52 protein-coding genes and 1 tRNA gene (1 of these 53 only partly in view) are annotated in these 57,671 nt (G+C 62.4%); 25 read left to right on the top strand and 28 right to left on the bottom strand.

From position 1 onward, the window contains the following. A protein-coding gene (gene ptsP, locus DCO57_RS12080) for a phosphoenolpyruvate--protein phosphotransferase (protein WP_116699141.1) crosses the window boundary here: on the bottom strand, positions 1-307 show its start. The gene continues 1,961 nt to the left of window position 1, outside the view; only the first 307 of its 2,268 coding nucleotides appear in the window; its start codon is at positions 305-307; its stop codon lies beyond the left edge, outside the window. A 73-nt stretch (positions 308-380) separates the two neighbouring features. Continuing rightward, a complete protein-coding gene (locus tag DCO57_RS12075) occupies positions 381-1,631 on the bottom strand; it encodes an aspartate kinase (protein ID WP_116699140.1) in 1,251 nt (416 codons plus the stop codon). A 230-nt stretch (positions 1,632-1,861) separates the two neighbouring features. Here DCO57_RS12075 and ubiG point away from each other — a divergent pair, with 230 nt between their 5' ends. From ubiG to DCO57_RS12060, 3 genes are all read left to right on the top strand, one after another. Next, positions 1,862-2,626, top strand: a complete 765-nt coding sequence (ubiG, locus tag DCO57_RS12070) for a bifunctional 2-polyprenyl-6-hydroxyphenol methylase/3-demethylubiquinol 3-O-methyltransferase UbiG (protein WP_116699139.1) — start codon at positions 1,862-1,864, stop codon at positions 2,624-2,626. Continuing rightward, positions 2,623-3,318 carry an alpha/beta fold hydrolase gene (locus DCO57_RS12065; protein WP_116699138.1) on the top strand — a complete coding sequence of 232 codons (696 nt, stop codon included), beginning with the start codon at positions 2,623-2,625 and terminating at the stop codon, positions 3,316-3,318. The genes ubiG and DCO57_RS12065 overlap by 4 nt, the downstream gene beginning before the upstream one ends. Before the next feature lie 189 nt (positions 3,319-3,507). Continuing rightward, the gene (locus DCO57_RS12060; protein ID WP_116699171.1) at positions 3,508-3,999 is read left to right on the top strand and encodes a phasin family protein; all 492 of its coding nucleotides are present in this window, start codon (positions 3,508-3,510) and stop codon (positions 3,997-3,999) included. A 148-nt stretch (positions 4,000-4,147) separates the two neighbouring features. On the opposite strand, the gene DCO57_RS12055 is transcribed toward DCO57_RS12060, so the two are convergent. The 4 genes from DCO57_RS12055 to DCO57_RS12040 all read right to left on the bottom strand — a co-directional run bounded on the left by DCO57_RS12055 (position 4,148) and on the right by DCO57_RS12040 (position 6,846). Continuing rightward, entirely contained in the window at positions 4,148-4,657 is a 510-nt protein-coding gene (locus DCO57_RS12055) for a DUF1178 family protein (RefSeq protein ID WP_116699137.1), read from the bottom strand. Further along, a complete protein-coding gene (locus DCO57_RS12050; RefSeq protein ID WP_116699136.1) occupies positions 4,654-5,508 on the bottom strand; it encodes a carbon-nitrogen hydrolase family protein in 855 nt (284 codons plus the stop codon). Before DCO57_RS12050 ends, DCO57_RS12055 begins: the two co-directional genes overlap by 4 nt. A 145-nt stretch (positions 5,509-5,653) precedes the next feature. After that, the gene (grxC, locus tag DCO57_RS12045) at positions 5,654-5,911 is read right to left on the bottom strand and encodes a glutaredoxin 3 (protein ID WP_116699135.1); all 258 of its coding nucleotides are present in this window, start codon (positions 5,909-5,911) and stop codon (positions 5,654-5,656) included. Positions 5,912-6,051: 140 nt separating this feature from the next. Then, the gene (locus tag DCO57_RS12040; protein ID WP_208977914.1) at positions 6,052-6,846 is read right to left on the bottom strand and encodes a ComF family protein; all 795 of its coding nucleotides are present in this window, start codon (positions 6,844-6,846) and stop codon (positions 6,052-6,054) included. A 116-nt stretch (positions 6,847-6,962) separates the two neighbouring features. On the opposite strand from DCO57_RS12040, the gene DCO57_RS12035 reads away from it, so the two are divergent. Next, the gene (locus DCO57_RS12035; RefSeq protein WP_116699134.1) at positions 6,963-7,856 is read left to right on the top strand and encodes a methyltransferase domain-containing protein; all 894 of its coding nucleotides are present in this window, start codon (positions 6,963-6,965) and stop codon (positions 7,854-7,856) included. Positions 7,857-8,019: 163 nt separating this feature from the next. Here the strand turns inward: DCO57_RS12035 and DCO57_RS12030 are convergent, their stop codons facing one another. From DCO57_RS12030 to DCO57_RS12015, 4 genes are all read right to left on the bottom strand, one after another. Then, a complete protein-coding gene (locus tag DCO57_RS12030) occupies positions 8,020-8,235 on the bottom strand; it encodes a Flp family type IVb pilin (protein WP_116699133.1) in 216 nt (71 codons plus the stop codon). Between the two features lie 79 nt (positions 8,236-8,314). Beyond that, complete coding sequence (locus DCO57_RS12025) at positions 8,315-8,716, bottom strand: (deoxy)nucleoside triphosphate pyrophosphohydrolase (RefSeq protein ID WP_116699132.1); 402 nt, start codon at positions 8,714-8,716, stop codon at positions 8,315-8,317. A gap of 114 nt (positions 8,717-8,830) precedes the next feature. After that, a complete protein-coding gene (gene argJ / locus DCO57_RS12020; protein WP_116699131.1) occupies positions 8,831-10,072 on the bottom strand; it encodes a bifunctional glutamate N-acetyltransferase/amino-acid acetyltransferase ArgJ in 1,242 nt (413 codons plus the stop codon). A gap of 177 nt (positions 10,073-10,249) precedes the next feature. Further along, entirely contained in the window at positions 10,250-11,113 is an 864-nt protein-coding gene (locus DCO57_RS12015) for a peptidylprolyl isomerase (protein ID WP_244287931.1), read from the bottom strand. Positions 11,114-11,380: 267 nt separating this feature from the next. Here DCO57_RS12015 and secA point away from each other — a divergent pair, with 267 nt between their 5' ends. From secA to DCO57_RS11980, 7 genes are all read left to right on the top strand, one after another. Continuing rightward, positions 11,381-14,149, top strand: a complete 2,769-nt coding sequence (gene secA / locus DCO57_RS12010) for a preprotein translocase subunit SecA (protein WP_116699130.1) — start codon at positions 11,381-11,383, stop codon at positions 14,147-14,149. Between the two features lie 114 nt (positions 14,150-14,263). Continuing rightward, on the top strand, positions 14,264-15,298 hold the full coding sequence (locus tag DCO57_RS12005; protein WP_116699129.1) for a glycosyltransferase family 2 protein: 1,035 nt from the start codon (positions 14,264-14,266) through the stop codon (positions 15,296-15,298). Further along, complete coding sequence (locus DCO57_RS12000) at positions 15,288-15,719, top strand: GtrA family protein (RefSeq protein WP_116699168.1); 432 nt, start codon at positions 15,288-15,290, stop codon at positions 15,717-15,719. Before DCO57_RS12005 ends, DCO57_RS12000 begins: the two co-directional genes overlap by 11 nt. An 8-nt stretch (positions 15,720-15,727) precedes the next feature. Next, entirely contained in the window at positions 15,728-17,248 is a 1,521-nt protein-coding gene (locus tag DCO57_RS11995) for a glycosyltransferase family 39 protein (RefSeq protein ID WP_116699128.1), read from the top strand. 159 nt (positions 17,249-17,407) lie between these two features. Then, a complete protein-coding gene (locus tag DCO57_RS11990) occupies positions 17,408-18,598 on the top strand; it encodes an adenylate/guanylate cyclase domain-containing protein (RefSeq protein WP_116699127.1) in 1,191 nt (396 codons plus the stop codon). Positions 18,599-18,677: 79 nt separating this feature from the next. Beyond that, positions 18,678-19,475, top strand: coding sequence for an alpha/beta fold hydrolase (locus DCO57_RS11985; RefSeq protein ID WP_116699126.1), 798 nt, complete (start codon positions 18,678-18,680; stop codon positions 19,473-19,475). 91 nt (positions 19,476-19,566) lie between these two features. Continuing rightward, entirely contained in the window at positions 19,567-20,529 is a 963-nt protein-coding gene (locus DCO57_RS11980) for a hypothetical protein (RefSeq protein WP_116699125.1), read from the top strand. Positions 20,530-20,557: 28 nt separating this feature from the next. Here the strand turns inward: DCO57_RS11980 and DCO57_RS11975 are convergent, their stop codons facing one another. Further along, on the bottom strand, positions 20,558-21,745 hold the full coding sequence (locus DCO57_RS11975) for an FAD-dependent oxidoreductase (protein ID WP_116699124.1): 1,188 nt from the start codon (positions 21,743-21,745) through the stop codon (positions 20,558-20,560). Positions 21,746-21,863: 118 nt separating this feature from the next. Further along, complete coding sequence (locus tag DCO57_RS11970; RefSeq protein WP_208977913.1) at positions 21,864-23,735, bottom strand: HAMP domain-containing methyl-accepting chemotaxis protein; 1,872 nt, start codon at positions 23,733-23,735, stop codon at positions 21,864-21,866. Between the two features lie 269 nt (positions 23,736-24,004). Between DCO57_RS11970 and DCO57_RS11965 the strand changes: the two genes are divergently transcribed. Further along, positions 24,005-24,880, top strand: coding sequence for a DMT family transporter (locus DCO57_RS11965; protein WP_116699123.1), 876 nt, complete (start codon positions 24,005-24,007; stop codon positions 24,878-24,880). Between the two features lie 19 nt (positions 24,881-24,899). On the opposite strand, the gene DCO57_RS11960 is transcribed toward DCO57_RS11965, so the two are convergent. After that, positions 24,900-25,790 carry a YihY/virulence factor BrkB family protein gene (locus DCO57_RS11960; RefSeq protein ID WP_116699122.1) on the bottom strand — a complete coding sequence of 297 codons (891 nt, stop codon included), beginning with the start codon at positions 25,788-25,790 and terminating at the stop codon, positions 24,900-24,902. Between the two features lie 162 nt (positions 25,791-25,952). On the opposite strand from DCO57_RS11960, the gene DCO57_RS11955 reads away from it, so the two are divergent. Then, on the top strand, positions 25,953-27,641 hold the full coding sequence (locus tag DCO57_RS11955; RefSeq protein ID WP_116699121.1) for an acyl-CoA dehydrogenase family protein: 1,689 nt from the start codon (positions 25,953-25,955) through the stop codon (positions 27,639-27,641). A 56-nt stretch (positions 27,642-27,697) separates the two neighbouring features. Here DCO57_RS11955 and DCO57_RS11950 read toward each other — a convergent pair whose 3' ends face one another. Beyond that, the gene (locus DCO57_RS11950; protein WP_116699120.1) at positions 27,698-28,195 is read right to left on the bottom strand and encodes an MgtC/SapB family protein; all 498 of its coding nucleotides are present in this window, start codon (positions 28,193-28,195) and stop codon (positions 27,698-27,700) included. 302 nt (positions 28,196-28,497) lie between these two features. On the opposite strand from DCO57_RS11950, the gene DCO57_RS11945 reads away from it, so the two are divergent. The 3 genes from DCO57_RS11945 to DCO57_RS11935 all read left to right on the top strand — a co-directional run bounded on the left by DCO57_RS11945 (position 28,498) and on the right by DCO57_RS11935 (position 29,801). Further along, positions 28,498-28,953 (top strand): host attachment family protein, encoded by a 456-nt coding sequence (locus tag DCO57_RS11945; protein ID WP_116699119.1) that lies wholly within the window; start codon positions 28,498-28,500, stop codon positions 28,951-28,953. A 122-nt stretch (positions 28,954-29,075) separates the two neighbouring features. After that, on the top strand, positions 29,076-29,324 hold the full coding sequence (locus tag DCO57_RS11940) for a hypothetical protein (RefSeq protein ID WP_116699118.1): 249 nt from the start codon (positions 29,076-29,078) through the stop codon (positions 29,322-29,324). A gap of 84 nt (positions 29,325-29,408) precedes the next feature. After that, positions 29,409-29,801 (top strand): YkvA family protein, encoded by a 393-nt coding sequence (locus DCO57_RS11935; protein WP_116699117.1) that lies wholly within the window; start codon positions 29,409-29,411, stop codon positions 29,799-29,801. Here the strand turns inward: DCO57_RS11935 and DCO57_RS11930 are convergent. Beyond that, positions 29,798-30,253 (bottom strand): hypothetical protein, encoded by a 456-nt coding sequence (locus tag DCO57_RS11930; protein WP_208977912.1) that lies wholly within the window; start codon positions 30,251-30,253, stop codon positions 29,798-29,800. The genes DCO57_RS11935 and DCO57_RS11930 overlap by 4 nt on opposite strands. 412 nt (positions 30,254-30,665) lie before the next feature. Here DCO57_RS11930 and infC point away from each other — a divergent pair, with 412 nt between their 5' ends. After that, a complete protein-coding gene (gene infC, locus DCO57_RS11925) occupies positions 30,666-31,205 on the top strand; it encodes a translation initiation factor IF-3 (protein WP_116699116.1) in 540 nt (179 codons plus the stop codon). 90 nt (positions 31,206-31,295) lie between these two features. Here the strand turns inward: infC and DCO57_RS11920 are convergent, their stop codons facing one another. The 4 genes from DCO57_RS11920 to ppk2 form a co-directional block, all read right to left on the bottom strand. Further along, a complete protein-coding gene (locus DCO57_RS11920) occupies positions 31,296-32,114 on the bottom strand; it encodes a response regulator (protein ID WP_116699115.1) in 819 nt (272 codons plus the stop codon). A gap of 100 nt (positions 32,115-32,214) precedes the next feature. After that, a complete protein-coding gene (locus DCO57_RS11915; protein ID WP_116699114.1) occupies positions 32,215-33,783 on the bottom strand; it encodes a PAS-domain containing protein in 1,569 nt (522 codons plus the stop codon). A 338-nt stretch (positions 33,784-34,121) separates the two neighbouring features. Beyond that, positions 34,122-35,129 (bottom strand): Gfo/Idh/MocA family oxidoreductase, encoded by a 1,008-nt coding sequence (locus DCO57_RS11910; RefSeq protein WP_116699113.1) that lies wholly within the window; start codon positions 35,127-35,129, stop codon positions 34,122-34,124. Between the two features lie 156 nt (positions 35,130-35,285). Beyond that, the gene (ppk2, locus tag DCO57_RS11905) at positions 35,286-36,194 is read right to left on the bottom strand and encodes a polyphosphate kinase 2 (RefSeq protein ID WP_116699112.1); all 909 of its coding nucleotides are present in this window, start codon (positions 36,192-36,194) and stop codon (positions 35,286-35,288) included. A gap of 179 nt (positions 36,195-36,373) precedes the next feature. Between ppk2 and DCO57_RS11900 the strand changes: the two genes are divergently transcribed. The 6 genes from DCO57_RS11900 to DCO57_RS11875 all read left to right on the top strand — a co-directional run bounded on the left by DCO57_RS11900 (position 36,374) and on the right by DCO57_RS11875 (position 44,047). Continuing rightward, the gene (locus DCO57_RS11900) at positions 36,374-37,060 is read left to right on the top strand and encodes a TetR/AcrR family transcriptional regulator (RefSeq protein ID WP_116699111.1); all 687 of its coding nucleotides are present in this window, start codon (positions 36,374-36,376) and stop codon (positions 37,058-37,060) included. Next, complete coding sequence (locus DCO57_RS11895) at positions 37,057-38,664, top strand: carboxyl transferase domain-containing protein (RefSeq protein ID WP_116699110.1); 1,608 nt, start codon at positions 37,057-37,059, stop codon at positions 38,662-38,664. The genes DCO57_RS11900 and DCO57_RS11895 overlap by 4 nt, the downstream gene beginning before the upstream one ends. A gap of 11 nt (positions 38,665-38,675) precedes the next feature. Continuing rightward, complete coding sequence (locus DCO57_RS11890) at positions 38,676-40,673, top strand: acetyl/propionyl/methylcrotonyl-CoA carboxylase subunit alpha (RefSeq protein ID WP_116699109.1); 1,998 nt, start codon at positions 38,676-38,678, stop codon at positions 40,671-40,673. Then, positions 40,660-42,291, top strand: coding sequence for an acyl-CoA synthetase (locus DCO57_RS11885; RefSeq protein WP_116699108.1), 1,632 nt, complete (start codon positions 40,660-40,662; stop codon positions 42,289-42,291). Before DCO57_RS11890 ends, DCO57_RS11885 begins: the two co-directional genes overlap by 14 nt. A 110-nt stretch (positions 42,292-42,401) precedes the next feature. Further along, positions 42,402-43,262, top strand: a complete 861-nt coding sequence (locus DCO57_RS11880; protein WP_116699107.1) for a hydroxymethylglutaryl-CoA lyase — start codon at positions 42,402-42,404, stop codon at positions 43,260-43,262. Continuing rightward, positions 43,259-44,047: a crotonase/enoyl-CoA hydratase family protein gene (locus DCO57_RS11875; RefSeq protein WP_116699106.1), complete on the top strand. Its 789-nt coding sequence runs from the start codon at positions 43,259-43,261 to the stop codon at positions 44,045-44,047. The genes DCO57_RS11880 and DCO57_RS11875 overlap by 4 nt, the downstream gene beginning before the upstream one ends. 104 nt (positions 44,048-44,151) lie before the next feature. Here DCO57_RS11875 and DCO57_RS11870 read toward each other — a convergent pair whose 3' ends face one another. The 4 genes from DCO57_RS11870 to DCO57_RS11855 form a co-directional block, all read right to left on the bottom strand. Then, a complete protein-coding gene (locus DCO57_RS11870) occupies positions 44,152-44,976 on the bottom strand; it encodes a hypothetical protein (protein WP_208977911.1) in 825 nt (274 codons plus the stop codon). A 234-nt stretch (positions 44,977-45,210) separates the two neighbouring features. Beyond that, a tRNA-Thr gene (locus DCO57_RS11865) sits at positions 45,211-45,286 on the bottom strand. A gap of 313 nt (positions 45,287-45,599) precedes the next feature. Then, positions 45,600-47,480, bottom strand: coding sequence for a heme biosynthesis HemY N-terminal domain-containing protein (locus DCO57_RS11860; protein ID WP_116699105.1), 1,881 nt, complete (start codon positions 47,478-47,480; stop codon positions 45,600-45,602). Between the two features lie 127 nt (positions 47,481-47,607). Further along, positions 47,608-48,963 (bottom strand): hypothetical protein, encoded by a 1,356-nt coding sequence (locus DCO57_RS11855; protein ID WP_208977910.1) that lies wholly within the window; start codon positions 48,961-48,963, stop codon positions 47,608-47,610. On the opposite strand from DCO57_RS11855, the gene DCO57_RS11850 reads away from it, so the two are divergent. Next, the gene (locus DCO57_RS11850; protein WP_133192663.1) at positions 48,944-49,681 is read left to right on the top strand and encodes a hypothetical protein; all 738 of its coding nucleotides are present in this window, start codon (positions 48,944-48,946) and stop codon (positions 49,679-49,681) included. The genes DCO57_RS11855 and DCO57_RS11850 overlap by 20 nt on opposite strands. On the opposite strand, the gene DCO57_RS11845 is transcribed toward DCO57_RS11850, so the two are convergent. Together DCO57_RS11845 and hemC are read right to left on the bottom strand one after the other, a co-directional pair. Beyond that, entirely contained in the window at positions 49,667-50,383 is a 717-nt protein-coding gene (locus DCO57_RS11845; RefSeq protein WP_116699103.1) for a uroporphyrinogen-III synthase, read from the bottom strand. The two genes, DCO57_RS11850 and DCO57_RS11845, sit on opposite strands and share 15 nt — an antisense overlap. 2 nt (positions 50,384-50,385) lie before the next feature. Continuing rightward, complete coding sequence (hemC, locus tag DCO57_RS11840) at positions 50,386-51,312, bottom strand: hydroxymethylbilane synthase (protein WP_116699102.1); 927 nt, start codon at positions 51,310-51,312, stop codon at positions 50,386-50,388. Between the two features lie 132 nt (positions 51,313-51,444). Here hemC and tsaD point away from each other — a divergent pair, with 132 nt between their 5' ends. Then, positions 51,445-52,515 (top strand): tRNA (adenosine(37)-N6)-threonylcarbamoyltransferase complex transferase subunit TsaD, encoded by a 1,071-nt coding sequence (gene tsaD, locus DCO57_RS11835; protein WP_116699163.1) that lies wholly within the window; start codon positions 51,445-51,447, stop codon positions 52,513-52,515. A gap of 69 nt (positions 52,516-52,584) precedes the next feature. Here the strand turns inward: tsaD and DCO57_RS11830 are convergent, their stop codons facing one another. From DCO57_RS11830 to DCO57_RS11820, 3 genes are read right to left on the bottom strand one after another with little or no spacing between them, the layout of a single operon-like run. Then, entirely contained in the window at positions 52,585-54,588 is a 2,004-nt protein-coding gene (locus tag DCO57_RS11830) for a cellulose synthase catalytic subunit (RefSeq protein ID WP_116699101.1), read from the bottom strand. Beyond that, the gene (locus DCO57_RS11825; protein WP_116699100.1) at positions 54,570-55,883 is read right to left on the bottom strand and encodes a hypothetical protein; all 1,314 of its coding nucleotides are present in this window, start codon (positions 55,881-55,883) and stop codon (positions 54,570-54,572) included. The genes DCO57_RS11830 and DCO57_RS11825 overlap by 19 nt, the downstream gene beginning before the upstream one ends. A 50-nt stretch (positions 55,884-55,933) precedes the next feature. Continuing rightward, positions 55,934-57,250: an HlyD family efflux transporter periplasmic adaptor subunit gene (locus DCO57_RS11820; RefSeq protein WP_133192662.1), complete on the bottom strand. Its 1,317-nt coding sequence runs from the start codon at positions 57,248-57,250 to the stop codon at positions 55,934-55,936. Between the last annotated feature and the right edge of the window lie 421 nt (positions 57,251-57,671).

Genomic DNA, 57,671 nt, shown 5'->3' with positions numbered 1-57,671 from the left:
TAAAGCCCGGATGGGCGCTGGCGTTCGGCAGGTTCAGGGGACGTGCTTCGGCGGCGATCAGGCCGACAAGCCCCTGGCCGACGCGCAGGGACGCGTTGTGTACCGCCTCGCGATTCAGACCTTCCGTTGCATAAAGCTCCAGAACGCCGTCCGCGCGCAGAATGTAGACCGAACAGACTTCGGCAACCACATTCGACGCGATGAGCACGACAATCTTGTCGAGTCGCTCCTGCGCCGTGATCGGCTCCGCCATGACTTCCCGAAGCCGGCGGAGCAGCAGGCGCGGTCCGGCTAGGTTGCTGCGCATGGCGCCCCCGTTTGATCCCGCTTCACACAAGCTCCCGGCCCGGATCCGTACCGCAGCCCGCTTGCCGGATGAACTATCCGTCCAACCCGTATAGCGAATGGAGAGTCCGCACTGCAAGTTCCGCGTATGCCGAATCAATGAGCACGGAGATTTTGATTTCCGAAGTCGTGATGGCGCGGATGTTGATTCCCTTGGAGGCGAGCCCCCTGAAACACTGGGCCGCGATGCCCGCATGGGAGCGCATTCCGATGCCGATGACGGAGACCTTCACCACGTCGGTGGCCCCTTCCAGATTCTGGAAGCCGATCGCCGCGCGATTGTCCTCCAGCACCTTGATGGCCCGCTCGTATTCGCCTTCGGGAACGGTGAAGGTGATATCCGTCGTCTTGCCGTCCGGAGAAATGTTCTGGACGATCATGTCGACATTGATGTGATTATCGGCAAGCGGTCCGAACACCAGTTCGGCCACGCCGGGCTTGTCCGCGACGTCACGGATTGAGATCTGGGCTTCGTCCTTGGCATAGGCGATGCCGGTGACAACCTGCTGTTCCACGAGTTCGTCCTCGTCGCAAATAAGGGTACCAATCGGAAGGCCGTCAGAGTCGACCTGCGGTGCATGCGGATCATCGAAGCTGGAGCGCACGAAGGTCCTGACACCGTGAACCATAGCCATCTCGACCGAGCGGACCTGGAGAACCTTCGCCCCCAGGGACGCCATTTCGAGCATTTCCTCGAAGGACACCCGTTTCAGCCGTTTCGCCTTGGGCACGATCCGCGGGTCGGTCGTGTAGACGCCGTCGACATCCGTATAGATATCACATCGATCCGCCTTGATGGCAGCGGCGATGGCGACCGCGCTGGTGTCGGATCCTCCGCGCCCCAGCGTCGCGATCCGGTTGTCCGGAGACAGGCCCTGGAAACCGGCAAGAACCGCAACCTGACCCTGTTCGAGACGCTCCATCAGGAAACTGCCGTCAATGTCGCGGATCCGCGCCGCGCCGTGATTCTCGTCGGTCTTGATCGGCACCTGCCAGCCCTGCCAGGAGCGCGCGTTCACGCCCATGTCCTGCAGGACGATGGCCAGCAGACCGGAGGTCACCTGTTCGCCGGATGCGACAACGGCATCATATTCGCGGGCGTCATGAAGCGGCGAAGCTTCCCGGCAATATTGCACCAGCTGGTTGGTCTGTCCGGCCATCGCCGAGACAACGACCGCGACCTGGTGGCCGGCATCCACTTCCCGTTTGACATGGCGGGCGACATTGCGGATGCGATCTAGATCGGCAACCGAAGTCCCGCCAAATTTTAAAACCAGTCGGGCCATACCACTCGTATTCTTCTTGCGGGTTCGTGAAGCGCCTGAAGCGCCGGATGGATCGGCGCACATGCATACAGGCTGCGGTGCATTGCTGCAACCGGCCTGAGAAGCGAATACCGAGAGCGGATTTGCAACCGGTCCGGCTTGACAAAGACCCGGCGAGGCTGGAACGACAGCGGTAGAAAGTCCAACCGGCCGCGCCTCTCCAGCGGCCTGACGTCTGAAAGGATCGTCCGATGACAGACAAGGCACGAGAAAATTCCGGCACGATCGACACCGAAGAGGTCGCCCGTTTTTCCGCAATGGCCGAGGAATGGTGGGATCCGGCAGGCAAGTTCAAGCCGCTGCACAAGTTCAATCCGGTGCGTCTGGCCTATATCAAGCAGGAAGTCTGCCGCCGGTTCGACCGGGATCCGAAGGCATCGGACGCCTTCAGGGGACTGCGTTTCCTCGACATCGGCTGCGGCGGCGGACTGCTGTGCGAACCGATGGCCCGCCTCGGTGCGGAAGTCGTCGGTGCGGATCCTTCCCAGGTCAATATCGAGATTGCGAAACTTCACATGCGCAGCTCCGGCCTCGACATCGACTACCGGACAGAAACCGCCGAAGCGCTGGCCGCCGCCGGGGAAACTTTCGACGTGGTGCTGAACATGGAAGTGGTCGAGCACGTTGCCGACGTGCCGCTGTTCCTCGAGGCGACCGGAAGCATGGTCCGGCCCGGCGGACTGATGTTCGTGGCCACCATCAACCGGACCCTCAAGGCCTATGCCCTGGCCATTGTCGGTGCGGAAGTCGTTCTGCGCTGGCTTCCCAGGGGCACCCATTCCTACGAGAAGCTGGTCAAGCCGGAAGAGATCGAGGCCCCGCTGCAAAAGGCCGGCCTGAAGATCATCGACCGCTCCGGAGTGAGCTACAATCCGCTGACGGACAGCTGGGGCCAGTCGCGCGACATGGACGTGAACTACATGCTGCTGGCGGAAAAGACGGCCTCTTCCACATGAGCGATCCGATCGTCTTCGTTCCCGGCCTCCTGTGCACCGAAGCCCTCTTCGCACCGCAGATCGTCGCCTTTGCCGATCGCCCGATCATGGTGGGCAACCACCGTGAACACGACAGCATCGAGGCCATCGCTGCCGCGATACTGGAAAAGGCGCCGCAGCGGTTTTCCCTGATCGGCCTGTCCATGGGCGGCTACATCTGCATGGAGATCATGCGCGAGGCACCGCAGCGGGTGGGAAAACTGGCGCTTCTCGACACCAACGCCCGTTCGGACACCCCCGACCAGTCGGAGCGGCGAAAGTTCCTGATCGACCTGACCCGCAAGAAAGGCTTCGCGAAGATCCCGCATCTGCTTTACCCGGGCTTCGTCCATGAAAAACGCGAAGAAGACGCCGCGCTCAAGGTAATCGTGGTCGATATGGCCATGGAAACCGGGCCGGAGGCCTTCATCCGCCAGCAGACCGCGCTGATCGACCGCATCGATGCCCGTCCCCGGCTTTCGGACATCGCCTGCCCGACCCTCGTTCTGGTCGGCGACGGAGACCGGCTGACCCCACCGCCGGTTGCCCGGGAAATCCACGAACGGATTTCCGGCAGCGACCTTGTGGTGATCGCAGGCAGCGGACACCTGTCCACCCTGGAAGAGCCGGACAGCACCTCCGCCGCGCTCCGGACGTTCCTGAATCGCCCTTGACGCGGGCGGCCCGGCACAGCCGCCTTTCCGTCGCGGCTCCCTCGCTGTTTGATCCCTGTCAAAGATGCGCCGCGAAAACATCGTAGACTGCAAGCGAGGGGCGAGAACCGGCTGCGGGACATCGTGGCGGATCGAAAAGTGGACCGGCTTCAACGGCTGGAGCTGACGGACAACAGCGGAGAATGTGACATGCCTGCCAAACGGAATACGGATGCCTTCGATTTCAGCTCGATGATGACCCAGTGGCCGATGCCTTCCTTTTCGAACTGGAATTTTGCGGAACGGGAAGACCGCATCGAAGCCAAGGCTGTCGCCAGCGTCCAGAAGATGGGTCAGACACTGTGGACCCATACCGAACGGGCCCTGGACGACCAGATGAATTTTGTCAGCCATCGCCTGCATGAAGACATCGAATGCGCGAAATCGTTGAGCCAGTGCACGGCGCCGGAGGAAACCATGGCGACCCTGCAGGCCTTCTATTCCAAGATGGCGAACGAGTATCAGGAATACTTCGAAAAGCAGGCTGCCCTGCTCCGCGACAGCTTTTCCGACAATGCCGCCGTCGTCGAGGAACTCAACGAAACGGCCCTGGAGACCGTCAGCGAACTCGGCAAGGCTACGGAAGAAACCCTGAAGGAAGTCCAGTCCAAATCCACAGGACGCCGCAAGTCGGCCGTTTGAACAGGCACGCCGCGCACATGCGTCGGCAGGCTGTCATCAAAGCCGAAAGCCACCCGCATTCTGAGGACCGCGGGTGGCTTTCGTGTTTGCGGTCCGGCAAGGGCCTGTCCCGGCGGAGACCGCAAGTGGTCTCGACGCTCCCAGGTATTCAGTTCTTGTCCTCGGGCAGTTCGGGCAGGGGAAGAACGGCAATGCCCTCGTCCAGCAGGGCTTCCGCGTCCTGTGGTGTGGTTTCGCCGTAAATGCTGCGCTCTTCCGCCTCGCCATAATGCATTTTCCGGGCTTCCGTGGCGAAATCCGCCCCCACATTTTCCGAGTTTTCGATAATGCGGGCGCGCACCTCGCGCAGGGTCTCGACGATTTCCTTGTGACGGATATCCACCGGCAGCAGCGCCGAAGGCTGCATGGGCGTGGTAGCCGGCGCTGCCGGTGCGCTCGCCTGCGCCGGACGGACCTCCGTATCGGCGGGACAGGACGGCGCTTCCTTCTTCCGGGATGTGGACACTGCAGGCGCCATCAGCGCCTTTCTGACATCCGTGGCGCCGCAGACCGGGCACACCACCAGGTGGCGGGTGCACTGCATTTCAAAATCGTCTGAATTCCGGAACCAGCCTTCGAAATTATGCGTGTTGCCGCAAACAAGCGTGTACCTGATCACGCCGGTTCCTCCTTCAGGCCTTCGACAACCCGGCAGGTGAATTCCCGCTCATTGGCAATGGCGGGGATACGCCCGCGTGCCTGGGACACTTTGTCCGTATCGATTTCGGCCAGCACATGCCCTGGCGCGTCATGATCGAGTTCGGCGATCACATGTCCCCATGGATCGACCATGAGACTGTGACCGTAGGTCTCCCTGCCATCCTCATGGACACCGCCCTGCGCCGCGGAGATGACGAAGGCGCCGTTCTCGATGGCGCGGGCACGCTGCAACACATGCCAGTGGGCTTCCCCGGTCTGGCGCGTGAAGGCGGCGGGGGCGGTGACGATCTGCGCACCGGCGCGCGCCTGTGTCCGGAAGATCGCCGGAAAGCGGATATCGTAGCAGACCGCCATGCCGATCCGCGCCAGAGGCAGATCGAGGACCACGGATTGCGTGCCCGGCTCATAGGTCGCCGATTCACGCCAGCTCTCCCCGTTGGGCAGATCCACGTCGAACATGTGGATCTTGTCGTAGCTGGCGAGAATTCGCCCGTCCGGCGCAATCATGAAGGCCCGGTTGGCGACCTTGCCATTGCCTGCCAGCACCGCCAGGGAGCCGATATGAAGATGAACGCCGAGATCCGCCGCCACGGATCGTGCCATCGACAGGAACGGATCGTCTCCGGGCCCTGAAATGCGCTCCAGAAGTTCCTCGCGGCTGCGCACCAGCACATTCGACATTTCCGGGGTCTGAATATATTGCGCCCCGTCCATGGCGGCCGCCCGGATCAGGCTTTCGGCCGCGTCCCTATTTTCAGACAGGGTCTTGCCGCTGCGAAGCTGGATACATGCTGCGATAAACGAGGGCATCTGGCGCCTTCCCTCCGGTGGACAGGAATGAATCAGGGTATCATCAGATCAGCCTGCTTTCATACGGCATCCCATGAAAGCAGGAAAGCCGGTCGTCCGGGCGTGTCGGACCGCACCTGCAAATTGCCGCGATTCGCACGCCGGATCACGATGCAAGCAGGGCGTCCAGCTTGCCGGCCCGGTCCAGCGCATGCAGTTCGTCGCAGCCGCCCACATGGGTCGAGCCGACAAAAATCTGCGGAAAGGTGGAGCGGCCATTGGCCTTCTGTACCATTTCCTTGCGCAGGCCCGGATCGAAGGTTGCGTCGAATTCCTTATAGGTGACGCCTTTGCGCTCCAGCAGCCGCTTGGCCGCCGTGCAAAACCCGCAAAGCTGGCGCGTGTAGATGACCACTTCAGCCATTCGTTCTATCCTTTTGTTGCCTGCCGGAACGGTTCGCCCGCTGTCAGGACCTCGGCGAACCCGGTCCGCCGGGCACAATCCGTTCGATAAGAAATCCCGGCGTTATATGCGTTCACCGCGGAAAAACTCAAGGGACAGCTTCAAACCGACAAGCTGCCGTTCCCGGATCGGACCGAAGGATCGGCAAGCGCAAATGTGAGCACATCCACGGATGAAGCCCCCGCCGCCAGGAGAACCCTGGTGCAGGCGGAGATCGTCGATCCGGTCGTCATCACATCATCGACCAGGACAACATGGCGGCCCTGAAGGTGACCTTTCCGCGCTGCATCCACCGCGAAGGCGGAGCGGACGTTTTTCCGCCGGTCCTTTGCCGACAGACCGACCTGCTGGCGTGTCCGCTTCCGGCGTTTCAGGATCTCCGGCTCGAACTGCCCGCCACAATGCGCCGCAACGGACCGGGCAAGGTCGGCAGACTGGTTGAAACGGCGGGACAGCAGACGCAGCCAATGCAGCGGAACGGGGACGATGAGACTGTCCCGATCGAGGAACTCGCTCCCGCTGCGGCTCATCCAGCGTCCCATGGACCGGGCAAGCTCGCGGCGCCGCGAGAACTTGAGGGCCAGAACCAGCTCCCGTGCCGGACCGTCATAGAAGGCGACCGACCGCAGCCGGTCGAACACGGGCGGCGAGGCGATCGCACGCGGGCTCCAGGCGCCCTCCCCCACATCATAGGTGAAGGGTATTCCCAGGCGCTGGCACCACGGCCGTTCGATGAAGGGCATGTTCTGCCAGCAGCGCGGGCACAGGCCGTCCCGGGAGGCCACTTTCGCCTCGCAGCACAGACACCGCAGCGGCAGCAGAAAATCCAGCGCCAGCCCCGCAGCCGAGCGGGGAGCCGAAACCAGGCGTGTGCCGATGAAGGACAAGTGCTTCACCTGTACGGACCTCACCAATCGTCAACCCCGGCCGTATGCCGGCAGGGGCAAGTCTTTGACCTTCCGGTCCGGATACCATATGTGACCGGCCATGCTCTGACAAAGGCCGAGTTCCCGTGACCGCACAACCAGACCTGTTCGACCGCCCGTTGTTCCGCAGCCGCCGCGAGCGTGCCCTGAGGGCCGCCAAGCCCGGCGCGGACTTTCTTCTGCGGGCTGTCGCGGAGGATCTGCAGGACCGCCTGCTGATGATCAACCGGACCTTTCGCACGGCAGTTGATCTGGGCGGGCATTGCGGCCTGGTGTCGCGGGCCATCTCAGGATCCGGCAAGGCGGAGACCCTCGTCCGGGCGGATCTGTTCTGCGCCGACCCGAACCTGCCGCCGCCGGATGTGATCTGCGACGACGCCATGCTTCCGTTCCGGGACCAGTCGGTCGATCTGATCGTCTCCGCGCTGAACCTGCAATTCGTCAACGACCTGCCCGGAAGCCTGGTGCAGATCCGCCGGGCACTGACACCGGACGGTCTGTTTCTGGCGACACTGCCCGGCGCGGGCACGCTGACGGAACTGCGCGACAGCCTCACCCGGGCGGAACTGGAACTCAGCGGCGGGGCCGCCGCCCGCGTCCTGCCATTCGCCGATACGCGCGATCTCGGCAGCCTGCTGCAACGGGCCGGCTTCGCTCTTCCCGTCACGGATCTGGACACGCTTACGGTTCGCTATGACACCATGTTCGCGCTGCTCGCGGACCTGCGCGCCATGGGAGCGACCTCGGTTCTGAAAGACCGCAGCCGCACGCCTCTCACGGAAAAGGTCCTGCTGCGCGCTGCCGAACTCTACGCGCAGGACCACAGCGATCCGGACGGGCGGATCAGGGCGACATTCGCCCTTGTGACGCTCTCGGGCTGGGCGCCTCACGAAAGCCAGCAGAAACCGCTGCGTCCGGGATCGGCCAGATCCAGACTGGCGGATGCGCTTGGGGTCGAGGAAAAGAAGATCGGCGATTAGAACGCGTCGCGTCTAAGCACATTCATGGCTTCAGGAAGCCCCCGAGGCAGCCTTGGCATCGCAAATGCGTTCGGGCGATGTTCTGAATTCAATTGAACGCGACATGCTCCAGGACCGGCGCCGGACCGCAAGCTCGCCAATGGTCCGGCGGGCCGTCGGCACGTCAGCCGCCTCCCGTGACCTCATTGAGGGCATCCATGGCCGCGCCGAAGATATCGTCACTCAAAATTCCGCCAATTTCCTGGAAACTGACAATGAGGATGCCCCCGATGATGCCGACGATCAGCGCATATTCAATGGTGGTGGCCCCGCCCTCATTCCGGAAGAACCGGGTCAGAAGATGGCTTGCCCCCCGGCAGCACGCGGACGTCCTGAACATTGCGAATATTCTCCACCTGGAACGGGAGAAACAAACTCGGCTGCCGCATTCCGCCTCGCCCTGACCGCACTCGAAATGCCTAGACGGCTTCCAGAATATGCGGAATGAGCGGTTCATCGGCCGCCGGCATCGGATAATCCCTCAGCCGGCCTGCCCGCACCCATTTCAGCGCCTGGTTTTCCAGACCCCGAGCCACACCGTCCCATCTGCGGCAGATGAACAATGGCATGAGAAGATGGAAATCCTCATAAGCGTGGCTGGCAAAGGTCAGCGGCGCCAGACACGCTTCCTTAACCGTGATGCCGAGCTCCTCGTCGAGTTCCCGGATAAGGGTTTCTTCCGGCCGCTCGCCGTCTTCGACCTTCCCCCCCGGAAACTCCCACAATCCGGCCATGGATTTGCCCTCCGGCCGCTGCGCCAGGAGAATGCGCCCGTCCACATCCACCAGGGCGCAGGCCGCGACGAGTACGATCTTGGTCATGGTCGGGGTCCAGTTCTGAGACAGTCGCTTGAGGGGCGGTTAAGCAACTCCGGTTGAAATCCGCAAGTTCTCCGGCGTATCCGGATCGGGCCGTGTCATGGTCGGGTCCGGAAGCTAGCTGCGGTAATCGCCGTTGATGGCGACATATTCCTTGGTCAGGTCACAGGTCCATACGGTGGCATGCCCTGTGCCGAGGCCCAGATCCACCCGGATGACGATATCGTCCTCTTTCATCACCGCGGAGGCAGCCTCCTCGCTGTAATCGGGGTCCCGTTCTCCGTCGACGGCCACGCGCACGTCACCGAACCAGATCGCCAACCGGTCCCGATCCGCCGGCTCGCCGGCCTTGCCGACAGCCATGACCACCCGTCCCCAATTGGCATCCTCTCCGGCGACCGCGGTCTTGACGAGCGGCGAATTGGCGATCGACAGCGCGATCCTTTTCGCGGAAGCATCGCTCTCGGCGCCTTCGACGCGCACTTCAACGAATTTCCGGGCCCCTTCGCCGTCGCGGACAACCTGATGCGCCAGCTCCAGCATCACATCCCCCAGCGCCGCGCGCAGAACCTCCACGCGAGGATCCTCGAGGGAGGCAACAGGCGCTACCCCTCTCGCCGCCGCCGTGCCGGTTGCGAACAACAGGACGGTATCGGAGGTCGATGTGTCGCTGTCGACCGTTACCGCATTGAAGCTGCGCTCGGTTTCCGTGCCCAGCAGGGCCTGGAGGACATCCGGCGCGATGGCCGCATCGGTGAAGATGAAGGACAGCATGGTCGCCATGTCCGGCGCGATCATGCCCGCTCCTTTTGCGATGCCGTTGATCGACACCGTTTCCCCGTCCAGATCGACGGATGCGGTCGCCACCTTCGGATAGGTGTCCGTCGTCATGATCGCCCGGGCGGCATCCAGCCAGGACGCACGGCCCTGGTCGGCCTTCAGGTCTCCGATCACATCCGCGAATTTCTCCGCCCCGAGCGGTTCGCCGATCACCCCGGTCGAGGCAAGGAAGATTTCCTCCTCGCCGCAGCCGAGAGCGCCGGAGACAATCTGCGCGGACAATTCGACCGCCGCCGCGCCCTTTTTGCCGGTAAAGGCGTTGGCATTGCCCGAATTCACCAGAAGCGCACGCGCCCTTCCGGCTCCGATGCGGTCCTTGCACCAGTCCACCGGCGCGGAGGAACATCTGGATCGGGTAAACACGCCTGCAACGGCCGTGCCCTCGCAGACCGTCGCCAGCAGCACATCCGTGCGGCCCTTGTATTTGATACCTGCCGAAGCGGTCGCGAATTGAACGCCCTCGATCTCCGGCATGTGCGGATAGGATTTGGGGGCGAGAGGGGAAACGGTCGTCGGCATGGAAGCTTTTCCGGCACTCTTGGTCAACGGTTGAACCTTTCGACCGGTTCCGGACGAAAAGCCGCTTGATCTACCCAAAAGCGCCGCGGCGGCGCAAGCCTTTTCGCCCGCCGCCCGTCCTGAGAAAAACCCGGCAGCAAGGCGCCGCCGGGTCGAATTGTCGCCGGGACGCGGCGATCACTCCGTCTTTGCGCCGTCGTCGGCCGGCAAGGACAGTTTGTCGTCAAGAATTTCGACCTTCATCGTATCCTTGAGTTCGGCCATACGGGCCTGGTAACGCTCCCGGAAAATCTGCTGACGCAGGGAGTCGCCGACTTCTTCGAGTGCCGGCTTTTCCTCGCGGCGCTTTTCTTCCAGCTTGATCACATGCCAGCCGAACTGGGTTTCCACCGGTTCTTTCGTGTAGCCGCCCGGCTCAAGCGTCATGACCGCCTCTTCAAACGGCTTGACCATCTGGCCCGACTTGAAAAAGCCGAGATCGCCGCCGTTGGGGCCGGAAGGGCCGGTGGATTTTTCCCGCGCCAGTTCCGCGAAATCGGCGCCACCGTCCAGTTCGGCAACCAGCGCCTCGGCCTCTGCCTTTTCCTTCACCAGAATGTGACGGGCATGCATCTCTTCCGCGCCTTCGAAATCCGCGAATTGCGCGTCGTAGGCGGCCTTGACGTCATCCTCGGAAATCGTTCCACCGATTTTCTGGGCAAGATACGCGTTGCGCAGGGCCTGCAGTTCGAGGAAATCCAGCTGTCTTTGGAAATCCGGATCCTGATCCAGACCATCCTCACGGGCAGCCTGCGCCATCAGTTCCATGTCGACCATCGCGTCGAGCAGCAGCTGGCGCCATTGCGCCGGCGGAAAACGCTGCAGTTCCTGGCCGGCGTCCTGGGCGGCAAATGCCAGTTCGGCTTCGGTGATTTCCGCATCGCCGACCTTGGCGACCACATCGTCAGGTTCGGCGGCAAGAAGGGTCGCGGATCCGAGCGACATGGCCAGGATTGAAACGGCAAGTGCCTGAACCGGCCTGCGCATCGAAATTCGGAGCATGAGGTGTCCTTTACCTATAGGAACAGTAATCTTTCTTCCCCCCGTTGATGAGGGCTGGGCTACTTTGCGCATTCCAGCAGCGTTGACAAGCATTGAACCCCCTCTTATCTCTCGGGCGTCCGGCTTGTGGGCCGGGAAGGCATCTTTTCGGCCGCGGTCAACCGGCCAGCGCGTTGCGCTTGTCGGCAACGTGGACAGCAATTGAGACGATTTCATGGGCAGGCGCCGGATTGCCAGTGGCGCCGCCTTTCAGGGAAGGACCGCCACATGGCTGGCCTTGGCGCTTTAGCACGTAAGATTTTCGGTTCGGCCAACGACCGGAAAATTAAGACATTTCGGTCGAAAGTCGAGCAGATCAACGCTCTCGAGCCGGAACTTCAGGCTCTGTCGGACGACTCGCTGAGAGCACGGACGGATGAATTCCGTACCCAGCTGAAAAATGGCGCCGATGTCGAGGACATCCTCGTTCCCGCCTTTGCGACGGTTCGCGAGGCCGCGCGCCGTGCCCTCGGCCAGCGGCACTATGACGTGCAGCTCATCGGCGGCATGGTGCTCAACTCCGGTCAGATTTCGGAAATGCGGACGGGCGAGGGCAAGACCCTGGTCGCAACCGCGCCGGTCTATCTGAACGCCCTTGAAGGCAAGGGCGTCCATGTGGTCACGGTGAACGATTATCTGGCCCAGCGCGACAGCGACTGGATGGGCCAGGTCTACCGGTTCCTGGGCCTGACCGTCGGCTGCATCACCCACGGCCTGTCGGACGAGGAACGTCGGGCGGCCTATGCCGCGGATGTCACCTACGGCACCAACAACGAATTCGGCTTCGACTATCTGCGCGACAACATGAAACACGACCGCGGGTCGATGGTTCAGCGCGGACATCACTATGCGATCGTCGACGAGGTCGACTCGATCCTGGTCGACGAGGCCCGCACGCCGCTGATCATTTCCGGCCCGCTGGAGGACCGCTCCGAGTTCTACAACTCGGTCGATACCCTGATTCCGGAACTGACCGCCGAAGATTACGAGCTGGACGAAAAACAGCGGTCCGCCACCTTCACGGAAGCCGGCAACGAAAAGCTGGAGAACCTGCTGAGGGAAGCCGGCCTGCTGAAGGGCAACTCCCTGTACGATGTCGAGAACGTGGCCATCGTTCACCATCTGCAGCAGGCGTTGAAGGCCCACAAGCTGTTCCAGCGCGACAAGGACTACATCGTGCGCAACGGCGAAGTCGTCATCATCGACGAATTCACCGGCCGCATGATGCCGGGACGCCGTTTCTCCGAAGGCCTGCACCAGGCACTGGAGGCCCGCGAGAAGGTTCAGATCCAGCCGGAAAACCAGACGCTCGCGTCCATTACCTTCCAGAATTATTTCCGCATGTACGACAAGCTTGCCGGGATGACCGGCACGGCCTCGACGGAAGCGGATGAATTCGCGGATATCTACAATCTCGAGGTCGTCGAAATCCCCACAAACAAGCCGGTCCGGCGGGAGGACGACGACGACGAGGTCTATCGGACGGTGGAAGAAAAGTTTCTCGCCATCGTCAAGCTCATCGACGATTGCAAGGAGCGCGGCCAGCCGGTTCTGGTGGGCACGACGTCGATTGAAAAGTCGGAACTCCTTGCCGAGCTTCTGAAAAAGCACGGCTACAAGCAGATCGACCTGAGCGATCCCGCCGCCTTTGCCGCCGCCCAGAAAAACGACGACGGCACATCCAAGGTGTTTGCGGTCCTCAACGCCCGCTACCACGAACAGGAAGCCTTCATCGTGGCGCAGGCCGGTCTTCCCGGCGCCGTGACGATCGCCACCAACATGGCCGGCCGCGGTACCGACATTCAGCTCGGCGGCAACGCCGACATGCAGATCGACATGGAACTCGGAGATATGCCCGAGGGCGAAGAGCGGACCGCCGCCGAAGCGCGGATCCGCGCCGAAGTGGAAAAGCTGAAGCAGAAGGCCCTCGAGGCTGGCGGACTTTACGTGATCGGGACCGAGCGCCACGAAAGCCGGCGTATCGACAACCAGCTGCGCGGCCGTTCCGGCCGTCAGGGCGACCCCGGCCATTCGAAGTTCTTCCTGTCCCTGCAGGATGACCTGATGCGCATCTTCGGCTCCGAGCGCATGGATTCCATGCTGCAGAAGCTCGGTCTTGAGGAAGGCGAGGCGATCATCCACCCCTGGATCAACAGGGCTCTGGAAAAAGCGCAGCAGAAGGTCGAGGCGCGCAACTTCGACATCCGCAAGAACCTGCTGAAATTCGATGATGTGATGAACGACCAGCGCAAGGTCGTCTTCGATCAGCGGATCGAGCTGATGGACAGCGAAGCCATCCAGGATGCCGTCGCCGAAATGCGCAGAGACGTGGTCGACGACCTTGTGGCGAATCACATTCCCGAGCGGGCCTATCCCGAGCAGTGGGATACCGAAGGCCTCCAGGAGGAAGTACGCAAGTACCTGAACCTCGACCTGCCCATCAAGGACTGGGCCGAGGAGGAGGGCATCGCCGAGGAAGAGGTCAAGGACCGGATCCGCAAGGCCGCCGACAGCGCCATGGCGCAGAAGGTCGCCAAATATTCCCCGGACATCATGCGGCAGGTGGAAAAGGCGATCCTCCTTCAGACCCTGGACAACCTGTGGCGTGAACACCTGGCCAATCTGGATCACCTGCGGTCCGTCGTCGGCTTCCGCGGCTATGCCCAGCGCGATCCGCTGCAGGAATACAAGACCGAAGCCTTCACCCTGTTCGAATCCATGCTGACCCAGCTGCGCCAGATCACGACCGCACAGTTGCTGCGCGTGGAACTGGTGACCGAACAGGCTCCGCAGATGCCCGCGGAACCGGAAATGCACGCCCACCACATCGATCCCCTGACCGGGGAAGATGAAATGGCGATTGCGGATGCAAGCCTGGCGGCGGCTCCTCAGCGTGACCCGAACGATCCCGACACCTGGGGCAAGGTCGGACGCAACGAGCCCTGCCCGTGCGGGTCCGGCAAGAAATACAAGCATTGCCACGGAGCGCTTGTGTAGACCGATCCCGCATCCGAACGGAAAACAGGCCGGCCCGAATCTTCGAGGCTGGCCTTTTTCGTGATTTTCCGGCAGGTTGCGCCGAATTGGAGCGTCAGGACCCAAGAGCCTTTCATGCAAGCAGCCGCAGCCTCGAAGATCTATGTCTCAAGACGGCAGGGTTCACGCCCCGCCGCTCCCCTGCTCAGCGTCATCGTTCCGGTCTTCAACGAAGAAGACGTCATCCGTCATTTTCTCGAGGCCACGCGGCCGGTGCTGGAACGCAGCGGCCTGAAATACGAATATGTTTTCATCGATGACGGCAGCCGCGACAGGACCGCCGACATACTTGCGGAGCAGCTGCAGAACGGTCTGCCCGGCCGCCTCCTCGGCCTGTCCCGGAATTTCGGCAAGGAAGCCGCCCTTTCCGCGGGACTGGAAGCCGCCCGGGGGGACATCGCCGTCATCATCGATGCCGATCTGCAGGACCCGCCGGAACTCATCGTGCAGATGATCGAGGGCTGGCGCGCCGGATATGATGTCGTCTACGGCCTCCGGATAGACCGGTCCTCCGACACGCTCATGAAGCGTTCTACCGCCGGCATGTTCTACCGGCTGTTCGACCGGCTGGCCAATATCGACATGCCCGCGAATGCTGGCGACTTTCGCCTCATCGACCGTGCCGTCATCGACGCGCTCCTGAGGCTTCCCGAACGCAACCGCTTCATGAAGGGCCTGTTCGCCTGGGTCGGATTTCCGGTGATGGCCCTGCCCTACGAACGCCCGCCGCGCAAGGCCGGAACGGGGAAGTTCAACTACTGGAAACTGTGGAACTTCGCCCTCGACGGTCTGACCGGATTCACCACCCTGCCCCTGCGGGTCTGGTTCTACGGCGGCGCCTTCGTGTCCCTGGCCGCCTTTGCCTATGCCTTGTATCTGATCCTGTATGTCGTCGTCTTCGGCACCGATGTGCCCGGCTATGCCTCGCTGATGGTCGCGCTGCTGTTTTTCTCCGGTGTGCAGCTTCTGTCCATCGGCATGATCGGCGAATATATCGCCCGCCTGTTCAACGAAGCCAAACAGCGGCCGGTCTATATCCTTCAGGATGTCATAGAGGGAGGCACGCCCGAAACCCACGAGCAGGGGGAACGGGATGCGGATGAAAGCTGACGCAAGGCGCCGGAAAATCCGCACCGAGACAGCCGCCATGGGCAAATTCGCCGTGGTCGGCATCCTGGCCACCCTCACCCATGCCGGTGTCGCCGCCGGGCTGCTGGAATCCGGCATATTGTCCGTCTTTCCGGCCAACGTATGCGGCTTTCTCGTCGCCTTCGGCGTGTCCTTCAGCGGTCACTATTTCTGGAGTTTCTCGCATCTGCGCCGCAAGGGCACGATGCTTGCCAGCATGACCCGCTTCCTGGTGATCGCCCTGTCCGGGTTCCTGCTCAATTCGACCGTCCTGGCACTCTGGCTCGAGCTGACCCCATGGCCTGATCTGGCCGGCCTGCTGTTTTCGATCGCGATCGTGCCGGCAGTTACCTTTCTCGGCGCCCGCCTCTGGGCGTTCTCCCATCAACCGGCCGAGACCTGAGCACGGGCATGATGTTGCAGCAAATCTCCGCGAGCCGCGCAGCACTCCTTTATGGCGGCGTTGTCTGCCTGCTCTACGCCGTGATCCCGTCGCTGACCTTTCCGGGTCCGCCGCTGGATGTGGTGGAAGGCTTTGCCTGGGGACGGGAGCTGGAGCTCGGCTATACCAAGCACCCGCCCATGCAGGCCTGGCTCCTGGAAATGACCTACCGGCTGACCGGAGGCCATTTCGCCGGCGCCTACTGGCTGAGCGCCTTCAGCGCCGCGCTCGCTTATCTGTTCATCTGGCAGCTGGCCCGCCGGCTCGGCCTTGCCCCCTGGCAGGCCTTCTGGTCCGTCGTGCTCACCAGCGTGACTTTCTATTTCACCCTGCCCCTGCCCGAGTTCAATCCGAACGTCCTCCAGATACCGGTGTGGGCGGGCATGATGCTCTTCTTCCACAGGGCCCTGGAGCGCGGCCGCCTTCGGGACTGGATCGTGCTCGGAGCCCTGGCGGCTTTCGGCCTCTACACGAAATATTTCGTGCTGCTTCTGATCGGCACCATCGGGTTCTACGCACTGGCCTTCGCCGATGCACGCCGGCACCTGCTGTCGGCCGGCCCCTGGCTCTGCGCACTGGTTTGCGCCGCATTGGTCGTGCCGCACGTCCTCTGGCTTGTGGAGACGGACTTTCTCACCCTCCAATATGCGGCAAGCCGCAGCAAGGCGGCCGCCTCGATTCTCGATCACCTTGTCAATCCGCTGAATTTCCTCGCAGCCCAGATCGGCAATCACGCCGGACTTTTTCTGGTGGTGCTTGCCGGACTCGGCTGGACAGGTCTGAAAACCTTCAGGAGCGCACCGCGCAAGGCCGCCGCTCCCTTGCCGCGCCACGGCGACCGCTTTCTCCTCTGGTTCGCCTTCATGCCCCTCGCCGTGGTTCTGGCCGCATCGGCGGTCACCGGCAATGAATTCGAGCATATGTGGGGCATGCCGATGTTCCTGCTCTCCGGCACGGTTGCCGTCCGGTTTCTCGCCCTGCCCGCCGCCTGGCCCTTTCCCCGCCGCGCCTTCGCCGCGACCATTGCGATCCAGGCGATCTTCCTCGCCGTCCTGCTCGGCCAGGCTGTTGTGGAGCCGCACTGGAAACACAGGCAGACCCGTATCCACTATCCCGGCCAGGACATTGCCGACCATCTTGCCGCGGTGTGGAAATCGGAAACGGGCACGGATCTGGCCTATGTCGCCGGGGACATGTGGACGGCGGGCAATGTTGCCCTCTACGCCCCCGGCCGCCCCTCGATGTTCTACCTGCACGACACCCGCCTGAGTCCCTGGATCGACCCGCGGGAGGTTCAGGCTCATGGACTGATGCTTGTCTGGCGCGGCGAGAGCAAACGGCCCATCAGCGAGCTTCGCCGCCATTACCCTGATGCGGTGCGTGGCGGCACGCGCGCCTTCCGCTACAGGTCCTCCGCCGACATTCCCGATGCGATCGTCAACTGGCTGGTCATCCCTCCCGGCGAGGTCGCGCTTGAACCGGCGTCCTGAGTATCCGCCGGTTCAAACTGTCCGCAAACGCAGCGGATCCGCCACGTCGCACCCCCACGGCAAGGCCCTCCCGCCGTACCGCGAGCCGCGCCTTGCGGACCCCTCTTCAAGTGTGGTCAAACTGAGGTCCTGTTTTCTCGGATGGTATGACGTCGCAGCATGATCAGTATGTCGGAAATCGACGGTATCGAGGATTGGCTGATCGGCCTGGCCCTTGGATCGCCGGACATGGCGACCATGTTCGCCGAGTTGTGCGAAAAGCTGCGCCGCTGCCATGTGCCGGTCGACCGAGCTCTTCTGGGCTGGTCGACGCTCCATCCTCTGATCGAGGCGGAAACGGTCTGCTGGGAGAACGGCATGGCCATCCAGCATGAACGGATCGCGCATTCTCACGAGGAAAGCGAAGCCTGGCGCACGAGCCCGATCCGGGCGATCCTGATGAGCCGGGATCCGGTACTGCGGCGACGGCTGACCAACGCCAATGCCCCCTTCGAATTCCCGCTGCTTTCCAGACTGTCCGAGCAGGGCTATACCGACTACCTGATCAGGGTCACCGCATTCGAATTGCCGACCATCCGCGAGGACGTCTCCACCTCCGGCATTGCCGTAAGCTGGGCCACCCGGGAGGAGACCGGGTTTTCCGACGAAGCGATGACCGCCATCACCTATATTCAGAAGCGGCTCGCCCTGGCGGCACGCGCAACCCTTCAGGGCCAGATCAGTCGCACGATCGCCGAAACCTATCTGGGCAGGACCGCTGGCGACAAGGTTCTGGCCGGCCAGATCCGCCATGGCGATGGGGAAACCGTCGATGCGGTGATCTATTACAGCGACATGCGCAACTCCACGGCAATTGCCGAACGGCTCGGCCCCGATGCCTATCTGTCCTGGCTCAACACCTATTTCGAGGCCACCGCCGGAGCCATTCTGGACCATGGCGGCGAAGTGCTCGACTTCATCGGCGACGCTGTCCTCGGGGTCTTCCCCATCGGCAAGCAAAGCCTTGAAACCGCCGTCGCCCAGGCCATTTCCGCCGCCGATGAAACCCGCGCGCGTCTGAGCTCCATCAACATGGAAACCTCTTCCGCCCAGCCGATGAAAGCCGGCATCGCCCTGTCCGTGGGCACCGTCATGTTCGGCAATATCGGCGTTCCCCACAGAATGACCTTTTCCGTCATCGGCCAGACCGTCCATGCCGCCGCGCGGATTGAAAGCCTGACGAAAACCGTCGGTGCCGATGTTCTCGTAACGGCGGATATCGCCCGGCGCGCCGGCACGAGATCCCGCCCGGTCGGCGATTTCTCCCTCAGCGGCTTCGCCGCGCCGCAACCGCTTTTTGCCCTCGAATAGCGTCCTCCGGCCGAAGGCCCACACTCTGAAAACCCGTTTCCGGCAATGGCCGGACCCGTCGCACAGGAACCCGCAAGACATGACCGATCTCGACCCGTCCGCTCCGCTTCACCTGCCTTTCCGGGAGCAGCCGACGACCGGCCCCGACACAGGCGCGCCGGTGATCCTGCTGCATGGCTTCGGCGGGGACCGGCAGACATGGCTCAACATCCAGACCGGTCTGGCACCGCACAAGAGGTCCATCGCCTTCGACCTGCCCGGCCATGGCGAAGCCCTGGACTGGCCGAGGATCGGCAATGCCGGCGTGGCCGCAAAGGCCGTGGCCCAGTCCCTGGAGGCGCTGGGACTGACCAGGGTCCATCTGGTCGGCCATTCGATGGGAGGCGCGGTGGCGGCGCTTGTCGCCCTTAGAGCCCCCGAGATCGCCGCCAGTCTGACGCTCCTGGCGCCCGGCGGCTTCGGTCCGGAAATCAACCACCGGCTGCTGCGCCGCTACGCCGCGGCGACGGACCCGGCGGAAATGGAAACGCTTCTGGAGCAGTTTTTCGGCTGGGAATTCAAGCTGCCGAAATTCCTGGCACGAACCGCCGCGGAAAGCCGCGCCCGGCCCGGCGCGGCCGTGACCCTGCAGGCTGTCGCCGACGAGATCATCGACGGCGACGTGCAAAAGACCCTGCCGAGGGGTGAACTCGCGGCCCTGCCCCTGCCCATCAAGGTCATCTGGGGCACCCAGGACCGGGTTCTGCCCACCCGCCAGGCCCACAAGCTCCCAGGCATTGTGGCGACCCACATCTTCGAACGGGTCGGCCATATGGTTCACCTTGAAATTCCCAGGGAAGTCACCCGGCTCATTCTGCTAAATAGCGCCGTGCAGTAGCCCCCGTCCCGCGATTGGGATAGGTACGTCCCAGCCAGATCTGACTGCCCGTTCGGCGGCCGCAGGCCGCCTGCAATCTTCCGGAGTAACAATGTCGCTCAATACCGCTTCACCGCGCGACGTGATCGTCACCGCCGTATCGGGTTATGAACCGAAGGACCTTGCGGTCTGGTACAACTCGCTGAAGGCCTCTGGGTTCCAGGGGCGCACGGTCGCGGTCGCCTATGACGTCAGTGAAGCCCTCGTGGAATACATGACCCACATGGGATCGATCGTCATCACGTTCGATCACGACAGGAAAAAACGGCGCTACCGCTATTCGCAGCTGCAGGAAGAAATCGAGGATCACAGCGAAGACGGCCGGCTGTATACCGACAGGCGCTGGACATGGAACAAGCGCCTCCTCAGGTTCAGGGACAAGATCTATGACCGGCGCTTCTTTCACGCCGGTCACCTGGTCAGGAAACATCTGGAAGCTCTCGGCGAACCCGTTCGCTTCGTCGCCTTCTCCGACAGCAGGGACGTGGTTTTCCAGAGCGACCCCTTCAGCTGGATGGCGGCCAATCTCGCTCCGGACAGGGACCTGATCGTCGGTGAGGAAAGCATCACCCACCAGGACCCCTGGAACCGCCGGAACGTCCTGAAAACCTACGGTCGCCATGCCCTCGAGCGCGTCGAACACCGGCCCGTTTGCTGCGCCGGCTATTTCGCCGGCCGCTATGAGGCGATGATGGATTTCATGCTCGCGGTCTATTATTTCGACCAGACCAAGCGCAGTGGCGATCAGGCCGCCTTCAACCAGCTTCTGACCTTCGCCGGGTGGAAGGAAAAAACGACCAGGGTGAACTGGCAGGTTCCCTGGCTGCTGCATGCGGTGAGCGCCAATGTCAGCCCGCAGGTGGAAAGCTTCTGCATGCCCGCAGACTCCCTTCCCCTATTCGAGGATGGTGTGGTCACGACAGCCGACAGGCAGCCCTATGCGATCGTCCACCAGTACGACCGCAACCGGGAGATGACGGCCCACTTTCAGGAAAAATTCGGCAAGGCGGAATAGGTCCGGCCGTCATCGACGGCAGCGAACCTCACGCCTCCGGCGGCATCAGCCCATCGCGCCAGCTATCGCCGATCACCCGGCGGGCCATCATGTGCGAACGCGGGGAATTGATGCTGTCGACGGCGACAAGCTGCCCCGCCTTCAGATAGGCCACATAGAACTTGTGGTCCTCCGGCGAGCCGACGACGACCGTGTCGTCATAGCCGTCCGAAAGCCCCGCGATCTGCAGCTTGATGTCATACTGGTCGGACCAGAACCAGGGCAGCGGATCGTAGTCGACGTCCTGACCGACCAGCGCCTGCGCCACGATCTTGGCCTGATCGATGGCGTTCTGGACGCTTTCCATCCTGACCGAACGCTTGTACCGGTTGGAATAGAACCGGGTGCAGTCACCCGCCGCGTAGATATCCGGATCGCTGGTCTGACCGGAGCCGTCCACGAGAATGCCGTTGTCGGTCTCCAGACCGGCCGCGCTCGCCAGCCCGTCGTTCGGTTCCGCCCCCACGGCGATCAGCACGAGTTCGGCCGGAACCGTCTCTCCCGTGGCCAGTTTGACGCCGGAGACCTCATCATCGCCCTCGATGGCCTCGACACCCGTCTCGAGGCGCAGGTCAATGCCCTTCGAGCGATGCAGGTTGGTGAAAAAGGCGGAGACCGTCTCGCTCACCACACGCTTCATCGGGCGGTCCTGGGCTTCGATGACACTGACATCCTTGCCAAGTCCACGGGCAACTGCAGCCACTTCCAGACCGATGTAACCCGCACCGATGATCGCGACCCGCTTGGTGGTCGCAAGCCTTGCCCGGATGCCGTCCACATCGGCGATGGTCCGCAGCGTCACAACGCCGGTCTTGTCCGCTCCCGGGATCGGCAGGGAACGCGCGTGGGTTCCCGTTGCCAGCACAAGCTTGCCATAGGGCAGCGTGTCGCCGTTTTCCAACCGGAGGCGCTTGCTCCCCCGGTCGACGGCCGCGACCCTTGTGCCCGGGATAAGATCGATTTCATTGGTGGTGAAAAACGCGGGGGGACGCAGCCAGAGGCCGTCCGTTTCGATTTCCCCGGCCAGGTATTTCTTCGAAAGCGGCGGTCTCTGATAGGGGGGATGCGGTTCGTCGCCTAGCAGGCGCAGCGGTCCTTCAAACCCGCCCTGACGCAAGGATTGCGCAAGTTGCGCACCAGCCTGTCCCGCGCCGATGATGACGATTTCTTCCTGCATTCCGTCCGCCCTCTTCAAGTATGGCTTTCAGCACCAACATGTGCCTATGGCCTAACATGAAGTCCGCCTGCCCGCCAGAAGGGCGAATTGCCGCGATGGCACACGGATGAACCTCCGGTCAGGCGCTGCGAACATCCTGAAGGAAACGGGCAACCTCCTCACGGATCAGGAGTCCCTGTTCGCCGAGGGACTCCGCCAGTTGCTCCACCTCCGCGCCGTTGCTGCGCGCCAGGCTGGCGGCGGCCCCCACCGCTCCCATGCGCGCGGCGCCCTCTTCCGACCGGGCCGAGGCACTGGAGACATTCAGGGAAATCGCCTGAACGGCCACGTCCTGCTGCTCCACGGCGGCAGCGACAGCGGACGCCAGTCCCTCCATGTCCGAAATGATCCGGTTCACGTCCTGAATGGCCTCGACCGCCACATTGGAAGACCCCTGGATCGCCTCGATCTGCGTCGCGATATCCTCGGTCGCCCGGGAGGTCTCATCGGCGAGCTGCTTTACCTCCGCGGCCACCACGGCAAACCCCTTGCCGGCCTCGCCCGCGCGGGCCGCCTCGATGGTCGCGTTCAGCGCCAGCAGATTCGTCTGGCTCGCAATGTCCCGGATAAGGCCCATCACCTCGCCGATGCGCTCCGCGGCGCCGGAAAGGTCCTGCATGGTGGTAACGGTCGCAGATGCGCTCATGACCGCCTGCTTGGCAACTTCCGTCGACCGGTTGGCCTGTCCGGAAATTTCCGCGATGGACGCCGCAAGCTCTTCCGCGGACTGGGCCGCCGAAGTCACGTTTTCCGCCGCGGTTTTCACCGCGCTCGCCGCTTCATCGGACTGACCGGCGACATCGTCCGCCGATTGCTCCATGGATCTGGAGGTCTGCCGCAATTCGCCATTCGCCTTGTCCAGACTGTCGAGCGCCCTGGAAACGGTTGTCTCGAAACCGGAGATCAGACCGTCGAGCCGCGCAACCCTTTCCTCGCGCTGCCGGTTTTCAAGGGCTTGCGCATCGGCAAGCCGGGTGCGTTCAACCGCGTTGTCCCGGAAGATCTGGACTGTCCGGCTCATGGATGCCAGTTCCGTATTGCCGGCAAGCTGCGGAAGGCTCAGATCGGTCTGACCGTCCGCCAGTGCCTCCATCGCCGCCTGCAACCGGGTCAGCGGACGGGAGATCGACTGGCCGATCAGCACGGCGATGGCGGGAAGCAGGATCAGCAGGCCCAGGATTGTGCCACCGATCGCGACAGCGGCAATCGAGCGGGCAGTTTCCAATTGCCGGTCCGCCTGCGCCTTGATGGCATGCGCCGCCTCCTTCAGGGTCGCGATATGCGGGGGGACCAGGTCGAACAGGCTTTCCAGAAGACCGACATAATCCGTCCTCTGGCTCATGGCCGCAGTATACGCGTCGAAGGTGGTCTTGTAGGTGGCCATGTTATCGGCCAGTTCCTTCTTGATCGCGTCGGAAATATAGACCTTTTTCAGCAGCTTCTCGAAGGCGCCGAACTCGGATTCGAAATTCGCGACCGACTGGGGCGTGGTGTTGAAACTGAATTCCTTTTCCGCAAGCTGCACGGCAAGGATTGCGCGGGCCAGTTTCTCGAAATCCGGACCGCCGCCGAATTTCATTTCCTCCTGCAGGCGAAGCTTCACTGCACCGGCAGTCTCGTTCAGGATCGCCAGATACCCCTGACTGCTGTCGTAGCCGATCTTCTGCTGGACCGCATCGAGCCTTTCGAACGCGCCTCCGGTGCCTTCCAGCGTGTCCTTCACATCCGCGATCCGGTCCGAATGAACCGCGGCAACCGGATTGGCGGACAGGTCTTCCAGAACCTGGCCTGCCTGTCCGAGCCTTGCCTCGAAGGCTTCCACTCCGCCGGATGTCGGCGCGATGAGATAGTGTTTCTCGATCGACAAAAGGGAGGCACCGACATCGGACAGGTTCGCGACCTGGTCGGCAAGGGTTGCGCTTTCTCCCATCCTGGCAAAAGCGGTATTCACCTCGTTCTGGCTCCAGAAAAACACCGCGCCTATTGCCAGCAAGCCGACAATCGTGAATAGGCTGAGCGAGAGAATTCTGACTTTGACCGAAAGTCCGGACAGGATTTGAAAGGACCGTTGAATACCCATAGTCACCACATATGCTGCTGACACCTGAATTATGAGCGCGCAGAGTCACGGAAAATCACCAACTTCCAGTTAATGACCGCTCGCCCCACCCACCAGAAACAGCCTATTTTTCAGGCATTTATCCTATTTTTGAGGCAGTCTTGAGAATCCTCGCCAAATGCGCGCCAGCAATCTTCGTTCTTTTGTGGTCAACCGGTTTCGTCGGCTCGAAACTCGGCGCTCCCTATGTCGAACCCATGGCGTTTCTGACCATCCGATTCGTCGCCACCGTGCCTGTTCTGATCTTCCTCGCCCTGCTGCTGTCGAAATCCTGGCCGAAGTCACCTGCGGCCATCTTTCACTCGATCGTTGCCGGAGTGCTCGTTCACGGTTTCTACCTGGGAGGCGTTTTCTGGGCGATCAAGCAGGGCATGCCGGCCGGCCTGTCTTCCATCATCGTCGGCCTGCAGCCTGTCCTGACGGCCCTCATGGCGGTTCTGGTTCTCGGGGAGACCGTTTCGAAAAGACACTGGCTCAGCATGGCCATCGGCGCCGCCGGACTGGCACTGGTCCTTGGCCCCAAATTCGATCCGGGCGGCACGGGCATCACCGCCGCGACCATCACCGTCGTCATCGGCAGTGTCATCGCCATCAGTTTCGGCACGGTCTACCAGAAACGCTTTGTCGGCACGACGGACCTTCTCGCGGCAACTGCCTGGCAATACGCCGGTGCCTTGCTGGTCACGGCGCCGCTCAGTCTTTTCGAAAGCTGGCAAATCACGTGGTCGGGAGAATTCATCTTCGCCCTGGTCTGGCTGGTTCTGGTCCTGTCCGTGGGCGCCATCCTGCTTCTGATGCTGCTCATTCGCCAGGGAGCTGTCTCAAGTGTGGCCAGCCTGTTCTATCTGGTTCCCGTTGCAACGGCGGTCGAAAGCTATTTTCTCTTTGGAGAAACGCTGACCCTGATCCAGCTCGCCGGCATGGCACTTGTGGTGAGCGCCGTTCTGACGATCCGCCGGCCGGTCGCGAAAACCTGATCCGCAGACACCGGAGACCTCAGCCTGCGGCGGCCTCCTGCGAAGCGGTCTGCGCACGCTTGCGCCGGCCGACCTGACGCTGACGGGAGATCGCCGCATTCAGTTCGCCCCCGAGGATGAAGGCCAGGGCGCATATGTAGAGGAAGATCACCGCGGTCATGATGCCTGCCAGTCCGCCGTAGGTGGACACGTAATTGGCGAACCTGGCCAGATAGGCACCGAAGACGCTGCCGGAAACGATCCACATGATCAGGGTTGCAACCACGCCCGGCCAGAGATCCCTGAACGTCCTGTGTCCCGAGGGAAGCTGCCAGTGGGTGATGAACAGCCCGATGATCAGCAGGGAACCGGCCAGCGTGTATCTGGCCACATTGATCGACAGCAGGAAGGATTCGATCGCCGGCACGTAGGTTTCCAGTTCGGCCAGTGCCAGCGGCGCCAGAACCACCAGAAACGTGTAGGCCAGCAGGATGCCCGCGCCCAGCACGACCAGTCCCAGGGATTGCAGCCTGAGAAGAACGATCGAGCGGTGTTCCTGCTGCCGGTAGGCGCGGTTCAGCGCGGTCCGCAGCGCCTCCACCCCGTTGGAGGAGAACCACAACGCGGCAACGGCGCCGAGGGTCAACAGATCCCCGCGCCGGACAGTCAGGACGTTCTGGACTTCCCGCGCAAGCGGCGCGGCAACGCTTGCCGGCCAGGCATCGAAAATGAGATCGGAAACCGTATCCGCCGCCCCGGTCAGACCGAGGAAGGCCGCAAGCGAAGCAATGAAAATAAGAAGGGGAAAAATCGCCAGAAGCACCGAAAGAGCGACATGGCTGGCCATCGCGAACCCGTCATCGCGGGCGAAATGACCGATGGCATCTTTCAGGACGGCGTAAATCACCCGGGCGGCAAGACGGAAACTCATGTTTCGATGTGGCCTTGCTCCAGCGCGCTAGTCAAGGGCGCAGAGGCAAATCCGCCCCCTCCAAAAGGTGGAGAAATTCCGCCTCGACAAATCCGGGTGTGCAACGCAACATAGCTTCAACAACAAGCGCCAGTGCGCAACAAATGAAAACGGAGAACGCCCATGTCCCCTGCAGCCATCCAGGCGGCAGAATCGCCGGAGAGCCTGTCGGAACACACCGCATCCGCCGTTGCCACCCTCGACCGCCTGCTTGATCTCGCAGCGCAGCGTGTCCGTGCGGACGTGACGGAAGACGGCCGCATCTCCTCGCGGCGCATGGAAGAGGAACAGCGGGCAACCCACGGGCTGGCCTGGCTGGCGACCTATGTGGACTCCCTGCGCCAGCTCGACGCCTATGCCAGACGCCTCAGGGAGGAAAGCCGTTACGGCACGCTGGAGGACAGGATCGTGCGGCTCGGATTCGCCGAGTATCTGGCGCAGATCTTCGGCGGCATTCCCATGAATCAGGGCGAAACTGTCCGTCTCGCGGATCTGGGCATTGTCCGGGAAGAGGCCGACAGCTTCCGCACGGACGATGTGGAAACCCTTATCCGCACTGGCAACACGCCCGCGGTCCGGAGCGAAATCACCCGGCTCATCCGGGATCAGGCCGGCCATTCGACATTCGGAGACCCCGGACTGGACGAGACCATGGAGCAGATCCGCAACGAGATGCGGCGTTTTGCACAGGATACCGTCGCCCCCCATGCCCACGAGTGGCACCTGAAGAACGAGTATATCCCCCTCGAAGTGGTCGGACAGATGTCCGAGCTGGGCGTTTTCGGCCTGACCATCCCGGAGGGATATGGCGGCCTCGGCCTCGGCAAGGAAGCCATGTGCGTCGTCTCCGAGGAACTGTCCCGCGCCTATATCGGCGTCGGCTCTCTCGGCACCCGGTCCGAAATCGCCGCCGAGCTTATCCTGTGCGGCGGGACGGAGGAGCAGAAACAGCACTGGCTGCCGAAGATTGCCTCCGGCGAGGTCCTGCCCACGGCCGTCTTTACCGAACCCAACACCGGCTCCGACCTGGCCTCCCTCAAGACCCGGGCCGTGAAGGACGGCGACAGCTGGAAGATCTCGGGCAACAAGACCTGGATCACTCACCCGGTGCGCGCCGACATCATGACGCTGCTGGCCCGCACCAATGCCGACGAACCGGGTTACAAGGGCCTGTCCATGTTCATCGCGGAAAAGCCGCGCGGCACCGACGAGGACCCGTTTCCGGCCACGGGCATGAGCGGCGGCGAGATCGAGGTGCTCGGCTACCGGGGCATGAAGGAATACGAGATCGCCTTTGACGGCTTCGAGGTAAAGGGAGAAAACCTCCTCGGCCAGGTGGAGGGTGAGGGCTTCAAGCAGCTCATGCAGACCTTCGAGGGCGCCCGCATCCAGACGGCGGCAAGGGCCCTGGGCGTCGCCCAGTCGGCGCTCGATCTCGGCCTGCGCTATGCGGAAGAACGCATCCAGTTCGGCAAGCCCCTGATCGAATTTCCGCGCGTCTCCGACAAGCTGGCCATGATGACCACCGAACTGATGATCGCCCGCCAGCTCACCTATTTTTCCTCCTGGCAGAAGGATTCCGGCAAACGCTGCGACCTGGAAGCAGGCATGGCAAAACTGCTGGGGGCCCGGGTCGCCTGGGCCGCCGCCGACAATGCCCTGCAGATCCATGGCGGCAACGGTTTCGCGCTGGAATATCCCGTCTCCCGGGTCCTGTGCGATGCCCGCATCCTGAATATTTTCGAAGGCGCAGCGGAAATCCAGGCCCAGGTGATCGCCCGCCGCCTTCTGGAGACACGCGGCAACGCCTGAGGGACACGCGAGCTGACACCGGGCGGGACAGTGTCTGCCACCCCGGTCTGACCGCTTCAACGGGGCGGACCGGACCGGCCGGGCAGCCGTCTTTCCAGCAGGCCGACGACGGCAAGAACGATCACCACAAGGACGGTGGCAACAAACCCCAGACCGATCTGTCCGGCTCCGCATGCCATGCCGACAGCGCCCGACAGCCACATGGACGCGCCTGTGGTGACATTTTTCACCGTGCCGTTTCGCGCGAAGATCAGGCCAGCGGAAAGGAATGCCACCCCGGCGGTCACCGCTTCCACAAGACGCAACGGGTCGACCTGTTTTTCGGCCCCGCCGCCGTAGGACAGCTCCGCGAGTTCCTGGCTGATCAGAAGGAACAGACAGGAGGCAAGCGCGATCAGCATATGGGTCCGCAGACCGGCATCCTTGCCGCGCCCTTCCCGTTCGAAGCCGATCACTCCGCCCAGAAGGATTGCGGCGATCATGCGCACCATCACGATCGGGACAGGCAAGGCCTGGAAATTGAGGGCGAATTCGGACTGGATCTGCTCGAACATTGCTTCTGTGACGACCTTTTCGCGTTTGGAAACGTCTCATTGACAAACGGCTCAGTGCTCGCGGGGTTCCCGCCCGCAGGGTTTCTGCCGGTCGGAACATTCAATTCGATGAATCCAGCCATTATATGAAATATGCCGGGATGAGGCACGGAACCAGTCCTGCCCCCGTCGCACGCCGCAGACAGGCGGCTTTACGGCTCCGGACAGACGCCTGTAGGCAACAGGCACCGGGCATTCGTGGAACGGATCGGCTCCGGCCCCGTTGATCCCCCATGGGCCCCGACAGAGCGAGGAGATGGAAAATGAGTGAATTGATCCGGTTGAAACACGGCGGTTGGGTCGTGGTCGCGGACGGCGCCAAGGCGCTTTTCCTGCGCAATGAAGGGGACGAAAAGTTTCCCAACCTCGAGATCTTCAGGAAAGAGGAACAGGACAATCCGCCCAGCCGTGACCAGTGCACCGACCGCCCCGGCCGCAAGAGCGACGGCCCCCAGGGCCATCGCAGCGCGGTTGCGGAAACCGACTGGCATCAGCTCGCGGAAGACAATTTCGCTTCGGATCTTGCGGACATTCTCTACAAGCGCGCCCACAAGGGGGACTTCAGCCAGATGGTGCTCGTGGCCGCCCCATCCGTTCTTGGCCAGATCCGCAAGGAACTGCACAAGGAGGTCAATGCGCGCATCCTTGCTGAAATCGGCAAGGACCTGACAAACCACCCGGTGGACGAAATCGAAAAACTGATCCTGGGTGCCGCCTGACATCGACGGGCGCCAAAGACGGCTTGCCCGCCGGGTCGAACGGAACTCGGATGCGGGGCAGGCCCCTGTTCCGGCATCACGCTCACGGCGCCGTCTTTGGCCGCCATTCAAGGAGAAAACTCATGACCAACCGCATTGATGAACGGATCGCCGCAATTCTGAATGACAGCTCCCGCAGCTCGGAAGACAAGATAGCCGAGCTTCTCGGCATGCGGGCGGATGCACGCGCTCTGGAACGCGCCGCCACCGAAGGTCCGATGGTGAGCGAGAACCGCACCCCGTCCGGCCTGCGCGAGATCGATCTGGCGCTGGAAAAACTCGGACATGACACGCTGCAGGACGCGGACGAGACAAGTCCGGCGACGCTCTAGGCTGCCCCCGGAAATGCGCTCCGCATTGAACGGACCGCCGGGCGGTCCTATGTTGGAGGTCTGAAACCAATCGCGGGAAACGATATGGATACGACTTTCGAGGATCTGGGATTCGACCCCGAATTCCTCGGTCCGGAAGAAGAGCAACGACAGACCATCCGCAGGAAGCTGCTGGCGACGGCACGCAAGGCTGTCCGGCAGGTCCCCTTCATGGAGGACATCGTTGCCGGATATTATTGTGCGATGGATCCGGCGACACCGGTCAAGGTGCGGGCGACACTCATCGCCGCACTTGCCTATTTCGTCCTGCCGATTGACGCAGTGCCGGATTTCCTGATCGGAATCGGCTTCGGAGACGATGCCACGATCCTGATGGCGGCCATAGCCATGATCCGCGGCCACATGCATGAGGATCATTACCAGGCAGCCCGCGAGGCACTCAAGGACGGCGACCTGAAAGACCCGGCCGGGGTTTAATCCCGGGTCTGCGTTTCTTTGCCGGAACCTTGCCCGTCGAACCAGGTTCCCGACTTCCTGCCGGCGATCAGCCAGTAGACGGCGCCTCCCATGAAACCGGCAGCCAGGACAACCGGGCTTCCCGGCCGCCAGTCCGTCGTCCCCGTTTCCGAGCCAAGCGTCCAGATCAGGAACGCAAGTCCGCCGGCTGCGGCGACGTGAAACACCAGACTTCTCAGGCGCATGGCTTCCGCAAGGACAATCAGCACCGCAGCGGGCACCAGGACAGTCGCCCCGATGACACTCGCACCGACCAGCCCGGATATCGTCATTGCGATAAAGGCGAGCGGATCCTGATCCGGATGCGTCACGCGAAACAGGCCCCACGCAAGGAACAGCCCGCAAACAAGAAGGGCCAGAACAAAACCGCACACGATCCTGAGGAGCTGAAACAGAAATTTTCCGCCGTCCAAAGCCCATCCTTCCTTGAATTGGGGAACGCCATCCTTACTTGAGCCATTGTCCTGCGGATTACAACCGCGCTTGCCGACTCGGGAAATCAACGGAAGCGTCCGGCCCTGAATCCGGTTCAGCCGGGTCAAAGGGCCGCGGAAAACGCGAAAATCGCCGATTTCGGTTGACTTTTTGCCGCTTTCGCAGGAGCTTGTGGCTGGCGTTAGGACTTGCGCAACAAGCACCTTGGTACACGAGTTCCGAGGCTTTTTGTGTATGTGGAAAGCCAGAGACCGGAGCATCCTGCGTCCCTTTGGGCGCGGACAAGGTGCTCCGGGATAGAGATCCGGGCAACTTTTCCGCAATCAGGCACATCCGCCTGTCTGCGGGTTGTTCTAGCACCGCGTTGAAACGATAGAGGAGATTGCGACCATTCGCCGTCCATTCCGCGCCCCGCCTCCCACGAAGGAAGGCCCGCGCACGAACCACGAAATTCGCGTTCGCGAAGTCCAGTTGATTGATCATGAAGGCGCCAACCGCGGCGTCGTGCTGACAGAAGAAGCGATGAATATCGCGATGGAAGCAGGCATGGATCTGGTCGAGATCCAGCCGAATGCCAATCCACCCGTCTGCAAGATCCTGGACTACGGCCGGTACAAGTACCAGGCTCAGAAAAAAGCTGCAGAAGCCCGCAAGAAGCAGAAGGTCGTCGAGATCAAGGAGATCAAGATGCGGCCGAACATCGACACCCATGATTATGAGGTGAAGATGAAGAGCATGCTGCGCTTCTTCAGCGAAGGCGACAAGGTGAAGGTCACACTCCGTTTCCGGGGCCGCGAAATGGCCCACCAGGATCTCGGCATGAAACTTCTGAACAAGGTCCGTGACGAGACCGCAGAGATTGCCAAGGTTGAGGCTTCCCCGAAGCTGGAAGGCCGTCAGATGGTGATGATTCTGGCGCCGATCAAATAGATCCCTTCGCAGACCGAGAACTTCAAACCCCGCTCCGGCGGGGTTTTTTGATGCGCACGGACCTGTCCGGAACCGGACACCCGGAAGCTGTCAGGCCTTCATCCGCCGCATCAGCAGCTTGAACACTTCGATCGGCGGATAGGGATACTCGATCGTATCGCTGATTCCCGCATCCTTGATGCAGGCACGCTGTTCCGCCGACAGTTTGGGCGGGGCCAGCAAGACTGAAACACCGTCCCAGTCCGTGCCGATGTCCTCGGTGACATACTTCAGATAGTAATGAACCACCTTGCTGTAGACAATGAACAGTATGTCCGTGGTGTTGAGCGAAAAGCTGCGTTTGACGAGCTGGTCCTCGGAAATCACGGAAACGACGCACCCCAGCTCATTGAGCGCGTTCAATATCGGCTGGACGGACCTCGGGTTCTGAACGATGAAACTGACGCGCAACTCCTCCGAAGTCGCCCTTTGCTTCTGGATTGCATTGTAGATGCGGCGAAGCTTCAACTGGCTCTGTTTTCTCAGGCGCAGAACCTGTCCGAGATTCGCCTCGACGGTCGCCAGCAGCAGGTCATAGTCGACGGGCTTGGTCAGATAGTCGTCCACCCCGAGCCGCTTGCCTTCGATCAGGTCGGCGCGGGTTGCCTTGGCCGTCAGGAAGATAACAGGAACATCGTTCAGGCTGGGCCGGTTGGAGCGGATATGCGTCAGCATCCCCGGCCCATCCAGTTTCGGCATCATCATGTCGCTGATGATCAGATCCGGCTTCTCGCTTTTCAGCACCTCCAGGGCGGCATGCCCGTTTTTTGCCGTCAGCACCTCGTAGTTTTCGTCTTCGAGTTCCTCCTTCAGATCCTGAAGGAGCATATCCTCGTCCTCGACGCACAATATCCTGGCCACTTTTGACATGCGTGTTCCGCTCCTGAACCGTGTGCTGATTTCGACCGTCAAGGAAGGTCGTCTGGGGTGAGAACTCAAAAATGAAGATGCAACGGATAGAATTCACACCTTAACTTGCCTTTGCCTGCGCATGTCCGGCCCGGCGACCGACCACCGGCATCGACAAGGTGATGGTCGTGCCCTTTCCGACCTCGCTTTCAACGTGAATCCTGCCGCCGTGTTTCTGCACGATCATTTTCGTCAGGTTGAGACCGATACCGGTGCCGGCGATTCCGCTTGAGGTGGAGGCGCGGAAGTAGCGGTTGAAGATCTTTGGAATTTCGTCCCGCGGAATTCCCACGCCTTCGTCCCGAACGGAAATCACGGCCTTGCCGTCCATTTCCGAACCGATCACGGCGATCGTCGACGCCTCGGACGAATACTTGACGGCGTTCGAGATCAGGTTCGAAAGCCCCTGCTCCATCAGCTTCTTGTCCAGATCCATGAACTCCGGAAGATTTTCCACATCGATCAGGAAGCTGCGATCCCTTGCGATCCCTTCCTGACGCTTGCACACCGCCAGAACGAGCTGCTGCAGCGAAACAGGTTCGCGCCGGATATCCATCCCCACGGACTGGGACTGGGAGAAATTCAGAAAACGGTCGATGAGATACTGCATCCGCTCCACCGAATCCCGGATGTTCCCGAGACGTTCAACGAGCACTTCGGGCTTCAGCCTGTCTGCTTTCCGCAGGATCCGCTGCGCATTGCTGTCGATGATCGCCAGAGGCGTCCTGAACTCGTGCGACGCCATGGAGACGAATTCGCGCTGCATCTCGTTGACTTCTTTTTCTTTTCTCAGGTGCCGGACCAGTTCGTCCGTATGGCTCTGCAGCACCGCGTGCTGCTCCTTGTAGGAGGAGATATCCGAATAGACAGCCAGCAGCCCGCCGTCTTCCGTTCTGGTGCGGGTGATCCGATACCAGCACCCGTCGGGAAACCGGCGTTCCGACCACATGCTCTCGCAGTCGGCGACGTCTTCCAGATCCCGGTCCGGGTCGTCGGGAAAAACGGATTTGAACACTTCGCTGACATGGGCTTTCCTGGCCAGCAGCGCCGGCAAGTCCGGATAGATATCGAACATCCTGTTGTTGGCGAGCACCACCCGGCCTTCGGAGTCGGTCACCGCAAAGCCGTCCTTGATGGCGTTTATCGAGTTGAGAAGCAGATCGCGATTGGCCCCCAGCTCCCGTGACCGCTCGTCAAGCCTGCTCTCCAATCGGTCGCGCGCCGCTTTCAGGGCCTTTTCCTGTTCATGCTCCAGTGTCACGTCCGTATAGGTCGTGACGAAACCGCCGCATTGGACGGGCGTCCCCTGAATGCGAAGGATCGCGCCGTCCGGCCGCTTGCGGGTGAAGTCGTGCGGCAGAAAAAGCCGGGCGAGATCGATCCGCTCCCGAACGAGCACGTCCGGTTCTCCCGGCCCGTAGTCGCCGCGTTCCGCATTGTAGCGGAACACGTTTTCAAGTCTCGGGTCATCGCTCAGGAGGTTATCGGGCAGCTGGAGCAGCTCCAGCGCCGTCTGGTTCATCAGGATCACATTGAGATCACGGTCGATGACCGAAATGCCCTGGTGAATGGACGAGGCCAGACACTCGAGCAGCACCGTCGGATTGAAATCTCCGCGAATGAAATCCATCTGTTTCCGCAGCCCCCGTACACTGACTGAATTCGTACGGTCTCAACGTGGAGTGGCTCACATAATAAAACGTAAACTTCAACTATAAATTTACTTACAAAAAGCAATATACCCAAAGTTATAGTCAAAAATAACTATGAATTATTCCCAAGCAACCCTAGGGAATAATCGCATCCATAGCATTAATCACAATAAAATCTGGCCATTTCATTCATCAACATTAACAATCTCGGGTCAGATCACCTGCATTCATAACAAACAGCAAGCGGGGCGAGCAGATCTGACCGGCACGCGCAAATCGTGACAAGCGGGGCGCACAGGCGCCCCGCTTGTCACGGTCATTTTACCGCAACCCAGCCGCCCTGCGCGGCGGACGCAAACAGGGCATCAAGCACCTTCATGTTGCGGACCGCATCCTCGGCCCCATAGGGCAAGGGTACATCTCCCCTGATCGCCCGGCCGAAGACATCGGCCAGCTCGGCATACTGGTCGCAGGCCGCGATGGTCTCGGAGCGCATGGCCCCGTCCCCGAGAATCGATCCGTCGTCGAGACGGATCGTGACGGCCTCGCCCTGCGGGGCGTTCACGGGAATGACGATCTCAAGACGTTTTTTCGTCCCCACAAGCTGAAACCGCTGATAGGGCGCAAGCTGGGTCGACACGACGAAATTCAGGTGGCGGCCCTGACCGAAATCCAGCAGAGCACTGGTCGTGCGGTCTGTGCCGAACTCGGGATCCCTGTCGATCAGCGACACGACGCGCTCCGGCTCGCCGTCGAAGAAATAGCGCCCCGCCAGCATCGTGTAGCAACCGATGTCATAGAGCGCACCACCGCCTATGTCCGCCATGTTGCGGATATTGGCCGGATCGTCGTTGAAATAGCTGAAGAAGGCCTGGATCGCCTTCAGGTCGCCCAGCTCTCCGGAACGGACGATCTCCCGGGCGCGGATCCATTGCGGATGCGCGCGCACCATGAAGTTTTCCGCCACGAGCCTGTCCCGGGGCAGATCGAGAAGCTGCTCGGCCTCCTGCGCGGTCAGGGCAATGGGCTTTTCGCACAGGACATGCTTGCCTGCCTCGACAGCCTGAATGGTCACCGGCACATGCAGATGATTAGGAAGCGGATTGTAGATGGCATCGATTTCCGGATCGGCCAGCAACTCTTCATAGGAACCGTAGGCCTTGCCTATTCCCAGCTTTCCGGCAGCGTCCTCCGCCCTGGCCCTGTCGCGGGAGGCAATGGCATGGGCGACGCCGGTTTGCGAGCGCTGGATGCCCGGAATAACCTTTTCGATCCCGATCCTTGCGGTCGAAACAATCCCCCAGCGGATTTTCGTGCTGTCCATAGTGACTTCCTCCCACTTTTTTTGAGGCACGTCCCTCAGATGGCATGAAACCCGGTGCCCGACAAGGGTCGACACGCCCGCAGCGGGCCGCCCTGTTGCCGCGCTTCACCGATCCTCAACGCGGGAAAGAGGCCCGGTCTTTTCCCGGCCGATGCCTCAGAACTTCTGGGGAACGTAAAGATGCTCGGGCAGAACCTTGCGCTCGTAATCCGGATTGAAGCGCCGTTCCGGCAGGGTGATCGGCTCGTGCGGCACTTCCTCGTAAGGCAGCATCGACAGAAGATGGCTGATGCAATTGAGACGCGCCTGCTTCTTGTCGTTGCCTTCCACGATGAACCACGGCGCTTCGGGAATATTCGTCCGCTCGAAGGTTTCTTCCTTGGCCTTGGTATAGTCTTCCCAGCGCACGCGGGATTCCAGGTCCATCGGCGACAGCTTCCACTGCTTCAGCGGATCGTGGATACGCATCAGGAAGCGCAGCTGCTGCTCTTCGTCCGTGATGGAGAACCAGTATTTGACCAGCTTGATGCCGGAGCGCACGAGCATCCGTTCGAACTCCGGAACGTCATGAAAGAACTGCGCCACCTGATCCTCGGAGGCGAACCCCATGACCCGCTCGACACCCGAACGGTTGTACCAGGACCGGTCAAACAGCACGATTTCACCCGCTGCCGGCAGATGCGGCACATAGCGCTGGAAGTACCACTGGCTCTTCTCGCGCTCCGACGGCGCCGGCAGGGCAACGACACGGGCGACACGCGGATTGAGGCGCTGGGTAATGCGCTTGATCACGCCGCCCTTGCCGGCCGCGTCCCGGCCTTCGAAAATGACGACAATCTTTTCTCCCGTGTGCTGCACCCAGTCCTGAAGCTTGACCAGCTCGGACTGCAGACGCAGCAACTCGTGAAAATAGGTGCTCCGGTCGACCGGCGACTTGTGCCTCTTGTCGGAAATGAACGCCAGATCCTTGGCGATCAGATTGTCGTCGATCTCCATTTCCAGTTCTTCGTCGAGACTGTCCGCCCATTCGGCCTCGACCCAGGTCTTCGCGCTATCGTCGCTCATCGATTGTTCCTTTTGAAAAACAGGAGGCTTCATCCCTCTGACTGTGAACAGCTTAACCATGAAAGTTTTTTGACAATTCCCAAAGTTCGCCGCCGATATGTCGTAGCGGAACGAATTCACATCGAAACCTCCTTGCAAATGAACGAACGTTCATTTACTTTTCTTCCCGGGAGGACAGGATGGCGACCAGCGCAGCGAAAACCCCCGCCCGGTCAGCGGACGGCGGACAGGCCGAATCTCAGGACCGGCAGCGGACCAGGCCTCTGGCGCGCGCCAAGGGGCAGGAAACCGCCGGACGCGTCCGCAAGGCCGCCCTGAAGCGCTTTGCCGAGTCCGGCTATGCCGCCGTTTCCATGCGCGAGATCGCCACCGATGTCGGCGTCCGCCCCGGGGCTCTCTACAACCACTTCCCGACCAAGCAGGATATCCTGAAGGACCTGATGCTTTCCCATATGGCCGACCTCCTGGCGGCCTGGGAGACGACGGATCTTTCTCCGGACATGGATCCGCTCGAACGCTTCGTGCGCTTTCACATCCGCTATCACCTGGAACGGACGGATGAGGTGTTCATCTCCTACATGGAGCTGCGCAACCTGGAGCCGGAAAATTTCCGCCTCGTCGAGGCCGAGCGACGCCGCTACGAAGCCCTTCTGACCGGCATTCTGGAAACCGGCAGATCGGCCGGCCGCTATGCCGTCAACGACCCGAAAGTCACGACCCGTGCGATCATCGCCATGCTGACCGGCATCCCGGCCTGGTATCGCGAAGGCGGCCGCCTGTCGGAACGGGACATCGAAGAGCTGTATCTTGACCTGGTGCGCAAGGCCGTCGCACCGGAAAGTCCACATGGAGAGCGGATGACATGAGCATCCTGAAATCGAGCCTGTCGCCGAAAAGCGACCAGTTTGCCGCCAACAGGGCCGCCCATGAGGCGGCCATGGACACGGTGAAGGCAGCCGCCCGGACCGCTCTTGACGGCGGCGGCGAGACCGCCCGCCAGCGCCATGTCTCGCGCGGCAAGATCCTGCCGCGCGAACGGGTGTCGCGCCTCCTCGATCCCGGCTCGCCGTTTCTCGAGGTCGGCATGCTCGCCGCCCATGAGATGTATGACGGCGCCGCGCCTTCCGCCGGCATGATCGCCGGCATCGGCCGGGTGGAAGGCCAGGAGGTGATGATCCTGGCCAATGACGCCACCGTCAAGGGCGGCACCTACTATCCCATGTCGGTCAAGAAGCACCTGCGCGCCCAGGAAATCGCCGCGGAGAACAATCTTCCCTGCATCTATCTGGTCGACAGCGGCGGCGCCAACCTGCCCAACCAGGACGAGGTCTTTCCCGACCGCGACCATTTCGGGCGGATTTTCTACAATCAGGCCAACATGTCGGCGAAGGGCATTGCCCAGATCGCCGTGGTGATGGGGTCCTGCACCGCCGGCGGTGCCTATGTTCCGGCCATGTCCGACGAGACCATCATCGTCAGGAACCAGGGAACGATCTTTCTCGCCGGCCCGCCCCTGGTAAAGGCCGCCACGGGAGAGGAAGTGAGCGCGGAAGACCTCGGCGGCGGCGATGTGCACACGCGCCTGTCCGGTGTCGCCGATCATCTCGCCCGCGACGATGCCCATGCGCTTGCCCTCGCCCGCCGCTCCATCGCCAGCCTCAACCGGACCAAGTCCACGTCGCTTGCGTTGCAGACCCCGGAAGACCCGCTGTACGATCCGGACGAAATCCTCGGCGTGGTTCCCGCCGATCTGAAGACCCCCTATGACATCCGCGAGGTGATCGCCCGCGTCGTCGACGGGTCGCGCTTCGACGAATTCAAGGCGCGCTACGGCACGACGCTCGTCTGCGGCTTCGCCCACATTCACGGCATGCCTGTCGGCATCGTTGCCAACAATGGCGTGCTGTTCTCCGAAAGCGCGGTCAAGGGCGCCCATTTCGTCGAGCTCTGCTCCCAGCGCAAGGTGCCGCTCGTCTTCCTGCAGAACATCACCGGTTTCATGGTCGGGCAGAAATACGAAAGCGGCGGCATCGCCAAGGACGGCGCCAAGCTGGTCACCGCCGTCGCCACCACTTCGGTTCCCAAGATCACCATGCTGGTCGGCGGCTCCTTCGGTGCCGGCAACTACGGCATGTGCGGCCGTGCCTTCGGCCCGCGCTTCCTGTGGACCTGGCCCAATTCGCGCATATCCGTCATGGGCGGCGAACAGGCTGCCGGCGTTCTGGCCACCGTCCGCCGCGACGGTATCGAGCGCAAGGGCGGGTCCTGGCCGGCGGAAGAAGAAGAGGCCTTCAAGCAGCCGATCGTCGACCAGTTCGAGGAACAGGGCCACCCACTCTACGCCACCGCCCGCCTGTGGGACGACGGCATCGTCGACCCGCGCAAGACCCGCGACATTCTCGGCCTGTCCCTGTCGGCGGCGCTCAACGCGCCGATAGAAGACACCCGCTTCGGCCTGTTCAGGATGTGAGGAGAAAACGGATGTTCAACAAGATCCTCATCGCCAACCGGGGCGAAATCGCCTGCCGGGTCATGGCAACAGCGAAAAGACTGGGTATCGGCACGGTGGCCATCTATTCCGACGCCGATGCCGGGGCGAAACACGTCGCCATGGCCGACGAGGCCTACCGCATCGGCCCCGCCCCCGCAGCCGAAAGCTATCTGAAGGCCGACCGGATCATCGAGGCCTGCCGGCGCAGCGGCGCGCAGGCCGTGCATCCGGGCTACGGCTTCCTGTCGGAAAATCCGGATTTCGTCGACGCGCTGGACCAGGCAGGCATCGCCTTCATCGGCCCCAGCGCCTCCTCCATCCGTGCGATGGGCCTGAAGGATGCCGCCAAGGCCCTGATGCAGAAAGCCGGCGTTCCGGTCGTGCCCGGCTATCACGGCGACAACCAGGAAGCCGACTTCCTGAAACTCCAGGCCGGGCGGATCGGCTATCCGGTTCTGATCAAGGCACGCGCCGGCGGCGGCGGCAAGGGCATGCGCCGGGTCGATGCCCCGCAGGATTTCGCCGAGGCCCTCAGAGGCGCGAAGCGCGAGGGCGAGGCAAGCTTCGGCGACGGACGGGTGCTGATCGAGAAATATCTGACCATGCCGCGTCATATCGAGATCCAGGTGTTCGGCGACAGCCACGGCAATGCGGTGCATCTGTTCGAGCGCGACTGCTCGCTGCAGCGCCGCCACCAGAAGGTGATCGAGGAGGCGCCCGCGCCCGGCATGCCGGAAGACATGCGCAACGCCATGGGCGAGGCGGCCGTGACGGCAGCCAGGGCCATCGACTACTGCGGCGCGGGCACCATCGAGTTCATCGCCGACGTCTCCGAGGGTCTTCGGGCGGACCGCTTCTACTTCATGGAAATGAACACCCGCCTGCAGGTGGAACATCCCGTCACCGAGATGATCACCGGCGAGGATCTGGTCGAATGGCAGCTCCGGGTCGCCTCCGGAGAGATCCTGCCGAAGACCCAGGAAGAGCTGTCCTTCAGCGGCTGGGCGTTCGAGGCCCGCCTCTATGCCGAGGACGCACCGAAAGGCTTCCTGCCCGCCATCGGCACGCTGGACCACCTCTCCCTTCCCGAGGACACGGCCAGGATCGACAGCGGCGTGCGGGCCGGTGACGAAATCACTCCCTTCTACGACCCGATGATCGCCAAGGTGATCGTGCACGGCCCCACCCGCGAGGCCGCCCTCGGCAAGCTGCTCGCCAGCCTCGAGAAAACGGAAGTGGCCGGCTGCGTCACCAACGCTGCATTCCTGGCCGCACTGTGCCGCCATGAAGGCTTTGCCCGCGGCGAGGTCGACACCGGCCTGATCGGCCGGGATCTGGACGACCTCGTCGGCGAGCCGGCGATTCCTGAAGATGCCATCGCCATGGCCGCGCTCACCGCGCTCGGCCTGACCAGGCCGACCGCAGGCACGGATCCATTCGAGACCCTGGCCGGATGGCGGATCTGGAGCGCCTCACGGCAGTTCGCGCTGCTGGAAATCGCGGGCGAGCGGCGGGATGTGGAAGTTCACGCCCTGGCGCCCCGCCGCTTCGCGGTTCACCTGGAAAACGGCATTCGCGAATATGCCCTTATCGAAGCGACAGACGGCGCCTGCACCTATGAGTGCGACGGCCACCGCGCCCGCGCGGTCGTGGTCAAGGGTCGAAAGGGGCTGACCGTCTTCCTGAACGGCCATGCCTTCCCCTTTGCCCTGCCCGATGCGCTCGGCGCCGATGAAGATGCCGCCACTGCCGGCGACCAGCTCATCGCGCCGATGCCGGGCCTGGTGAAGGTGCTCACCGCCAGGACGGGCGACACGGTCACCAAGGACCAGCCGCTGCTGATCCTGGAAGCCATGAAGATGGAACACACGCTGAAGGCCCCCCGCGACGGGGTGATCGGCGAAGTACTCGTCGCCGAAGGCGAACAGGTGACCGACGGCACCATTCTTCTCGCTCTTGCGCAGGAGTCCACCGATGCTGCCGCCTGACACCGCAAGCTACGAGGACATGGTGGCGAAATTCGCCTGGCACATCCCCGAGCGGTTCAACATCGGCGTCGCCATCTGCGACGCCTGGGCCGAAAGGGACCCGGACCGTGAAGCCCTGGTCTATGCGCAGGAAGACGGCGACACCGTCAGCTATTCCTATGACGATCTGAAGCGGCAATCGAACCGGCTCGCCAATCTTCTGGCTGCCCGGGGCATCCGGCCCGGCGATCGGGTCGGCGTGCTGATGCCGCAAAGGCCGGAAACCGCCATTGCCCATATCGCCGCCCTGAAACTCGGCGCCATCACCATTCCTCTGTTCACCCTCTTCGGCGAGGAGGCGCTGGAATACCGCCTCAACGATTCCGGCGCGAAGGCGGTGATCACCGATGCCGGCGGCGCGGCAAAACTTCACGGAATCAGGTCCGGGCTTCCGGGCCTGACGACCGTCTTCTGCGCCGACGGCGAAAGCCCGGGCGCGGAGGATCTGGCCGCACATATGGCCGGCCACGAGGAAAGCTTCCGGCCCTTCGACACGGGTCCCGACGACCCGGCGATCATCATCTATACCTCCGGCACCACCGGCCAGCCTAAAGGCGCCCTGCACGGCCACCGGGTGCTGCTCGGCCATCTGCCGGGCGTGGAGATGAGCCACGACTTTCTCGGCCAGCCCGGCGACCGCATCTGGACGCCCGCCGACTGGGCCTGGATCGGCGGCATTCTGGACGTGCTGATGCCCGCCCTTTATCTCGGCGTGCCGGTGGTCGCCTGCCGGTTCCGGAAATTCACCGCCGAGGCCGCTTTCCAGCTGCTTCAGGACCAGAAGATCCGCAACAGCTTCCTGCCGCCGACCGCGCTCAAGATGATGCGCCAGGTAGCCGATCCCGAGACACGCTGGAACCTGAACCTGCGCTCGGTCGCCTCGGGCGGCGAAACACTCGGCGCCGAACTGATCGGCTGGGGCCGCAGGACCTTCGGACTGACAATCAACGAGTTCTATGGCCAGACCGAATGCAACATGATCGTCTCCAGCTGTTCCAGCCTCATGGAGGCCCGTCCGGGCATCATGGGCAGACCGGTCCCCGGACACCGGGTCAGTGTCGTCAGCGACGCCGGAGAGGAACTGCCCGCGGGTACCCAGGGCAACATTGCCGTCCGGTCCCCCGACCCGCTGATGTTTCTCGGGTACTGGAACAACACGGACGCCACGAAAAGGAAGTTCGCCGGCGACTGGCTGTTGACCGGCGACACCGGTCTGCGCGATGAAGACGGCTGGATACGCTTCGTGGGACGCGATGATGATGTCATCACCTCTTCCGGCTACCGTATCGGCCCGGGCGAGATCGAGGACTGCCTGATCAAGCACCCGGCCGTCGCGATGGCCGGGGTGATCGGCAAGCCGGACGCCCGGCGCACGGAAATCGTCAAGGCCTATGTAGTGCTCAAAGGCGGAATCGAGCCCTCGGAGGACCTGGCCGAGGACATCGCCGGCTTCGTCAAGACCCGCCTGGCCGCCCATGAATATCCGCGCGAGGTCGAATTTGTCGACGCCCTGCCGCTGACCACCACGGGCAAGGTCATCCGCGGCGACCTCAGGGCCCGCGCCGAACGCGAAGCATGAACGGGTAGTCCTTCCCTCCAGGAAGGGCCCCCGGCGTTCCTGCCCCTGTTGTCATCGCCGCTCACGCGGCAATGACGGACCACACAACGGTAACCTCAATGAGGAAAGACATGTCCGACTTCGTCACCATATTCGAGATGGGTCCGCGCGACGGCCTGCAGAACGAAAAGCAGTTCGTGCCGACAGCGCGGAAGATCGAACTGGTGGACCAGCTGTCGAAATGCGGTTTCCGCAAGATCGAGGTCACCAGCTTCGTCAGCCCGAAGTGGGTACCGCAGATGGCCGACGCCCAGGAAGTCATGGAAGGCATCTACCGGCATCCGTCCGTAAGCTATGCGGCCCTCACGCCTAACGTCAAAGGCTTCACCGCGGCCCGCAAGGCCTCCGCCGACGAGGTCGCCATCTTCGGGTCCGCCTCCGAAGGGTTTTCCAAAAAGAACATCAATTGCTCCATTGCCGAGAGCATCGAGCGTTTCCGCCCGCTTCTGGAAAAGGCCCGCGAGGACCATATCCCTGTGCGCGGGTATGTCTCCTGCGTCACGGACTGCCCCTATGACGGGCCGACCCCGCCGGAGAAAGTCGCCGAGGTCGCAAGGCTTCTGCTGGACATCGGCTGCTACGAGATCTCCCTGGGAGACACGATCGGCACCGGCACGCCGGAGACCGTCGCCGCCATGCTGGATGCGGTGCTTGACGCCGTGCCCGCCGAGCGGCTGGCGGGCCATTATCACGACACGAGAGGCCGGGCGCTGGAGAACATTACGGTCAGCCTGGAAAAGGGGCTGCGCACATTCGACAGCGCCGTCGGCGGTCTGGGCGGCTGCCCCTATGCGCCGGGCGCCAAGGGAAATGTCGCCACCGAAGCGGTGCTTGACCTGATGGCCGACAAGGGCTTCGAAACCGGGATCGACCGGGACGCGGTCCGCCAGGTCGCGGCCTTCGCGAAAAGCCTGCGGAGCGTGGACGCGTGACCTGTGAGACGATCCTCCTTTCGATCGACCCGCGCGGCGTCGCGACGCTCACGCTGAACCGGCCGGAGAAACACAATTCCATGTCGGCCAGGATGATCGGCGAGCTGACGGCCGCCGCCAGAGATCTCGGCGCCGATCCATCGGTCCGCGCTGTCATCCTGACCGGCGCAGGGGCGAGCTTCTGCGCCGGAGGCGATCTCGGCTGGATGCGCGAGCAGTTCGAGGCCGGCCGCGAGACCCGCATGGCCGAGGCCCGCAAGCTGGCCCTGATGCTGAAGGCCCTCAACGAACTGCCCAAACCTCTGATCGGCCGCGTCCAGGGACAGGCCTTCGGCGGCGGCATCGGCATGATGAGCGTCTGCGACAGCGTTGTGGCCGTGGACAGCGCCAAATTCGGCCTGACGGAAGTCCGTCTCGGCCTGATTCCGGCGACGATCAGCCCCTATGTTCTGGCTCGCATGGGAGAAGGCAAGGCACGGCGCGTGTTCATGTCCGCCAGGATATTCGGCGCAGCGGAAGCACGGGATCTCGATCTTGTCGCAAGGGTGGTGTCCCCTGACGGGCTCGATGACGCCGTGGAGCAGGAAATCAGGCCCTATCTTGCCGCCGCCCCTGCCGCCGTCGCCGCCTCCAAGGCACTTGCCAGAACCCTCGGCCCGGCCATCACGGACGACGTCATCGAGGACACCATCCGCCGCCTTGCCGACACCTGGGAAACCCAGGAGGCGAGGGAGGGCATATCCGCCTTCCTCGAAAAGCGCAAACCGGACTGGGTAGAAAAATAAGGAGTTGCGCGGATCCGCTCATGCCGGAAAGCTTCGGGACCCGCCCATGCGACTGACGGACAAACCCTGCCGGCGGCAGTTTCAGTGCGCCGGAACCGGCCCGCTCATTGTCCGGCGGTCCGCCTGGCGTGCTCGATCAGCGCGGCAATGCGCGCGACTTTCTTTTCCTCGGGCGGTTGCGGCAGGTCCAGCTCCCCGCCATACATGCGTTCACGGCGCTGGCGGATCTTCCGCCGCTGCAATTCGCTGATCCCCTCCGGCAGATCCATGCCCGCCCGATCGATGTCGATCAGGATGCGCTGCAGATCGGGGACGAGCTCGGAGGAAATCGTGAAGCGGGCACCGTCCCGCCGCCTGAAGACAAGCGTCTTCGTGCTCTCCTCGCCGTTCAGAAGCACCGCGGAGCGCATACCGCTGGATCCGATGGTGGCCTGAAACCAGGCCGCCAGACCCGGCGCCTCCCACAGGCGGATCTCCATCCTGGAGAGTTCCTCAAAGAGAACACGCACCCGCAGGCCGAACTGGGTGAATTCGAAGCCATTGGCGAAGAACCGCACCCAGGAGGTTTCCTGGCGTACGGCAACCGTGAAGAAAACCAGCGAGGCGGCGGCAGGCACAAGGCAGAAGAGCGCCAGAAGGGCAAGACCACCGGTGGCAACCCCCATGCCGATAAAGGCGAGCGGAAACAGGAGGATGCCGAGCGTGAAGCCGATGAGATCCAGGATGATCATCGGGGGGCGCGACACCGGGCGGATCGCCCCGGAGGGAACATTGGGCCGGGGCAGCGCGGCATAGATGCCGGCGGCGGCCACCAGACACAGAAGGCTGCTCAGCAACGACATGAAGAAATATCCGCCGACGACTGCAAGCACAGCGAGGCTCAACGGAACGAGCCGCCGGATAAATTCAAGTTTTGCCGTTTTGCCCACACCGCTCTCCATGCATTCAAACAGGGGAACATTCTTGAAATCAGGAAGAATTGCTGATTCTTTCATTGAATCAACTTGGGCGCCTTAAATCAAGCAACCGTTTCGGCAATCCAGAATCAAAGTAACCAACCCGAAAATCCGGATCGTAAAAACACATTGTAAAATATGTCAGGAATAACGAAACCGGGCCGACGCAGCGATCAGGTCGCCCGAGAAGCAGTTGCCTATGAGGAGTGGTGCCGCTTGCAGGACTCGAACCTGCGACCCCATCATTACGAATGATGTGCTCTACCACCTGAGCTAAAGCGGCGATCTGCCTGAACGGACAAGCAAAGCGCGATACGGCGCGTATCCCGACATCTGCCGGGTGCGCCGCTAATTACCGGAGCTTGGCGCCGGATGCAAGAGGTTAGCGACAAGTTCTGCGCAGGATATTACATCTTCCCCGCCGCAGCCCGCCTGCCCGTACCATCTGGAGCAAATGCCGGCCGGATTTGTGCTGGGCACCGTCCTCTTTTCCGCACGGTCCGGAACGGAAGACAATGGACAGGCCCCGACCCCGGGGCCGGGACAGCATCATGCCTGCGGAGGCGAGCACCGCGAAATCCGCAGGGATCGAAATCCTAGTTGAAGAACCGGGGTCGCGGCTTTTTATCCCCTGTTCCCTCGTCGTCGTCCTCCGGCCCCGGATCGTCCGGCATCCGGCTCAGGGGGAACTCGATCGGGCCGTTCAGGTTCTCCTTGCCGGGTGTCGGATTCGTTTCCACCGGCCTGTTTTCGCCCGCGACCTTCTTGCCGGAAGGCACCACCGGCTTGTCCGCGACGGGAACCGCACTGGAGGCGGCAACCTCCTGCGCGGCAGCTTCCGGCTCGGGTTTTCCCGCGTCGGCAGCTTTTTCCGCGGCTTTCGGAGCCTCCGGCAGGTCCTTCAGCGGAGGAGTGAGGCCGACGTCGTCCGTGGTTCCTTCGGGCCCCATCCTGCCATCCTTGTCCGGCGCGGCCTTGACCGCTTCCCTCGAAGCGTCGGCCGCCTGCGCGTCCCCGGCACTGGCAACAGGCTCCCGAGCGACCGGTTCGGGCGTGAGATCCACCGTCTTCGGATCGTCACCGGATGTATCCACACCGGCAGGGGAAGGCTCGGCGGACGCTGCCGCCACCGTCGCGGCGGGCAGGGCCGGAGCTTCGAAGGCACTGTCTTCCAGAAGACCGCCGTCTTCGTCCGACAGACCGCCCGGCGACATCCACCTGAAGGCGTCCAGCTTGCCGGTGACCGGGGAAACGGCCTGCCATTCGGCCGAGACGATCCCGTCCGCCACCCAGGCCTTGTCGAGCGGCGCCTTGACGGCCCGCGCGAGCCAGTCGCGCATCCGGCCACTGTCGCCATGTTCGGCTTCCTCGACCTCCGCCATCAGCAGGAAGGCCTTGCGGGACGGTTCGGACTGGAGAACCTTTTTCAGTTGCGCCCTGGCCTCATCGAATTCCCGTGCCTCCAGCGCCGCCTGGGCAACCGCCAGCGCGCCTTCAGGCGTGTTGGCCCGCTGTGCCGACAGCGACCTGACCCGTTTCAGCCGATCGACGGCGGAATCACCCGTACGCACATGGGCATAGGTCTCCGCAAGTTCGGGATGCGGAAACAGCCGCCAGGTCGTCTCCAGCACTTTCGACGCCTTGCGGATATCGCCGCGGCGCGTTGCGAGACGGGAGGTCAGCACCGCAGCGGGCACGAGATCCAGCGCCAGGCCGTGCGCCTCCTTGGCGAGCGAATAGGCCCGTTCCGGCTCGCCGTCTTCCAGCTTTTGCGCCAGGGCGGTCAGAATGACGGCCCGCTGACGGCGATAGGTCTTCTTGTCGAGCATCTTGGCGGCGTAATTGCGCTCGAGCGTCTTGAGCGCCTCGTCCCAGTGATGAGCCACCGCCTGATAGCCGAGCACCGCCTTGCCCGCCCATTCCAGACCCGGCGAGGTTTTCATCGCTTCCTCGGCATAGTGACGGGCGGCCACGGGCTCCCCGTGACGTTCCGCTTCCACGAAGAGGCCGTGCAGGCCCAGTGCCCTGGTCTGCGGATCTTCCAGCATCGCCTCGAACCGGCCGCGCGCCTCGTCGTCCTTGCCGGCAAGCTGCGCCGTCTGGGCCAGCAGAAGCTTTGCCGCCGGTTCTTCCGACAGCAGCCTGTCCGCTTCCAGAGCATGGCGGCGCGCCTGCTTGGAATTGCCTGTTCCCAGCGCGATCAGCCCCTGGGACAGGGCCTGATAGCCCTTGTCCTTCCGGCGGCGCTGGAAAAACCGGCTGGCGATCTGCGGGGACTTCAGGATCACGCGGATGACCCAGACCACCACGAGGAGAATCGCCAGCAGGACACCGGCGATAACGGCAACGACCGCCGGCGGCTGTTCCCAGACATAGCCGTTCCAGCTGATCGAGATCATGCCCGGCACGTCCGACAGCCAGGCGAAACCCGATGCAACGGCAAACAGCAGCACGATAAAGAGAAGGACGCGGATCATTCAGTTCGCTCCCAAGGGTTGCCGGTCCTGACCGGCCCAAATTCGTCCGCAGTGTCCGGCGTTCGGGCGAACGCGGGACGGTTACTGCGGCATCTCACAACCCGTCAGCCGGCAAACCGGCCGCCGGTCAACTGTCTTTTTTCGCGGCCAGCGCGTTCAGCACTTCCTGCGAGGCCTTTTCGGTGAGCGCATTCACCTCGACACGCGCCTCGGCCCGCGCCGCCCACTCGGCCGCAGCGGCCTGAGCCGATTCCGGCAGGGTCCTGTAGGCAGCCAGCGCCGCGCTCAAATCGCCATCGGAGACGGCATTTTCCATCCGCCGCAAGGCGGCTTCCGGCCCGGAGCCGTCCGCATCGCCCGGTCCGCGGACCGCAACCAGCGACTTCGCGCTGGCCAGGAGACTGTCCAGCATGTCCGCCGAGCGGTCGGGCTCGGCAAAGGTCTGATAGACCTTGCGCGCCACTGCCGGGAACTGCGCGATCAGCACGGCGACCGGTTCGACGCCGGTCTCCGCATAGGTTTCCAGCGCCTTCAGGTCCATATCCGCGGGCAGACCGGCCTTGACCGCAGCCAGCTCGGTTGTATAGGGGCGGCCGGAATCGACCGCCGACTTGAGCGCCGAGACCGACAGCGCGCGTGCGGCCACCTCCCGCGCCGTGGCATCGCCCATGGTCGCTTCCACCTTGGCCAGCCGCGTGGACAGTCCATCCAGCTCGGCCCGGATGGCCTCCAGCGCCGCAGTGTTCGCCGCGCCGACGGACTTGATGTCCGCGGAAAGGCTTGAAAGGGTTTCCGTGGCCCGCGCCTGACTGTCGGCAAGGGTTTTCAGCGACACATCCGACGTCGACACCGCCGTCTGCGCCGCCTTGGCCGTCGCCTCGGTGTTCTGCAGCCGTGTCTGCAGCGTGTCGAGCGTGCTCTTCAGGTCATCCAGACGCGTCTCGATCCCCGTGACGGAGCCGGACAGCTTGTCGGCTTCCGACGTGGCGGAGGTTGTTTCGCTTTCCAGTTTGGCAAGGCGCGTTTCCAGAGAGGTCAGGTCCACCGTCCCCTGGCTTTTCGCTGCTGCTTCCAGGGCCGCCAGCCGGCTTTCCAGCGGCGCGAGATCGGCCGGGGCGCCCTCCCCGGAGCCGCCTGTCCCGGAAGCCACGCTGCTGCGCAGGTCGGCGATCTCTTTCTGCAGTGTCTCGATGGTGGCGGAGACGTCGGACGGTGCCGCCGAGACCGCTTCCTGCAACTGCGATTCGAGACTGGAGATCTTTGTTTCCAGGGTCGCAACGGCCTTGGCCGGGTCCTGACCGCTGACGGTCGAGGTCACATTGGCCAGCTTGCTCTCCAGATCGGCAATCTTGCGTTCGGCCGACGAAAGTGCGCTCGTCACCTGCTGGTTCTGTTCCGGCGACAGCTTGACGAGCCCGGCCTGATACAGGCCGAACCCGCCTCCAAGCACCAGCACGCCACCGATGACCGCCGCAATCAGCACGCCGAAAGCGCCGACACCGCCGCCTTCCGCCGCCGCCGGAGGATTGGAAAAGCTGGTCGAACCGGTCGGACGGGAACTTGCACCCGAGGCCGTGCCGGTGGAAGACGCAGGTTTCGAGGCCGTCCCGGACGCGCTCGACGCGGTTCCGGAAGCCGAACTTGCGGATGATGCGGAAGTGGAAGTACCGGAAGCTGAGGACGAAACGGAGGATGAGGGTCTGGCACCGGGAGTGCTCCCCGTCGTGCTCCGTCCGGCAGAACTTCCCGCGGTTCCCGTTCCCGTCACGCCCGGTTTCGCGGATGCCGCGGAAGATCCTGAAGGCGGGACGGATGTCGTACCCGAAGAGGTGGCAGAGCTTCCCGGCCGCGGCGATTTTCCGGATCCTGCCTGGGAAGATCCCCCGGGAGAGGCTGCGCCCGGTTTCGGGCTCACCTTTTCCGCCGCAAGATCAATCGTGACCGGCCGCTTGGATGCACCTGGAGACGCGGATGTCGTGTCCGGCTTGCCCGGAGATCCGCTTCCGCCCGAAGAGGATGTCCCGCCAGAAGATTTTTTGTCCGTCGTCATCTGCACTTCTCCCGAACCTGCCCCGGCCCCGGAACCGTCAGCTCCAAGACCTTTACTATACACGCCTCTTTGCGAAGCGGTACTGCCGCGGCAAAGACTTTTCCGCGCCGCAATAGAAGGACTCCCCCGGATCTGGTTAACACTCCGCTAAGACCAGATCCAGAAGCGCCGTTTCACAAGGTGCCTGCGCGACACGCACCTGCGCGGCCTCTCGCATGGGCGCCGCTGCATGCGACGAAATGGCGTAGACCTTCAGTCCCGGAATTTTGGCTCCCAGACCTGCGGAATGCAACGCGGCCACCAGCGTTTCCGCCGTGCGCCTCGAATAGACCAGCACGCCGTCATAGGCGGCAAGAGAGAGGGCCCTCACAACCTCGGACGGCAATTTTTCCATCGGATCCATCCGGTAGACAACCCGGGTGCGACAGGCCAGAGCGCCGGTTTTCAGGACACGCTCCAGATCCCCCGACCGGTCCTGCGCTGCGGGATAGAAGACCGCACCCGGCCCGAGCCCGGCCCGTTCGCGAAGAATGAGCCTGCCCAGGGCCGCGAAATCTCCTCCTGCGGAACGCACATCCGCGAATCCCGCCCGCCTGCAGGCTTCCGCCGTCGCCGCTCCCACGGTGAAAACGGGAAGATCCAGAAGCTCGGCAAGCTGAGGATGCCCGGCCAGAACGGACACTGCCCGCCGGCTTGAAAACGCCACGGCACAAACGCCGGACAGATCGAGAGGTGCCGGTGGTGAAACCTGAAAGTCCAGAAGCGGTGCCTCATCCGCGACGTGACCGGCCGCCCGCAGCTTGTCCGCAGTTCGCTTGCAGTCGGGCTGAGGCCTGGTCACCAGAAAGCGCATGGTCAGTGATCCTGAAAAAATCCCGGTCCCATCAGGGCTTTCAGGGTTTCCCCGGCCGATATGCCGATCTCGACCGCACTGGCCGGCGCTCCGCTTCCGGAGGTCACATGCGCTTCCGTGCCATTCGGCTTCAGCACGATGCCCCTGAAATGCAGCAGTCCGTCCCGCAGGGTCGCCAGTCCGCCGATGGGCGTGCGGCAGGAGCCGTCGAGAACGGCCAGAAAGGCCCGTTCGGCGTCCAGCCTGACCTGGGTGTCCGGATCGTGAATCGGCGCGAGCATTGCGCGCGTGTCGTCGTCATCGGTCCGGCTTTCGATACAGATCGCCCCCTGCCCCACGGCAGGCAGGAAATCGTCGACTTCCAACAGGCTGGTGATTTCGCTTTCCAGTCCGAGCCGTCTCAGGCCGGCAGCGGCCAGAAGCGTCGCATCCACCTCGCCCTCGGCCAGCTTGCGCAACCGGGTCTGCAGGTTGCCGCGATACATCACGACCTCGATGTCGGGCCGCAGCCGCTTGATCATCGCCTGCCGGCGCAGGGAACTGGACCCGACCACCGCGCCCTGCGGCAGGTCCACCAGCGTTTTCGCCCGGGGAGAGAGAAAGGCATCGCGCACGTCCTCGCGCGGCAGAAAGGCGGTCAGTTCAAGACCGGTCGGCAGAACCGTCGGCATGTCCTTGGAGGAATGGACGGCGATGTCGATCCGCCCGCCCAGAAGCGCCTCCTCGATCTCCTTGGTGAAGAGCCCCTTCCCGCCGACTTCCGACAGGGGCCGGTCCTGGATGCGGTCTCCGGATGTCTTGATGACGACGATCTCGAAAGCGTCCTCGGCGAGACCATGGGCTGTCATCAGCCTGTCGCGGGTTTCTTCAGCCTGCGCCAGCGCCAGCGCGCTGCCTCTCGTGCCGATGCGCAAAGGATTTGATTGCAAGGTTTACCGTCCGGATGTTACGCCCGGCATGAAATGCGCCGGGAAACTGATTTGCTTCGTTGAGATGTCCTAGCACAGGCCAGCACCGCAAGACCAATGACCTCAGTCAATTCAAATGACAATGCGACCAATCTGACGGTCCTCGGCATCGAGACGAGCTGCGATGAAACGGCGGCGGCGGTTGTCTGCGGACCGCAGGACAGGCGGATCCTGTCCAACACCATCCGCTCTCAGATTGCCGAGCATACGCAATTCGGCGGCGTGGTCCCCGAGATCGCCGCGCGCGCCCATATCGACATCCTCGACAGGATCATCGCCGAGGCGATGCACGACGCCGGTTGTGGCTGGGAGGACATTGATGCGGTCGCGGCAACTGCCGGCCCCGGGCTGATCGGCGGCGTCATCGTCGGCTTCATGACCGCCAAGGCGGTTGCCATGGCGGCGGGAAAGCCGATTGTCGGCGTCAACCACCTGGAAGGTCATGCCCTGACCGCCCGCCTGACCGACGACCTGAATTTCCCCTTTCTGCTGCTGCTCGTCTCCGGCGGCCACAGCCAGTTCCTGCTGGTGCGCGGCGTCGGCGATTACGAGCGCCTGGGCACGACCATCGACGATGCCATCGGCGAAGCCTTCGACAAGACCGCCAAGCTTCTCGGCCTGCCCTATCCGGGCGGACCGCAGGTGGAGAAGATGGCCGCAAGGGGAGACGTGACCCGCTTCCGTCTGCCCCGCCCCCTGCTCGACCGGCCCGGTCTCGACATGTCCTTCGCCGGCCTGAAGACCGCCCTCAGGACGCAGGCCAAGAAGCTGGAACCGGTGGACGACCAGACGGTCGCCGACCTGTGCGCTGCCTTCCAGCGTTCCGTCTCCGACGTGCTGGCAGCGCGGACAAGATCCGCCCTTGAGCTTTTCCGGGAGCGGCATGCGGATGCGGAGCCGGTGATCGTCGTTGCAGGCGGCGTCGCGGCCAATCAGGAAATCCGGCAAAGCCTGCAGTCAGCCGCTGCGGACGCCGGAGCGCGCTTCGTGGCGCCCCCCATGAACCTGTGCACGGACAACGCCGCCATGATCGCCTGGGCTGGCATCGAACGCTTGCGACAGGGCCCCATCGACGACAGGTCCCTGTCCCCCCGCCCGCGCTGGCCTCTCGATTCGCAAAGCGCCGGTGTGCTCGGTGCGGGCCGGAAAGGCGCGAAGGTTTAGCACGGCCGTAGCCGGGCCCCGGAGAGGCCAGATCCTGCGAGACTGTTTCAATGGCCGGCGGTTCCCGCCTCAAACCTTCACATGAACATTCTTCGGGGCGCCGGAAATGCCCCCGACCATCCGGCGGAAAAGAGCGAAACTGGTCCGCAGCATGAAGCCCTGCTCCGCAATATTCGCAGGCGGATCGCTGAACAGCCGGGCCACGATCTGGTCGCGGATGGCCTTCGTGTCCATCAACCGTACCCGAACGTGGCTGTCATTCAGCGTCACCACGCTGGCTCTCGCCGCCAACCCGTCCAGAAACGCGATGTCGAACTCCTGATCCGACTGCAGGTCGAGGCCAAGGGAGCCCCGTTCGAGGACGATTTCATTGAGGCTCATGGAGCTGCTTCTTGTCTGGTGCACCTTGCCCTCGGCCCTCACCCATACCGGCGAGGTAACCGGGAAATGTTCGTCGTCGAGGTCAGGACGAGGCAGCTCCACACAGACCAGGAACGCAATGAAGGCTTGCAGCATGACCACGATGCCCCAGGCAATGCTGAAACCGTCAATGGAACCGGTTGTGCGCAGCAAGGGACCGTTGAACATGCCGATCAGGGTAAGCACGATAATGGCGAGATACATTGCCGCCATTGAATACTGGACCTGAACCTCCGACCTGTCTTCCCCCTTCGCCGTCACCTTGAAAGGGTGGCCGAACGGTTTGCGGATGGCGTTCACAATCGTGATCGTCACCGGCACTGCCGTCAGAAGATGTGTGACCTCGGTAAAGATGGGCAGACTTCGCCGCCCCGAGATCCAGGCATGAAAGATCATGCTGCCGATGACCGCGGGAAGGCCGATCACCAGCAGAGCCTCCGGCTCCAGCAGAATGGCGGGCAGACCCAGGAAATAGTAGAAAATCGGCGCCAGCAGCATCGCGAGAATGAAAGGTCTGCAAAACCAGTACAGCAGGCCGTGCAGATAGTGCAGCCTTTCGACGAAGCTGTACCCTGCGCCGCGGAATGGTCCGTCCTTCAGCAAGGCAATCTGGATTGTACCGAGGCACCAGCGGCATCTCTGCGTGATGTAGCCGGAAAGACTTTCCGCCGACAGACCGATGCTCAGGCGCTCGTTGAGCCAGATGGTCCTGACACCCTTCAGGAGAAGCCGGTAGGTCGTGTGCAGGTCTTCGGTCACCGACTCCTTCGGCATCCCTTCAATCTCCTCGATTGCCGCGCGGCGGGCAACGAAGGATGTTCCCACGCAGAAGGCTGCCCCCCAGGCGTCCTTCGACGGCTGCATGACATCGAAGAAGATGCGCTGGTCGTCCACCCACGAGCCCGAGGCGAGCAGATTGTGCTGGATCGGATCGGAGTTGTAGTAGAACTGCGGTGTCTGGACCAGACCGATGGAATCGTCGTCAAACAGACCGACGGTCCGCTTCAGAATGGATTTCCTGGGCGCGAAATCTGCATCCAGCAGAAGAAAGAAAGGGGCGTTGGTTATGTGTTTGGTATGCTCCAGACCGTTATCGACATTGCCCGCCTTGGCACCCTTGTTTTCCGTGCGCCGGACATATTGCGCACCGACCCGCTCGCAATAAGCCTTGAGCCAGTCCCGTTTGCCGTCGTCCAGCACCCAGACGGTGAAATTCGGGTAATCGATCGCCAGCGCGGCCAGGATGGAGCGCTCCAGGATTTCAAGTTCCTCGTTGTAGGTGCAGATCATGACATCGACGGCCGGATAGTCACCGCGCTCCTGCAGGCGCCTTTCCCCTGCGTCCGCCTCCGCCGACCTGTCGGTGCGGCGCATGAAGAACACGATCGACAACAAGGTGTAGCTGAGAACGATGAGTTCCAGGACCAGATAGATGCGCGGCCAGATCGCATAAGCCGTGAACTCGAACTCGGGAAGGGTCCAGAAAACCCGGTGCCACATGTAACCGAGCAGCATGACAATGATCACGGAACCGAAGGCCAACCGGTCGACGATATTCTTGCTTTGCAGAAAAAACGCACAGCCGCCGACGAGACCCAAAACGAAAATGCAATAGATCAGGGAATCCTGAAGTGTCAGTATTTCCGGAGACATGGTCCGGTCTCCCTCTGTTCAAAATATTTCAACATGAAAGGGTTCCAGCCGAGCCCCGCGAGCACGACCCACGAGGTCGCCCCCAGATGCGGCAGCCGGTGGTAGAGAAATTCCCCTGAACTTCCGTCAGCACCCGCAGACAGACCTGTCGTCAGCTCCGGCGTCGAGCTGGCGAAATAATAGCCGTCCCCGACACCGTTCCTGGCAAGCGCTTCCTCCACGATCGCGGCTTCTTTTTCCCTGCCGAGAAATTTCAGCAGCAACAGACCCTGCGCCGTTCCCTCGATCCACAGGCCATCGCGGTCCGTATTGAAATCGAGGCCCCCGTCGACGCCGAAATTGCGGTAGGTCCACGCAAGGACATCCTCCGCGCGTTCGGCGAAGTCACTGACCGCGAGGATCGCCCAGAGCTGGGTGTCCAGACCGTCCTGTCCGGTATTCAGGACCGCGCCGTCGGGAAGCGTTCCAACATGAAATCTCTTTTCGTCCGGATTCCAGGTTCTGTCGAGAAAAGACCGGGCGTGCCGGGCCGCATCGCCCCAGCCTTGATCCTTCTCGATCCTGTTGAGAAACGACGCGGCCGCATAGATATCGATATTGTGTTCGGTGGATTTCCAGCCGATCCGGACCGGGGACGGTTCATGACCGTAAAAGCCGCCCCGGAAACCGCCCGCCCCGGCGTGATCGATGGTGAGGGCATTGATCCAGCGCATGATCTTGCGGGCATCTTCCAGATAGCGCGCGTCGCCGTCCGACTGGCCGAGGGTCAGAAGGGACAGGGCCACCCAGGCGGCGCTGCCGGTCGCCGTCCCAACCTGATAACCGTCCTCTATCCACTTGCCTGCCACGTCGTCCCAGTAGCCGGGCAGGGCGACTGCCTCGGCGGACGGCTCCAGCCGGCCCGCCGCATAGGCGTTCCGGAGCCGTCCGTCCTTGTAAAACCTGTCCCTGGTCAGGGCGATATGAAACGCTTCGCCGATCTGCCTGGCGGCTTCCACCTTACCGCATGCGACGAGCGCGATGATGGCCAGGGCGTTGTCATAACCGAAGGCGACATTCGACAGTTCGCGGGGAAGCTGCCCGCCTTCGGGAGAGGCTTCGTAGCTGACCAGAAAGACCGGGCCGTCACCGTAAAGCTTGACCCTCTGGGCAAGGCTTTCGCACGACAGGCAATAGTCGGGAACCCTACCGGCACCCTCGGCCAGCCCAGCGGAAAGAAGGACGCATCCAGCGGCAATCAGGCAGACAAGCCGCCAGACAAACCAGATCCGGACTGCTCCTGGGTTAGCTCTCACGGCGCCCCCCTGCTGTCACGACACATCGAGGACCGGGGGAGGCCCATGGGTTATTTCCCGACCGAGGGTTTTTCACCACGGTTCTTTTTCACCAGATCGCGGATATCGCCCGACAAGGCCGCGATCCGGTCATTTTCGAGAGCTAACGGATCGACACCCTGCGGCACCTCCGGCTGGCCGGAAGCGGCGGCCGCTTCCGCTACCATGAGCGGCTTGGAAGAGCGGAACAGATTGGCCGCCCGCTGAAGAAGCGGCTCACCGAGAGCGACGATCACTTCTTCCCCCACATTGCAGCCGAAAAATTTCTTGTCGGAAACCGGAGTGGCTTCCGTCTCCTGCGCCGTATCGTTCACCCGGATGAACACATAGACCTCGTGACCTTCAGCATCCGGAAACTTCTTGAAATAGCGCGTCTCGGCGCCGGTATTATAGTAGCGCACAACCCGCTCCACACGGCCGTTGTATTTCGCACCCAGCGACCGGACATTGACCAGCGCAGGAGTCCCGACCAGAACGTCCTCGACCTCACGGCCGGGAAAGACGGCAACGACGAAGCTTTCTTCGCAATTCATCGTGCGTGCGATAACCGCGCCCTTGGCAACTGTCTCGCCCGGCGCGACCTCGACGCTGACGATCCGCCCGGGCTGGCGCGCCAGCACGTTGTCGCTGCTGATCGCAGAATTGCTCAGACCTTCCACCGCGACCATCCGTTCGATTTCGCCGACACGCGAGCGGACGATCTCAAGCTCGGACAAGGCCTTGCGATGCTCCATGTCGAGCGACTTTTCCTGAAATTCGAGCGACATCAGGTTGGTTGCGAGGCCGCCGGAATAGACACCCCGAGCGATCGAATCCACCATGTTGGTCTGCCGCGTGAGATCGTCACGGGCGGTCTCCATCCGGTGGCTTGCCGCATCCAGTTTCTGCCTATACTGCGTGAGCACCGTTTCGCTCAGCTGGCCGATATCGACCAGGCTCTTCTTCTGAAGGAAGATAGATTCCTGTTCCTCGACCCGGGATTCTTCGGCGAGCAACTGGTTTTCGGCTTTTCGCGCCAGGACCTTCAGATCTTCGATCAGCCCCTGCTTGGTCGCATTCGCCTGTTCACGGATAAGACCGAGCTGAAGCGAGGTCCTGTCTATCGTCGAGTGCAACGCCTTCTGCCGGTCGGTGAGCTGAAGCAACTCCATGCGCATGCTCATCGCGATCGCATTGTCGCGCTCGAAATTCTCGATCTCGGCCACCTTCGCGAACGGGGCAACCTCCTGACCGATCTGGACACTCAGGTCGACGACCTGCCCGTTGATCTTCGAGGAAATCGTTTGGACAGGCGCGTTGATCAGGGCGTTTTCAGAAACGAGGAACATTCTGTTCGGCAAAGTTGCCAGAACCACAACCGACACAAGAACAAAAACGAAAACAAAACCAAAAATACGCGTTACCAAAAGAATTCTCGAGCTTTCGACACTCATCACCGAAACTCCGAAATTCGAAAAATGCTGCACTGCAACGGTATTAACAATCAGTTAAAAATCAAGTGTTTTTCCATATAATATTTATATTTATGGAATTAATTTCAGATTCCAAATTAAAAATCCTTGATAGATCGTAACGTTATGTAAATAGAGAACGAAAAATCCAACGACAGAAAGGAGTAAAAAAGACGAAACAACAGGGCCTGGAGTTGAATCCGCCCTCGGACAACCGCTCTACGGGGAAAAAGCTGCACTTTCGCCGCGGGACGTAATCCGGCAAAGAATTCCGCAAACACTTGCCAGATCCTGATTC

Origin of the sequence: Labrenzia sp. 011, assembly GCF_003075075.1 — a bacterium.
In the GTDB taxonomy this organism is placed as follows: Bacteria; Pseudomonadota; Alphaproteobacteria; order Rhizobiales; family Stappiaceae; genus Roseibium.
This window is presented reverse-complemented; position numbering and strand designations above follow the sequence as displayed.

Bases quoted from the DNA above. Each gene is read 5' to 3' on its own strand.
- DCO57_RS12075 (WP_116699140.1), bottom strand. From the start codon at position 1,631: ATGGCCCGACTGGTTTTAAAATTTGGCGGGACTTCGGTTGCCGATCTA.
- ubiG (WP_116699139.1), top strand. From the start codon at position 1,862: ATGACAGACAAGGCACGAGAAAATTCCGGCACGATCGACACCGAAGAG.
- DCO57_RS12065 (WP_116699138.1), top strand. From the start codon at position 2,623: ATGAGCGATCCGATCGTCTTCGTTCCCGGCCTCCTGTGCACCGAAGCC.
- DCO57_RS12060 (WP_116699171.1), top strand. From the start codon at position 3,508: ATGCCTGCCAAACGGAATACGGATGCCTTCGATTTCAGCTCGATGATG.
- DCO57_RS12050 (WP_116699136.1), bottom strand. From the start codon at position 5,508: ATGCCCTCGTTTATCGCAGCATGTATCCAGCTTCGCAGCGGCAAGACC.
- grxC (WP_116699135.1), bottom strand. From the start codon at position 5,911: ATGGCTGAAGTGGTCATCTACACGCGCCAGCTTTGCGGGTTTTGCACG.
- DCO57_RS12030 (WP_116699133.1), bottom strand. From the start codon at position 8,235: ATGTTCAGGACGTCCGCGTGCTGCCGGGGGGCAAGCCATCTTCTGACC.
- DCO57_RS12025 (WP_116699132.1), bottom strand. From the start codon at position 8,716: ATGACCAAGATCGTACTCGTCGCGGCCTGCGCCCTGGTGGATGTGGAC.
- argJ (WP_116699131.1), bottom strand. From the start codon at position 10,072: ATGCCGACGACCGTTTCCCCTCTCGCCCCCAAATCCTATCCGCACATG.
- DCO57_RS12015 (WP_244287931.1), bottom strand. From the start codon at position 11,113: ATGCTCCGAATTTCGATGCGCAGGCCGGTTCAGGCACTTGCCGTTTCA.
- secA (WP_116699130.1), top strand. From the start codon at position 11,381: ATGGCTGGCCTTGGCGCTTTAGCACGTAAGATTTTCGGTTCGGCCAAC.
- DCO57_RS12005 (WP_116699129.1), top strand. From the start codon at position 14,264: ATGCAAGCAGCCGCAGCCTCGAAGATCTATGTCTCAAGACGGCAGGGT.
- DCO57_RS12000 (WP_116699168.1), top strand. From the start codon at position 15,288: ATGAAAGCTGACGCAAGGCGCCGGAAAATCCGCACCGAGACAGCCGCC.
- DCO57_RS11995 (WP_116699128.1), top strand. From the start codon at position 15,728: ATGATGTTGCAGCAAATCTCCGCGAGCCGCGCAGCACTCCTTTATGGC.
- DCO57_RS11990 (WP_116699127.1), top strand. From the start codon at position 17,408: ATGATCAGTATGTCGGAAATCGACGGTATCGAGGATTGGCTGATCGGC.
- DCO57_RS11985 (WP_116699126.1), top strand. From the start codon at position 18,678: ATGACCGATCTCGACCCGTCCGCTCCGCTTCACCTGCCTTTCCGGGAG.
- DCO57_RS11980 (WP_116699125.1), top strand. From the start codon at position 19,567: ATGTCGCTCAATACCGCTTCACCGCGCGACGTGATCGTCACCGCCGTA.
- DCO57_RS11975 (WP_116699124.1), bottom strand. From the start codon at position 21,745: ATGCAGGAAGAAATCGTCATCATCGGCGCGGGACAGGCTGGTGCGCAA.
- DCO57_RS11960 (WP_116699122.1), bottom strand. From the start codon at position 25,790: ATGAGTTTCCGTCTTGCCGCCCGGGTGATTTACGCCGTCCTGAAAGAT.
- DCO57_RS11955 (WP_116699121.1), top strand. From the start codon at position 25,953: ATGTCCCCTGCAGCCATCCAGGCGGCAGAATCGCCGGAGAGCCTGTCG.
- DCO57_RS11950 (WP_116699120.1), bottom strand. From the start codon at position 28,195: ATGTTCGAGCAGATCCAGTCCGAATTCGCCCTCAATTTCCAGGCCTTG.
- DCO57_RS11945 (WP_116699119.1), top strand. From the start codon at position 28,498: ATGAGTGAATTGATCCGGTTGAAACACGGCGGTTGGGTCGTGGTCGCG.
- DCO57_RS11940 (WP_116699118.1), top strand. From the start codon at position 29,076: ATGACCAACCGCATTGATGAACGGATCGCCGCAATTCTGAATGACAGC.
- DCO57_RS11935 (WP_116699117.1), top strand. From the start codon at position 29,409: ATGGATACGACTTTCGAGGATCTGGGATTCGACCCCGAATTCCTCGGT.
- DCO57_RS11920 (WP_116699115.1), bottom strand. From the start codon at position 32,114: ATGTCAAAAGTGGCCAGGATATTGTGCGTCGAGGACGAGGATATGCTC.
- DCO57_RS11915 (WP_116699114.1), bottom strand. From the start codon at position 33,783: ATGGATTTCATTCGCGGAGATTTCAATCCGACGGTGCTGCTCGAGTGT.
- DCO57_RS11910 (WP_116699113.1), bottom strand. From the start codon at position 35,129: ATGGACAGCACGAAAATCCGCTGGGGGATTGTTTCGACCGCAAGGATC.
- ppk2 (WP_116699112.1), bottom strand. From the start codon at position 36,194: ATGAGCGACGATAGCGCGAAGACCTGGGTCGAGGCCGAATGGGCGGAC.
- DCO57_RS11900 (WP_116699111.1), top strand. From the start codon at position 36,374: ATGGCGACCAGCGCAGCGAAAACCCCCGCCCGGTCAGCGGACGGCGGA.
- DCO57_RS11895 (WP_116699110.1), top strand. From the start codon at position 37,057: ATGAGCATCCTGAAATCGAGCCTGTCGCCGAAAAGCGACCAGTTTGCC.
- DCO57_RS11890 (WP_116699109.1), top strand. From the start codon at position 38,676: ATGTTCAACAAGATCCTCATCGCCAACCGGGGCGAAATCGCCTGCCGG.
- DCO57_RS11885 (WP_116699108.1), top strand. From the start codon at position 40,660: ATGCTGCCGCCTGACACCGCAAGCTACGAGGACATGGTGGCGAAATTC.
- DCO57_RS11880 (WP_116699107.1), top strand. From the start codon at position 42,402: ATGTCCGACTTCGTCACCATATTCGAGATGGGTCCGCGCGACGGCCTG.
- DCO57_RS11860 (WP_116699105.1), bottom strand. From the start codon at position 47,480: ATGATCCGCGTCCTTCTCTTTATCGTGCTGCTGTTTGCCGTTGCATCG.
- DCO57_RS11850 (WP_133192663.1), top strand. From the start codon at position 48,944: ATGACCGCCGCAATCAGCACGCCGAAAGCGCCGACACCGCCGCCTTCC.
- DCO57_RS11845 (WP_116699103.1), bottom strand. From the start codon at position 50,383: ATGCGCTTTCTGGTGACCAGGCCTCAGCCCGACTGCAAGCGAACTGCG.
- DCO57_RS11830 (WP_116699101.1), bottom strand. From the start codon at position 54,588: ATGTCTCCGGAAATACTGACACTTCAGGATTCCCTGATCTATTGCATT.
- DCO57_RS11820 (WP_133192662.1), bottom strand. From the start codon at position 57,250: ATGTTCCTCGTTTCTGAAAACGCCCTGATCAACGCGCCTGTCCAAACG.